This is a genomic window from Chitinophaga sp. SVR4-12A, assembly GCF_056754765.1.
Genome location: NZ_JBPGWP010000001.1, coordinates 4,705,441 through 4,763,111 on the forward strand (window position 1 = coordinate 4,705,441; position 57,671 = coordinate 4,763,111).

Sequence of the window (57,671 nt, forward strand, 5' to 3'; positions counted from 1 at the left end):
ATTAACCCGGTAATACAGCCCTCCGATATCGTAGAGGCCCGTAAGCTGGTAAGAGAAGTATACATGGACGAAAAAATAGAACGCTATATCCTCGATATCGTTTTCGCTACCCGTCATCCGGAAGAATACAAGCTGCAGAAGCTTAAACCGCTGATCTCCTACGGCGGCTCGCCCAGGGCCAGTATCAGCCTTGCCTGGGCAGCCAAATCTTACGCGTTCATGAAACGACGCGGTTATGTGATCCCTGAAGACGTACGCAGCATCTGTTTCGACGTAATGCGCCATCGCGTGGGCCTTACCTACGAAGCAGAAGCAGAGAACGTTACCTCAGAGAACATCCTGAGCGAGATCCTCAACGCCGTGGAAGTACCATGATCCCAGACCTGCATTATTAATTTTTAATTATTCATTATTAATTAAAAGCGTGGATACTGCTGAAATACTTAAAAAGGTAAGACGCCTTGAAATAAAGACCAGGGGCCTCTCCAACCATATCTTCTCCGGGGAGTACCATAGTGCTTTTAAAGGAAGGGGCATGTCTTTCAGTGAAGTAAGGGAATACCAGTTTGGCGATGACGTGCGGGATATTGACTGGAACGTAACGGCCCGCTTTAATCATCCTTTCGTAAAGGTATTTGAAGAGGAGCGTGAGCTTACCGTGATGTTGCTGGTAGACGTAAGCGAGAGCTCCGTTTTTGGCACCATTCATCAGAACAAACGGAACCTTATCACGGAGATCTGTGCCGTGATGGCCTTCTCCGCCATCAACAATAATGATAAGGTAGGCGTAATCTTCTTCAGCAACGGCGTAGAAAAATATATTCCTCCCAAAAAAGGGAAATCACATATCCTGTTTATCATCAGGGAACTACTGTCCTTCAAGCCCAAAAAGAAAGGCACCGATATCAGGGAAACCCTGCGCTTCTTCAACAACGCCGCCAAAAAGCGGAGCATCGTTTTTCTTTTGAGCGATTTTCTGGCTGGCGCCGATTACCAGGATGCACTGAATATTGCCTCCAAACGGCATGACGTAGTGGGTGTGCACGTGTACGACCAGCGCGATAAGGAGCTGCCGCCCGTTGGCCTCATCCAGATGGCTGATGCCGAAACCGGCGCCCGTCAATGGGTAGACGCCGCGGATAAACGGGTGCAGCAGTATTATACCCAGCAATTCCATCAACATGTACAGTACTGTCGTAACGCCTTCCGCAAAAGCGGGGCGGAGCTGATCAGTGTACGTACCGATGAGGACTATGTAAAGGCATTGCAGACATTTTTCCTGAACAGGGCATAAGTTTTAAAGCGGAGCAAAAACCATCATGCGAAAAAGAACAATAGTAAAGAGCATTTTTTTAATTGTGTTGCTGGGCTATGTGCTTTGTCCTTTCCGTTCGTTTGCGCAAAATAATATCGATGTAAGGGCGCAGGCCGATACGGATAAGCTGCGTATTGGCGAACAGCTGAAACTTGAATTGTCTGCCACCGTAGATGTGAACAGGCTGAAAGAAGCCGGTCTCCAGCTGGTCTTCCCCAGCCTGCCGGATTCATTTGCCCATTGGGAAGTAGTAGACCGGTCCAAAGTAGATACTTCGGGCAGCGCACGGGAACAGCTGTTCAGGCAGGTGATCACCCTCACCAGCTTCGACTCCGGCCACTGGCAGATCCCCTCCCTGAAGTTTGAGCTGCAGGCCGCTGCAGGTGCGGTTGATTCTGCCTTTACCGCTCCTATCGGTATTGATGTAGACAACGTAGCGGTAGATACAACCAAAGCCTTCAAGCCTATCAAAGGCGTAAGGACCGTACCCATTAACCTGTGGGAGGCCATCCTCGATTTCCTCAAGGAATACTGGCCCTTTATCGTGTCTGGCCTGGTGCTCCTCGGATTGATCATAGGCTGGTTCATATACATGCGCAAACGTCCCGCCAAAGCGCCTGCTCCGCCCCCTGTGCCGCTGGAAGCCCCGTTTGACAGGGCTATTCGCCAGCTGAAAGAGCTGGCCGCAGAAAAGGTATGGCAGCAGGGCCATGTAAAAGAATACTATACCCGGCTTACAGATGTGCTGCGCACTTATTTTGAAGACCAGTTCGGCATCGCTGCCCTGGAACAAACCAGTGCAGAGCTGCTGCAGAACATAAAACCGGTGACCATATTGAACCAGCAGCGGGAGAAATTGCGCGCCCTGCTGTCACTGGCAGACCTGGCTAAATTTGCCAAGCTGCAGCCCACACCTGAGGAGCATGAAGACAGCCTGCAAAAGGCGCTTGAAATAGTGGAGTGGACCAAACCGGCCGTAAAAACGGCTGAAAGCGAAACGCCAAATGCTTAACGCTGCGTTCTGCCTTTAGCATTAGCGTTCAGCGTAATTGTTAACGTAACTCGTAATTGACTCAATGGACCTGTCGATCTGGAAAAATATAACATTCGCCTATCCCTGGTGCTTCTGGCTCCTGCTGCTGATACCACTCATGATCTATTGGTATGTGAAACAGAACAGGCGTCAGCAGGGGGCTTTACAGGTATCCTCTATACAGGGGCTCAAAGGCTTGCCCGTTTCCTGGAAAGCCCGCCTGCGCCCCATCCTGCTGGTATTGCGGGTCCTGGCTTATGCTGCGCTGGTAACAGCGCTGGCCCGTCCTCAAACCAGCAACACCTCAGAAAATATTGACAGTGAAGGCATAGATATCGTTTTAGGTATAGACATTTCCGGTAGTATGCTGGCAGAAGACCTGCAGCCCAACCGCCTGGAAGCCGCCAAGAAAGTAGCCGCCGATTTTGTGGAGAAACGTATCAGCGACCGTATCGGCCTCGTGATCTTTTCCGGCGAAAGCTTTACCCAATGCCCTATCACAACAGATCACGCCGTGCTGATCAACCAGATCATGCAGATCAAAAGCGGCATGCTCCAGGATGGTACCGCCATCGGTATGGGCCTGGCTACCTCCGTAGACCGCCTGCGCAGCAGCAAAGCCAAAAGCAAAGTGATCATCCTCCTTACAGATGGTGTGAACAATACAGGCTTAGTAGATCCGCTCACCGCCCTGGAAATAGCCAAAGCCTTTAAAATAAGGGTATATACCATTGGTGTGGGTACCTACGGCAAAGCGCCCTTCCCCATGACCATGCCTGACGGCAGCATCCAGATGCAGATGCAGGATGTGCAGATCGATGAGCCGCTGATGAAGAAGATCTCTTCCGAAACAGGTGGTAAGTACTTCCGGGCCACCAACACAACGGGTCTGGAGAAGGTGTACACAGAGATCGATAACCTTGAAAAAACGAAAGTAGAGATCACTTCCTATAAACACTACGCAGAACATTTCTTTCCCCTGGCCATGATAGCATTGGCTTGCCTGCTGCTGGAAGTAGTGCTGCGTTACACCGCTTTCCGTAGTCTTCCTTAAATAGTTGACAGTTGTTAGTTGACAGTTGTCAGTAATTGATATTGTATCTTCGCTAACTAATAACTAACAACTGTCAACTGACAACTTTCATGCAGGGAACCGTTTACAGATCAACCGGCAGCTGGTACACCGTGAAAACACCCGAGGGCAACACCTACCAGGCGCGCATTAAAGGTGTTTTTAAAATGGATGAGGATATCACTTCTACCAATCCCATAGCCGTGGGGGATATAGTAGAGATCGTGCCTGAAGACGGCGACAACAGCTCTGCCATGATCACGGACATCGCTCCGCGCAGGAACTACATCGTGCGCAGCTCTCCGCATAAAAGGGTACATAAGCACATTATCGCTGCCAACCTCGACCAGGCCATCCTGGTATGCACCGTGAAAGAACCGCGCACCTCCCGCGGCTTTATAGACCGTTTCCTGGTAACAGCAGCAGCCTATCATATTCCCGCTGTCCTGGTATTCAATAAAAAAGACCTGCTGAAAGAAAAGGACATGGAAAAATTCCTGGAATTGCACGCGGTATATACCGATATTGGATACTCCGTATTGCTGATCTCTGCCAAAAAAGGAGAGGGCATAGCAGAGATAAATGACTTATTGCATAACAAAACCTCGCTGATGTCAGGCCATTCAGGGGTGGGTAAATCGTCCCTGATCAATCAGTTGATGCCCGGACTGGCTTTACGTACCAAAGAAGTGAGTGGTTGGAGCGGGAAGGGTTTACATACCACCACCTTTGCCGAAATGTTTGACCTGCCCGCAGAGATAGGCGGTAAACTGATAGATACGCCCGGTATCCGCGAACTGGGCATTGTAGATATACCTAAAACAGAGCTCTCTCATTATTTCCTGGAAATGCAACCCTATATCACGCAGTGCCAGTTCAACAACTGCCTGCATATCAATGAGCCGGGCTGCGCCGTAAAAGCGGCCGTAGAGGAGGGGAGTATTGACGAGGACCGTTACATTAGCTACGCTACTATCCTCGAATCGCTGGAGGAGGAAAAGTATTAAACCCTCCTCTCCTTATTTTTACCTGGCTTCATCAGCTCATCCAGCACTTTCTCAGCGCCCCAGTTCTGGCGGGGGGTAGGGCAACCGGTCTTTTGCGTACGGCAGGCATTCAGGGCCAGGAAGCAAACTGCTATGAGCAGCAGCACAATAGTGTTTCGCATAGGAGGCAGATATAAGGGTGAATGATCGCAGCACGGCCTTAGAATACGCGGCTGTCCATTTGTTTGCGGGCTTTTCTGTTCTCGCTCTTATTGCCTTTACTGTAGAAGTTATTGGCAGGGCAGCCTTGTTGCTGGGTAGCGCAGCCGGCCACCATGGCGCCAAGCCATAGAAGGAGTAAAAGTTTTTTCATAGGGAGGGTAAATTTTTACTACAAATATAAGTTTTTTTTACTATTTAAACCAGCTGGCGTACATGATGTAATTGTTGGCAATCCGGTTGATCTCCCCGTTCACCAGCTCCATGCTGATCTCTTTCACCTTTTTGGCCGGTACCCCGGCGTAGATAGTGCCGGGCTCCACCTGGGTGCCCTCCAGTACAACTGCCCCTGCAGCAATGATCGTGTTGCTGCCGATACGGACATTGTCCATGACGATGGCGCCCATGCCGATCAGCACATTGTCTTCTACCGTACAGCCATGCACGATGGCATTGTGGCCGATGGATACATTATCGCCGATGATCGTCTTCGTTTTTTCGTAAGTGCAGTGGATCACTGCGCCGTCCTGTATGTTCACCTTATTGCCTATACGAATGCTGTTCACATCACCGCGCACCACCGCATTGAACCATACGCTGCAACCGTCGCCCATTGTCACGTCGCCAACAATAGTAGCATTAGGCGCAATAAAGCAATCCTTTCCAAATTCGGGCTGTATCCCTTTAACAGGTAATATAACGGGCATATCGTAAGTTTTATTACCACAAATGTAACAATTACTACCTTCGTATCTGTATGAACAACCGGCAGCTATTTTTACGGCATGTAGCGCAAACTTCAGACGCTCCGTTAGCCCTGGAGATCGTTAAAGCCCAGGGAATGTATATGTGGGATGCAGATGGGAAACGTATCCTTGATCTCATTGCGGGCATCAGTGTTTGCAACGTGGGGCATTGTCATCCACAGGTGGTAAAAGCCATACAGGAACAGGCGCAACAGTATATGCACCTGTTGGTGTACGGAGAGCTGGTGCAGTCGCCACAGGTAGCCTATGCCAGGCTGCTCACCAGTCATTTGCCAGCCTCACTGAACAGTGTATACTTTACCAACTCCGGCGCCGAAGCCGTAGAAGGTGCTATGAAGCTCGCCAAACGCTATACCGGCAGAACGGAGATCATCGCCTTTAAGAACAGCTATCATGGTTCTACACAAGGTGCATTAAGCATCATCGGACAGGAAAGTATGCGTAATGCCTACCGTCCGCTCTTACCTGACATACAACATCTTGAATACAATGCCTGGGAGTCGCTGGATCATATTACGGAACGCACCGCCTGCGTGATTGCAGAAACCGTGCAGGGAGAAGCCGGGGTGCGTGTGCCTCAACAGGAATGGTTACACGCTTTGCGCGCAAAATGTACCCAAACAGGCACGCTCCTGGTACTGGACGAGATCCAGTGCGGCTTAGGGCGCAACGGTACGCTCTGGGCATTTGAACAGTTCGGCGTCGTGCCGGATATGCTTTTGCTCGGTAAAGCCCTGGGCGGCGGCATGCCGCTGGGCGCCTTCATTGCAAACCGCGATGTGATGTGGAGCCTCACCAATAACCCGGTACTGGGGCATATTACTACCTTTGGCGGCCACCCGGTCAATTGCGCCGCCGGTATGGCCGGCATGCAGGCCCTGCTGGAAGAAGATCTGGTATCCACTGTGAAAGAGAAAGAGCAATTATTCCATCAATACCTGCAGCATCCCGCCATCAAAAGCATCCGTTCCCTGGGGCTGATGATGGCTATAGAACTTGAAAGCTTTCCCATTAACAAAGCCGCCATTGACCACTGCATCAGCAAAGGCCTCCTTACAGACTGGTTCCTCTTTGCCCCCGAATGCCTGCGCATTGCTCCTCCGCTGATCATTACACCACAGCAGATCAAAGAAAGCTGTGACATCATATTGGATGCGCTGGATACAGTAACGGGTAAAAAGTAAAGACCATTTCCTCCGTCAGCTTTCACTACGGTCTCCCCCGTCGGCCTTCGCTCCAATCTCCTCAGGGTTATCACCGCTCCAATCTCCGCCGTCATTGCGAGAAGCGCAGAGCCTTGCGCGCGGGGCGCGACGAAGCAATCTTTTAAAAGTCTATCACCTCACCAATCCCCTCCCCAACAGATTAACATTTTTTTATTTGCTTAATCAAAAACTTCTCATAACTTTGAACTGCAAAGTACTTTAATATGAACGAACAGCAGCACCTGCAAACGTTAAGCGACATCAAGCGTATCATGGAACGAAGCAGCCGCTTCATTTCCCTCAGCGGCCTTAGTGGCGTATGGGCGGGTCTCAGCGGACTAGCCGGCGCATGGATCGCCTACGGTTGGCTAAACAGCTATTATAACGCATGGGATAGCCGTGGCAGTTATAGTGATGCAGATTACGCGGGCCTACGGCTTAAGCTGATCCTTTTGGCGGCAGGTGTATTACTGGTGGCCCTGGCTGGCGGTACCTACTTTACCTGGCGCAGGGCACGCCGAAACCAGCTGCCCATCTGGGACCCTACCTCCCGTAAGGTGCTGATCAATGTAGCCATTCCCCTGGCCACCGGCGCCTTCTTTATCCTGGGCCTGATAGCCGATAACCAGCCGGCGCTCATCGCACCCTCCTGCCTGGTGTTCTACGGACTGGCCCTGGTCAATACAAGCAAATATACCCTCTCCGATATACGCTATCTTGGTATTGCAGAAATAGTGTTGGGCATACTGAACCTTTTCTTTTTGCGCAGAGGGCTTTATTTTTGGACCCTGGGCTTTGGCGTGCTGCATATTATATATGGTGTTGTAATGTGGTGGAAATATGAACGTACTGCAAAAGCCGGTGGTTAAAAATAAATTGCTGCTTCCGCCATATTATCTGTAATTTTTTATGGAAATAGTGATCTGATGAATCCAATAGGTAATCTGAATAAATTATTTGACAGTCGCATACGCCTCGGGGTAATGAGCATATTGATAGTGAACGAGGAGGTAAGCTTCAACGACCTGAAGCAAATGCTGGAGCTGACGGATGGTAACCTCGCCTCCCATCTCACCACCCTGGAAGAGAACGGATACCTGAAAGTGCACAAGGGATTTGTAGGCCGCAAAACCAATACCACCTACTCCATCACTAAAGCCGGCGAAAAAGCCTTTAAAAGCCACCTCGCAGCATTGGAAAATATGATCAAATCTATCGAGTAAATTTTTTTTGTCCCTATACTTTGAAATACAAAGCACTTTTAAATTAGTTAAAGTAGCAATCATGGAAACAAATTACAATCCTCCTAAAGTCTCTCTTCTTCAGCGTTATGGTTACGCTATCAAAGCCATCATTATAGGTGTGCTTACACTGGTGCTCATGATTCCTACCGCCCTGATCATGGGCCTGATCGAGGAACGGGAGCAAATGCAGGATAAGGCGACCGCAGAAGTGAGCGCTAAATGGGCCAACGCCCAGACCATTACCGGGCCAGTGCTGGTGGTGCCTTACACTACCCTTAATGGCCCTAAAAATGAGGAAATAATAAAGTATGCCTGCTTCCTGCCAGACAAACTTTCCATCAAGGGAGCACTTATACCGGAGATCAGGAAAAGAGGCATCTACGAAGTAGCTGTTTATGATTCGCGCCTGGAAATCCATGGAAGCTTTGCTGCTCCCGATCTGGCCGCTCTGAACATAGCGTCTTCTGCACTAAAGTGGAACGAAGCTTTTCTTACCGTGGGCGTATCTGATATGCGTGGCATTGGCTACCAGACCGCCACCTGGAACGGCCAGGATTTTGTATTCAATCCTGGCACTCCGCCTGGCGGCCTCTTGGAAAGTGGTATACAGGCAAAGATACCACTGACGCCCGGTACCGATACAGCAGGTACGGGGCCGGAATTAGGCCGCTTTACTATACTGTTTGCCATGAGAGGTTCTGGAAAAATGTATTTTTCACCTGTAGGCAAAAACACGCAGGTAGAGCTGAAGGCAAAATGGCCAAGCCCCAGCTTTGATGGTGCCTTTTTACCGGCAGCACGCACCGTGAAAGACAGCGGCTTTTCCGCCTCATGGGAGGTATCACACCTGAATCGTAGTTTCCCCCAATGTTGGACCATCGGCGACAAGTACAAGATCCATGATGCAGATTTCGGCGTGAACCTCTTCCTGCCCGTTGACGGTTATCTTAAATCCATGCGCGCCATCAAATACGCCATACTGATCATCGGCCTCACCTTTCTGCTATTCTACTTTATTGAGCTTTTACAGCATTACCCTGTTCATCCATTACAATATATACTGATCGGCATTGCACTATGCATCTTCTACACACTACTGATCGCATTGGCAGAACAGCTCAGCTTTAATGCAGCCTATGCTATTGCTGCACTGCTCACATTGGGACTGGTCACCGTCTACGCGCGCAGCGTGTTCCGTAAGGCAAGTACGGCGCTCGCCGTAGGCGGTACCCTGCTCACCTTGTACGGCTTCATCTATGTGATCATCCAGTCAGAAGATCAGGCATTGCTGATGGGCAGCCTCGGCTTGTTCATCATACTCGCTATCGTGATGTACTTCAGCCGCAAGATCAAATGGGATTCCTTAGGTAAAGCAGTTTAAACGCTTGCACTATGAAAATTAAAATGATCCTTCCAGCCTTAACAGAGGCAAAAAGCCCTTTCTGGCGCCCGATCAAATACTCGCTGTTCCCGCCTTTGGGATTAGCCACACTGGCCGCCTATTGCGATCCTGATGACGACATCACGCTGGTAGATGAGCATGTGGAAACGCTGCAGCTGAACGACCGCCCGGACCTGGTGATCATACAGGTGTACATCACCAATGCATACCGGTCCTATGCTATCGCCGATCACTACCGCAGCATCGGCAGCTATGTTTGCCTGGGAGGATTGCATGTTTCCTCGCTGCCCGAAGAAGCACGCCCGCATGCAGATAGTCTTTTCATTGGCCCGGGGGAAGATACTTTCCCCCGGTTTCTGCAAGACTTTGCACAGCGCAAGCCCCAACCGTCTTACGTATCCTATAACCGAACGCTGAATGAGATCCCGCCCCTGCGGCGGGATCTTATAAAACGCCATCTGTACCTGGTGCCTAATTCCATCGTGGTATCAAGAGGCTGCCCGCATCATTGCGACTTCTGTTATAAGGATGCTTTCTTTGAAGGCGGACGCTCTTTTTACGTACAGAAAACAGATGCAGCACTGGCAGAGATAGACCGCTTACCTGGCCGTCACCTCTATTTCCTGGATGATCACTTACTGGGTGATCGCAAGTTTGCTTCCGCACTTTTCGAAGGCATGAAAGGTATGAACCGTGTGTTCCAGGGCGCCTCTACTGTAGAGGCCATCCTGCGCGGCAACCTCATAGAGCAGGCTGCAGCAGCAGGTTTGCGCAGTGTGTTCATCGGGTTCGAAACTTTTAGTCCCAATAACCTGCAACAAAGCAATAAGAAGCAGAATATCGGTAAAGACTATACGGAAGCTGTCCGCCGCCTGCACGATCTTGGCATTATGATCAACGGCAGCTTTGTATTCGGACTGGATGATGATCATAAGGATGTGTTCAAACGTACCGTGGATTGGGCAGTGCGTCATGGCCTTACTACCTGCACTTTTCACATCCTTACACCCTATCCGGGCACGGCGCTTTACAAACGCATGGAACAACAGGGCCGCCTGCTGCACAACAACTGGGATCTGTATGATACCCGACACGTAGTATATCGCACAACCGGCTTATCTGCTGCAGAACTGGAAGAGGGCTACAACTCGGCCTATCGGAACTTCTACAGCTGGAGCAATATTACGCAGGCCAGCCTGCAACATGATCACCCGAAGCATATGCTTAAACATTTTGCCTATGCTGGTGGCTGGAAAAAATTTGAACCGCTATGGAACTTCATCATCAAAACAAAAGGATTAAATCGTATGCTGCCACTGCTGGAGAGCATATTGTCAAAAGTACCATCCCGCAGAACGCCACAGCAACCAGCACTGCAGCCCGCTTCTTAAAATTTATTGGTATGAAAAAATACTGGTTTAAAAAATATGGCTGGTCTTATATTCCTATCAGTATCACGGGTAGTTTAATTACCATTTTTGCACTACTGCTCTCCGGCTGGATCTGCTGGGAGATCTGCAAAAGAACCTATTCCAAAAGCGGCGCGTTGATCTGCTTTTTTGCTTATTTTACCTGTATTGCTTTCTGGTGGAAATGGATAGCGGAAAGCACTTCGGAAAAAACAAAAGAGCCATGATCCCTCCCAAACAAAGTTATCTGCGCCGCCGCGCATTAAGCTTTAAGTATGCCTTTAGCGGTATTGCTGCTTTTTTATATACAGAACCGCATGCCCGTATCCATGCAGTGGCTACGGTACTGGTTACCGCGCTGGGTTGCTGGTGCCGCCTCAGTGGTCCGCAATGGATCGCTATTGTGATCGTCACCGGTATGGTGTGGATAACGGAAATGCTCAACACCATCATTGAAAAAATGATGGATCATCTTTCACCCGACTATCATCCCCGTGTTAAATGGATCAAGGATGTAGCGGCAGGAGCCGTGCTGATAGCCGCCATAGTAGCGGTAATAACCGCTGCGGTGATATTTCTGCCGTATTTTATTAAATAGCTGAACAATTTATGCGTATGAGATCAGATGTGTTAGTTGCAAATAAACGGAATGCTTTGCTGGTATCCGTCTCTTTTAGTATGGCCTTGTTGCTGGTACGTATCTTACATACCGGTACCCTGCAGTACGCTTTCCTGGTGTGGAACCTTTTCCTGGCCTGGGTGCCTTTCCTGCTGAGCAGTATGATGGAAGCTTATGGCGCTGCCCGCTGGCGCTTACCGTTATTGATCCTGGCTACCGCGGTATGGATCACCTATCTGCCGAATGCTCCTTATATACTCACAGACCTTTATCACCTGCCCGAAGGCGGCGCCCCAATGTGGTTTGACCTGATCCTGATCCTGTCGTTTGCGTGGAATGGGCTCGCAATGGGTTTTCAATCTATCCGTCAGATGCAGGAGATCCTCCTGGCCCGCTTTCCCCGCTGGCCAATACAGCTATACGTTTTCCCGGTAATGATGTTGTGCGGTTGGGGCATATATATCGGGCGCTACCTTCGCTGGAACAGCTGGGACCTGATAGCGCAGCCTGGTCCGCTCTTACAGCAAACCGGCCAAATGGTGTTCCATCCGCTGGAGCACAGCCATGCCTGGGGCTTTACCCTGTGTATGGGTTTATTTATTCACCTGCTTTACAGCCTGAAGTTCAATAAATAATTATTATACCGGCCTCGTTTTTTTCCGGTATTCAACCGGGCTTACGCCATTGTGTTTCCTAAACTGCCTGCTCAGGTGACTTTCATCTGTAAAGCCCAGCTCTCCGGCAATCTGGCTGATGGTAAGCGTACTGTTGGCCAGGCGCTGCTCCACCAGTTTTATTTTGTATTGGGTGATGTAGTGCTGCAGGCTTTCCCCCGTCAGCTTGCGGAAATATTCGCCTACATAGTTGACGGAGAGGTTAAATTGCGCTGCCAGGTAATCTACCCGCAGCTTCTCCGCATCACCGATATGCTGGCGTATATGCACCAGCATGCGGTTGATCAGGGGCTCAGCTTCCGCACTGGGAGCTGCGCCTTCCACCCCGTCAGATACATTACGGGCCAGTATGTTGAGGATAAGGGTTACAAAGTGCTGCAGGTTCTCTTCATGATATGCCTGCCGTTGTTCATACTCCGCTATCATTTGCTGTATCAGCGTAGCCACCATCCGGCAGTCGCCCGGCTGCTTTATCAACAGCTCCTGGAAGCGGTTATGATGCGAGAAGATATGTTCCAGCTGCTTAAGCCATTGCGCAATCCTTTCACGCTCCTGCGCATGCTTATATTGTTTCAGGAAGACTTCGGAAAAACGGATGGAGCAGAAGCGGGTAGGCTTTTCAGCATAAAAGCCCCGGCAGTCCATCGGGGTGAAAAGAAAGATGCTTCCCTGGTGATAAGAGAACTTATTCTGGTTCACAATACGCACGCCTTCGCCGTCCAGCATCTGTACGATCTCGAAGAAATGATAGATGAGCGGCCGCTCATTCCAGCATTCCATATCAGATACAAACAGTTCAAAAGGCCGGTGTAATTCTTTCCGTTCCATAACCTGTAAAATTACAAAACAAACCTTTTTTCGTCACTGTTCTGCCCTGCCTGCCGGCGGTAATTTTGACATCAAAAAAAGATCATATGGATTCGAATAAAAAGCTATTGTTGCCTTTGCTTATGCCCAATATTACCTTCAATAACCGGATCGTGATGGCGCCCATGAGCAGGCGCAGATCAGTAAACGGCATTCCCGCTGCTTCCGCGCCCCTTTACTACGGGCAACGGGCGGGGGCTGGTCTGATCATTGCCGAAAACACGGGTATCAGTTCTAACGGGGGAGGCTATCTGCATACCCCGGGAATCTATAACGATGCGCAGAAAGCCGCCTGGAAACCTGTGGTGGATGAAGTGCATGCGCGCAATGGGAAGATCTTTGTTCAGCTGGTGCATACGGGCCGTATCGGCCATCCGCTCATCAATGAAGGAAATGCCCCGGTAGTGGCGCCTTCCGCGGTGCAGGCAGCAGGAGTGATGCGGGTTCCCGGCGATATACATCTCCCCATGCCAGTGCCTGAAGTCTTGAGCACTGCCGGGGCCGGGGCCATGGTAGAAGCGCACATAGAGGCTGCCCTGAATGCAATAGAGGTAGGCTTTGATGGCGTAGAGATCCACGGTGCGCATGGTTTCCTGCCAGAACAGTTCCTGCATCCACATACCAACCGCAGAACAGATCATTATGGCGGCAGTATTGCCAATCGCAGCCGCTTCCTCCTGGAAATCATGGAAGGCGTTACTGCGGCTATTGGTAAAGAGCGCACCGGGGTCAGACTATCGCCCTTTGCCAGGATAAACGATCTCCCTTCTTATCCTGAAGAGAGGGCCACCCATCAGTATCTCACCGATGCATTGAAAGAGCTGGACATTCTTTACATCCATCTCTCGGGTCAGTACGTCAACGGCCAGTCCTCCATTCCAACTGAGTATGTACAGGACCTGCGCAATCGCTTCCCTAACCTGCTAATCCTGGCAGGCGGATATACTGCCGCTTCTGCAGAAGCAGCTTTACAAGCCGGGTTGGCTGATATGATTGCCTTCGGCAAACCTTTTATTTCAAACCCCGACCTGGTAGAGCGCTTCAAACGCAATGCGCCACTAACCCTTCCTGATAGCGAAACTTTTTACTGGGGAGGAGATAAAGGATATATCGACTACCCCGTTCTCTATCCTGATCGTACTCCTTGTGATGCCGTAGCATAACATAATTATCCCGCCATGCTAAAACAAAGCGGCCGCCTTCGTGCTGAAGACGGCCGCTTTATATTTTGTAGTCTCGCGTCAATCCCTAACGACTGACGACTTTTTTTAGAAATCTACGCCCATTCCAAAATACCAGATAGGGCTGCCACGGAAGAAGGCGATCATCGGCCAGCCGGCGTCTACACGGAGGAAGTAGCCTGCAATAGTAGTACGGGCGCCAAAGCCATAGCCGCCTACAAAGGGCCCGAGGAAGCCTTCCTTGATCTTCAGGGATACGCCATCGTCACCGTTATAGTAGGTGTAGTTGGCATCCTTAAAGCTCAGTTTTTCGTTCCAGGCAGTGCCTATATCAATGAACTGCGTAAGCTGGAAGTTCCGCAGGAACGCAGAGTTGATGGGTTTATCAATGAAAGTGGCGAACACCGGTAAGCGCAGTTCTGAGTTGAACAGGATCACGTTATTACCATTCTTCGCATTCTGCTTGTAGCCGCGCATGTTCACAGCCAGTGTCTGGTACGCATAGTTAACCGGTTTGCCTTGCGGGAACACCGGCGTATTGGTATTGATCTGCGGGTTCAGCCAGTTGTCTATACCACCGAGGTAGTACAGCAGTTTGCGGGTACCCCATGAGAAGTCGCCAGACACCCTGGTGGCCCATATAAAGTTGCGGTAGATCTTTTCATAGTGACGAGCGTCGAAGCCCCAGTTAAAGGTGAACCTGCCCTTACCTGCAGGGGTAGGGTTAAAGAGCTCGGTCAGGTCGCCGGAGAGCTTAGCGTTCAGATCAATGTAAGCTTTATATCGCGTGCCATGCCAGATGTTGATCGCCGGGTTCAGCGTATTGTCATACACATACTCCAGGCGTCCCAGGGCAAAGTTCTCTTTGTAGTCCTGCACCTTCAGGCTCTGGTCGTCAGAGGCCAGGATCACCATCCTGTCTGTACGGAAACCGGTTGTCAGGCGGAAGCTCCGTACCTGGTCAAGCGGATAGCGCACTTCCAGCTGGTAGAGGTTCGTCTTCAGCTTGATAGGATAGAAATCGCTCAGCGAAGCTTTATCCACCTTGCGGTAGTAGGTGAGTTTATAATCAAAGCGTTTCTTCAGATAAGAGAAGGAGAAGAAGTATTCCGTTCCATCCAGTGAAGACGGGAAGCGGAAACCGCCGCTGAATTTATAATCCTCCATCAGGTCGCTTACTCCTAAACGGAACAGGCCGTTCACCGGATCGGTCAGGCGGATGGGCGATACCGGCTGTCCTGTAAACGGCTGGTACCTGTTGATCAGGATAGAGTTATCCAGCTGCAGGATCAGGTAGTCTGACGAGAATTTCAGCTTATATGGCAGCAAACGGGCCCGTTTAAGAACAGCTTCTACCTGTGGCATTGCGATCGGCGGAATGCCTTCTTTCACAACAGCGCTGGTGTCCGCAGGATCATTACCAAACTCGCTCTGGAAGAAGTCCGGCCGTTTGGTGGTATCCTTCTGTGGCTGTCCATAGTTAGTGGGCAGTCCCAGCCGCAGGCTGTCCTGGTGCATCTGGTACTGGCGGAAAGTAGTAGGGCGGGCGGTTACATTACGTTTGCGCAGGATGGCGGTATCCACCTTCAGTTTATACAGGCGTTTATATTCGTTAAAGCCTATTACTTCAGATACTACGCCCTGGTCGCCCGCAATACGTGATTCCTGTATGCCGGTATGGTAGTTTGTAACAGGGAATACGTAGGTAGAATCATTGGTGATGGCGATAGCCGCTACAGAATCCGGGGCAGAAGCGCCATATTCTGCCAGGGCAGAATCCAGTTCCAGCTGGTCAGGATTGCGCAGTATTTCAGAACCTACAAAGAACAATGAATCCACACCCGCCCTTTCTGTTTTAAAGAAACCGGCATAACGGTTACGGATACCGTTTGCGTCTGATACGAAGGTAAAGTGCGTGGTATTGTACTGTACGGGCAGTCTGGCGTCGCCGTACTTCATATCAGTGAGCTGGGAGATCTGCTTTTCGGAGGTCTTGTTCCAGTTATCTATCAGGAAGATGTTGTAACGGGCGCTGGGCAGTACGGTATCTGCGCTCCTTGCTTTGGGCGAGGGGCGGTTGGAGGAGTAGATAATGCCGCTCTTACCGGGGAAGGCAACAAATGAAGGATCCAGGTCATCATACACGTCGTTGGTGATCTGTTCCACTTTAAAGTTGCTGATGCTGTAGGTGAAGATATCGGTATGTCCGTTCTTCACGGCAGACAGCAGCAGGGCGTTATCGAACTCAAAGAAATACTTCATGTCGATGATCCGGTCAAACTGCGGCAGGTCCTGTTTGGTGGTAGTTTTGCTGATCAGGTCGTAGATCATCAGCTTGGTCTTGCCTTCATGCTCATAAACAATGGCCAGGCGGTTACCTTTCTGGTTCCAGGCCAGTAGCGGATAGTTGGGATCCAGCTGGTTGGCGTATTGTTTTACACCGCTGCGCAGTAGTATGTGTGGTTTGTTATCCCCCACCTGCATCTGTACCCGGTAACGGCCCCTGGTGTATTCCACTACTGCGTAAGAGTTATTGCGGGGATTGGCCTGGAAGCGATAGAAATCAGATTTCTTCGTTTCACGGCCAACTACGGTACGTCCGCGGGTTACCTGTCTGCGGCGTTTGTTGTCAGCCTGGAACCTTCTGCGGGTATAGATCATGAAATCTTCCATGGCCTTTTTGGGCGTCTGGTTCAGCACCTGTTCAAAACCTCTTTTCAGGCCGCGGTTAATGCGGGCGATATACATCAGGTAAGGAACGGCGTCCTTACCATACTTCATCTCTACATAATACCAGAATGCATGCCCCGCCAGTAAAGGTTTGTCGTAGGCAAGCTGGTTGAATTTGGTGTATTTGCCGGATTGCATGGCAGCCTTCAGCTCTTCATCCTCCTCTGCATTCCAGGGCTCTGCTGCGTAGGCAATAAAACCGTCTGTGAACCATTTGGGGAAATCTATCAATACTGCGTTACCGGCAAATTCGCCGATGTCTTCACCAAAAAGCAGGGTTTCCAGCATTACCCGGGCAATACCCTGGCGGATCTGCTTACGCAGGTGCGAATGGTCCCCGTCAAAGTAAACGATCATCTTATTGCCCACCAGTTTGGTTACACCGCCTGTATTCTGCCATTCTACCCCGATACCGATGTTAGACTGCCGCATCTCGCCAAAGCTGTTGTAGACCACAATATTCAACCGCTGGCGGAAGGTGAACTCCATGAACTGCTCCAGGGAGGGTAATTCCTTTTCGGCTTCCTGTGCCACATATTTGCCCAGTTCCAGGCCGTTTTGCGCAAAATACGTGTTGAAGTGGCGGGTCTGATAATACCTCCACTTAAAATTCTTGAACTGAACGCGATTCTGTCCGAATTCAACAGTATTGGTCTGTGCCTGGGATAAGAACGTGGCTAGTAATAGGGTACCGGTAAAGAATAACCTGGTAGTAAATCGGTTCATACAGAAAGTATTGATAATATTGTGATCTTAATTAAAATTAGCAAAAATCGGGTAACAATGATTGAAATCCAATATTTCGCCTTTAATCCCTTACAGGAAAACACATATCTGCTTATAAACGAAAAAAAGGATTGCATAATTATAGACCCTGGCTGTTATTTTGAGGAAGAAAGAAAAGAACTGTTGCAGTATATCGAAAAACAGGGCCTGAATGTTACCCGCCTGCTCAACACACACTGCCATTTTGATCATATTTTCGGAAATAAGCTGATAGCCCGCACCTTTAACGTGGGCCTGGAGATACACCGCCTGGAACAAACAGTGCTCGATCGTTCGCCCCAGGTTGGGGTTATGTATAACATCCCCTTTGAGCCTTCACCAATGCCGTCCCGCTATATCGAAGAGGGGGAAAAGATACAGCTGGGTGATGATGTGCTGGATGTACTCTTTACCCCTGGCCATTCTCCCGGCAGCATTTCCTTTTATCATGCCGCACAGCAATTTGTGATCGGGGGCGATGTATTGTTTTACCAGAGCATTGGCCGTACAGACTTACCGGGCGGCCATCACGAAACGCTGTTGAACAGTATCCGGCAAAAGCTGTTTGTACTGCCTGATGAGGTAAAGGTCTATCCGGGCCACGGTCAGCCTACCACCATCGGGTTCGAGAAAAAATATAACCCATTTTTAAGCCATTAGCTATTAGCCAACAGCTAGCTGCTAACAGCTATTTAATATATTTCCCGATCACCGGCAGCCGTTTGAACTCTTTTTTCTCCATTTTAAGGATGAACCAGCCGTAAGCGGCAAAGAAAAGGGTGGCCACGAGGAGCGGCAGCGGCTTCAGGGCGTACACATTGCCCGGGGAAAGCAGCCGGGTGTTCAGCAGCTGGAACAGGTACCAGGTGAGCACCGCCAGGCCAATGTATGTAATGATCCTGGGCAGGTGATAAGGCACCGGGTAATGCTTTTGTCCCCACACATAGCAAACGGCCATCTGCACAAAATAACAAACCATCGTGGCCAGCGCCGCGCCGTAATAACCCATTACCGGGATCCACCACCAGTTTAGCAGGAACGCCAGCGCAGCCGTGATCAGGGTGATAACGGCGCCCGCCCGGGTACGGTCCGTTAGCTTAAACCAGATGGTAAGGTTATAGTAAATACCCAGGAACATATTGGCCAGCAGCAATACCGGTACAATCTGCATGCCCTGGTAGTAGAAAGGCTTGCGCAGGAACACTTTCCAGATATTCATGTACAGGCTCACAAACAGGAACATAAAGCACAGCAGGATCACGAATAGCTTCATGATCCGGGCGTATACACGCTGCGGGTTGTCGCCTTCCGCCTGTTTAAAGAAAAAAGGCTCCGCCCCTAACCTGAATGCCTGTATGAACATGGTGATCAGGATAGCCAGTTTGTAATTGGCACTGTAAAGGCCGATGATGGTTTTCTTAGCTTCCATGTCATTGCCGGGCAGGTATCGGGGTAAGAACCAGGCCCTGTCAAAGGTTTCGTTCACCATGCCCGCCATTCCTACAATGATCAGTGGCAGGGCATATCCCATCATCTGCCGCCATAAGGTCTTGTCAAAGCTCCATTCTATACGCAGCAGCTGCGGCAGGAAAAGCAGTAGCGTAACCGCGCTGCCCAGCATATTGCTTAGATACACATATCCCAGTTGGTCTTCCCCGGCCGTCACATTGGGCAACCAGTGGTGACCTGCCTGGTATAGTTTAGGACAGAGATACAGGAAGAAAATGTTGAAGCCTACAGTGGTGGCAATATTAGCTATACGGATAAAAGCATAGCGCAGCGGCCTGTTTTCCAGCCGTAGCTGGGCAAAGGGGATGGCCGTCAGGGCATCAAAGGCCATGATCAGCACGATAAACGTATAGAAGCCGGGATGCGTGCTTAACCCCGCCAGCTCTCCCGTGCTGGAATTGACAATGGTGCCCCTGAGCAGAAATAACAATATGGTAATACAGAAAGTGGATACCAGCAGTGAAATAGTGGCGCTGCCCAGCACATGTCGTTCATTTTCCTTTTTGGCAAAGCGGAAGAAGGCGGTTTCCATACCGTAGGTCAGCACAATGTTCAGGAAGGGTATATATGCATACACATTCTGCATTTCCCCATAATCAGCAGGGGATAGGATACCCAGGTAAAAAGGCGTAAGAAAATAATTGAGCAGCTTGCTCGCTATATTGCTTAATCCGTAATAAACCGTTTGTCCTGCCAGTGATTTAATGCTCAATGCGCTGAATTTTCGTCAAAAATAACCTAAACCCCATATATTCCGGTCCTTCAAAACGCCCAAACCCGCAAATTGCTAGATCATTCCACCCCGCCGTTGCTGTTTCTTCTCTGAGAGACGCTTTTTGAACTGTATCCTTTTTTCCTTTGCCGCCTTCGACGGCTTGGTGGCTATACGCTTTTTGCGGGGAGTCAGTGCCTTGCGCAGCAGCTCATGCATCTTCTTTACCACCAGTTCTTTGTTGCCCAGCTGTGTCCGGGCTTCCTGTGAGCGTACCTGCAGCAGTCCGTCTGCATTGATACGGTTGGCCAGGACCGCCTGCAGCGTTGTTTTTTGTTCAGGGCTTAACAGGGACGAGTTGGCGATATCAAAATAGCCTTCCACCATGGTCTCCACCTTGTTTACGTTCTGCCCCCCTTTACCGCCGCTGCGGGCGGTGCGGAAACTGATCTCCGCGGAAATATCCAGTTGCATGTCTGCAATTTATTAACTTCCCCACAAAAACCATTCAATATGCGGGCTGTCATTCAACGGGTCACCCGGGCTTCAGTAACGGTAGACGGGAAAATAACCGGCAGTATTGAGCAGGGATTGCTGGTGCTGCTGGGCATCGAAGATGCCGACACCATGGAAGATATCACCTGGCTTAGTAATAAGATCGTGAACCTGCGGATATTTAATGATACAGCCGGGGTAATGAACCTGTCTGTAAAAGAGACCGGGGGCAGTATATTGCTGGTCAGCCAGTTCACCCTGCATGCCAGCACCAAAAAAGGCAACAGGCCTTCGTATATACGTGCCAGCAAGCCCGATATTGCGATCCCCATGTACGAAAAGATGATAACACAGCTTGGAATAGATTTGGGCAAAGCCGTGGAGACGGGGATCTTTGGTGCGGACATGAAAGTAGAATTGTTGAATGACGGACCGGTAACGATAGTAATAGATACGCAGGATAAGGAGTAATATCAGCTTTCATTCAGCCCATAACCCGTGCTCCTGCCACCTGCCGCCCCTGGCGATGCCGTACTGCCCCCAGCAGCGGGCTGACAGCTTCCTGGTCCCACTTAAAATGAGGCCATTTTCGTAATTGGTGTATATAAACGGGGCTCATTCTCCGCATGATTTGCGTCGAATATAGCCAGTTTTCGCCCCATAGGCCAATATTCTACGCATGCAATGCGTAGAATATGACCTTTATTCTCGGCAACCATGCAATTGTAACATCATCTACACTCCCCCCTCACAAACCCCACACTGTCCCACTCCACGCTCCCCAGATCTTCCCCAAACACCGGCCTTCCGTCCTTATCAAAATTCTTTGCCCTGCCTTCATACACCTTATCCCCTTCCACCTTAAACACCGCCTGGTTCGTACTCTCCATCCCCTCGCTCATAAACGTATACTGCACATTCAGGATATTCCCCTGCATCACGCCCTTAATACTCCCCTTATTGCTATCTTTCTCATACCGCTTGTACTCCAGCTTTCCGTTTACACTATCTCCTGCTGCTTCAAAACTTAACCTGGCCGTATCTTTCCCCACTACCTGGGTAAAACATTGCGGCCCGGCTGGCGCTACACTGCTCACTGGTACAGTATCTGTAGTGATTAAAGTATCACCGGTCTGTGAGCCGGCTTCTCCGGAATGCGGCTGGCAGCCCGCAGCGCATATGGCGCCGGTGGCTAATACTAGGAAAAATGTTTTCATTGATGATGTCTTGGTTTTCAAGCTTAACGAGTTAAACAATATAGCAAATATATTATCTTAGAAAGTCTAAATGCAATCTACCATGACAATAAGCGAAGCGCAGGAAAAGATCGACAGCTGGATCAATACCACCGGGGTACGTTATTTCAGTGAACTCACCAACATGGCCATTCTCACAGAAGAAGTGGGTGAAGTAGCCCGCATCATGGCCCGCCAGTATGGAGATCAGTCGTCAAAAGATGCAGACAAAAAGAAAGACCTCGCCGACGAGCTCGCAGATGTCATGTGGGTATTGCTGTGTATTGCCAACCAAACCGGTATTGATATGACAGTAGCCCTGGAAAAGAATTTTGAGAAGAAGAACATCCGGGATGCCACCCGCCACCAGCAAAACGAGAAATTAAAATAACCTATGGAAAAAAAAACTTCGAAATTGCAAACCTACTGGGTGATCCTCAAAGAGGCCGCCGTGGGGTTCATAGATGATAAAGTACTGAAGCTGAGCGCCTCCCTGGCGTATTATACCATCTTCTCTGTAGCGCCCATGCTGATTGTGATCATTTTCTGCTGCGACCTTTTCCTGGGCCGCGATGCTGTAGAAGGCACGCTTTACAACCAGATCAAGGATCTCGTAGGCGACCAGGCAGCTATCCAGGTACAGCAAATGATCCGCAATGCCACCCTCTCACAGGATATGAGCTGGGCCACCATCATTGGCTTCGTTACCCTCCTGATAGGCGCCACCGGCGTATTTGCCGAAATACAGGATTCCATCAATACCATCTGGCGACTTAAATCCAAGCCGAAGAAAGGGAAAAGCCTCATCCGCATGCTGATGAACCGCCTGCAGTCCTTCTCCCTGGTGGTGAGCATCGGTTTTATCCTGCTGGTGTCGCTGGTGGTGAACGGCCTGATAGAGGTCCTGAATAAAAACCTGGCCAAACTGTTCCCTGAAGTGACCGTGATCCTGATCTACCTGATCAACCTGGCCATTACTTTCCTGGTGATCACCACCCTCTTCGCCATTATCTTCCGGGTACTGCCCGATGCCCGGATCCGCTGGAAAGACGTGATCGTAGGGTCTATCACCACCGCCATCCTCTTTATGCTGGGCAAATTCGGCATCGGCTATTACCTGGGCGCCAGCCGGATCAGCTCTACCTATGGAGCCGCCGGGTCCATTGTGATCATTCTCCTCTGGGTATATTATTCCTCCGCTATTCTTTACTTTGGCGCCGAGTTTACCCGCGCCTACGTCCAGCATTTCGGGGCCCGCATCTACCCGAATGAATATGCGGTATGGATAAAACAGGTGGAGGTGGCGGAGGAAGGGTAGTGGGCAAACTCTCAAATTCTACTATATTTGCGCCACTATGGCAACAGATCAGAACAAATTCCAGGCGATTATATCGCATTGTAAAGAATATGGATTCGTTTTCCCATCCAGTGAAATATATGATGGCTTAAGTGCCGTGTACGACTATGGCCAGTACGGCGCCGAGCTGAAAAAGAATATACGCGACTATTGGTGGAAGAGCATGACCCAAATGCACGAAAACATAGTGGGCATCGATGCCGCCATTTTTATGCATCCCACCACCTGGAAAGCTTCCGGTCACGTTGACAACTTCAGCGATCCCATGATCGATAACAAGGACAGCAAAAAGCGCTACCGGGTAGACCACCTGATAGAAGGCCATGCCGAAACCCTGTCTCCCGAAGCCGGAGAGGCCCTGATCGCCAAAATGAACGACCTGCTGAAGGAAAACGACTATGCAGGACTAAAACAGCTCATCGAGACCAGCAATATAAAATGCGCCGTTAGCGGTACCAACAACTGGACAGACGTTCGCCAGTTCAACCTGATGTTCTCTACCCAGTTAGGCAGCGTGTCTGACGAAGCCAGCGAAATATACCTGCGCCCTGAAACCGCCCAGGGTATCTTCGTGAACTTCCTCAATGTGCAGAAAACGGGCCGTATGAAGATCCCCTTCGGTATTGCCCAGATAGGTAAAGCTTTCCGTAACGAGATCGTAGCCCGCCAGTTCATCTTCCGTATGCGCGAGTTTGAGCAGATGGAAATGCAGTTCTTTATCCGCCCCGGCTCCCAGCAGGAATGGTATAAGTTCTGGAAAGAAGAGCGGATGAAATGGCACCTGAGCCTGGGTACAGATGCGGCCAAATACCGTTTCAAAGACCACGAGAAGCTGGCCCACTATGCCGACGCTGCCGTGGATATCGAATTCGAATTCCCAATTGGCTTCAAAGAAGTGGAAGGTATTCACAGCCGTACTGACTTCGACCTGAAGAACCACCAGGAATACAGCAAAAAGAAGCTGCAGTACTTCGATCCGGAAACAAACCAGAACTACATCCCGTACGTTATAGAAACTTCCATCGGCCTGGACCGTATGTTCCTGCTCACCGTTTGCAACGCCTACGAAGAACAGGACCTCAGCACGCCTGAAAAGCAGGACAGCCGCGTACTCATGAGACTTCCGGCGAAACTGGCGCCGATCAAACTGGCGATCTTCCCGCTGACTAAGAAAGACGGTCTGCCGGAACTGGCAAAAGAACTGTTTGATCAGTGCAAATCCTCTTTCTACTGCTATTACGAAGAAAAGGACAGCATCGGTAAACGCTATCGTCGCCAGGATGCCATTGGTACCCCCTTCTGCGTGACCATCGATCACCAGACCAAAGAAGATCAGACCGTTACCATCCGCTACCGTGATAGCATGGAGCAGGAACGCATCCCCCTGTCACAGGTGAGAGAACGCGTATTGCGCGATATCCTTTAATTAGTTATTTCTTAATAGGGGAATGACAACCAAAATTCCCTGCAGGCGTTTAACTTCATAATCCACTTATCAGGTTGGTATTATGACTATTAAACGCCTCTTGTTTACTGCCCTATTTGGTCTTTCTGTAGCGGCACAAGCTCAAAGCATTCGCCCATTAAATTCCGCCAATGATCTTGGAAGGCAGAATGTTTACCTGAACGGAAATTTGCCTTCTCTCCTGTAATGTCCCTTAGCCGGGGTACGGCGCCTGTAACCCGGTTTGAAGGCGGGCAGGTTTCCGCTTCTGACGCTGTAACTTCATATAGCCCTGCACGTTTAACAGTCATAACCCTTTATCCCAAGGCCTATGACTGTTAAATTTTACCTGTTTCCCGTCCTGCTGGGGTTTTCGGCTACTGTCCATGCCCAAACCGCCACACCTTCCGTCACTTTATCAAAGCCTGAAAAACATTTTGGCAACCAAACCGTGTACCTGGGCTTCTTTGGTAACGGATTATTTATCTCCGCTAACTACGATATCCGTTTTAGTTCCAACGAGCTTGGCTGGGGCGTTCATGCCGGAATCGGGTATACCCCCGGATATGATAAACTGGAACACTACAGGGATAGCCTGGGAGTAAAGTATACCATAGACGGAAAGTATCCCGATAAATTAACGATCCCTGTTGGTGTAAGCTATGTATTGGGAAAGAAAAACAGGCCTCACCGGGTGGAATTCGGCCTGGGCTTAACCTATATGAATGGAGATTCAGAGCTGTTTGACCAGGAAACTACCCGCTCTACCTGGTTGCTGGTGTCAAAAGCGGGATACCGGCGGTATTACTACAATAGCCATTTTATGTGGAAAGTTTCCTTTAACCCGCTGATATCACTTAATGGTGCAGGAAGCGTTCCCATGCCCTGGCTTGAAGGCGGGATTGGCCTTCATTTCTGACCCTAACCGTACAGTTCCAGGTGAATGTCCTTACGGTCATAACCCAAGGCAAGAATGCGCTGTTTAGCCTCGTCGATCATATTCTTCCAGCCACACAGGAAAAAGTAGGCCGGCAGCTTTTCAGGATGGCCCTGCAGCATTTCTTCATAGATGTTGTGCACATAACCTTTCCGGCCCCACCACTCGGGGTTTTCCTCGCGGGATAAGGTGGGGATATACTGGAAATTGGGCAGGGAGGCCTGTAGCTGCCGCATTTCATCCGGGTACAATAAATCACCGATATAACGGCTGCCGTAAATAAGATGGATATTTTTATGGGGAATCCCCTGCTCACAGATATACCTGGACATAGACCGGAACGGCGCTATACCGGTGCCCGTACAGATCAGGAACAGGTCCCTGTCCAGGTTTTCGGGTAGCACAAACACGCCCTGCGGCCCCCTTAGCAGCAGCTCGCTGCCTTCCTTCACCTCGTTGAAGAGGTAGGTAGTGCCCAATCCGCCTTCCAGTAGCACGATCACCAGCTCTATCTCGTTAGTGCCGTTGGGATGAGAGGCGATGGAGTAACTGCGCCAGCGCTTGTTTTTCTTTTCATGAATGGGAAGGTCCAGGGTAACAAACTGCCCGGGCTTGAAGTTGAAAGCCTCCATGTCGGGTATCTGTATCCAAAAGCGACGGGTATTGTGGGTCTCGTTCACAATCCTGGTAACATAACCATTGTGCCATTGTTCCAGCATTCCTTGTCAGTTTTACGTAATTTAAGGAAAAAAGTTGTCAGTTGACAGTTGTCAGTTGTCAGTTGTCAGTTTACAGTTATTAAGCAACTGTTAAACTACCGTACCGACTCACAACTGACAACTGTCAACTGACAACTTTTTCCTAACTTTGCACCCTTCATGAATCTACAGGGTGTTTTACAACTGTACCAACGTGATGCCCGCCTGCAGCAGCTGGTGAAGGGGCTACATTTGCCCGTTCCGCAATACTTTCAGTTAACCGGCCTTACCGGCAGCGCTGTCAACTTCCTGGCCGTTGGTACCTGGCAACATTTAGAACAAGCCAACCATCTCTTTATTCTCAATGATAAAGAAGAGGCAGCCTATTTCCATAACGACCTGGAACAACTGAGCCAGGCGCTGGATATATTCTACTTCGCCGATTCGTTCAAGAAAACAGGGCAGTTCCAGGAATTGAACAGCAGTCACAGCATGTTGCGCACAGAAGCGCTCATGAAATTCTCCGGCGGCAATACCATCCAGAAAAAAATCCTCGTTACCTACCCCGAAGCCCTTTGGGAGAAAGTAGCCGGCTCTGCCGCCTTTGGCGCCAATATGCTGAACCTGCGGGTGGCTGATGTGCTGAAAGTGGACGAGCTGCTGGAAAAGCTTGTTGCCTGGGGCTTCCATCATACCGATTTTGTATACGAACCGGGCCAGTTTGCTCAACGAGGCGGTATCATCGATATCTACTCTTTCGGGAATGATAAGCCTTACCGCATAGAGCTCTTTGGCGAAGACATTGACTCTATCCGTCTTTTCGATCCCGAAACGCAGCTGAGCGAGCGCAAGCTGAACCAGGTTACGCTCATCGCCAACATGGATACCCATGCTACCGACCACCATAAAACCTCCCTGCCGGAATTCCTGCCCGATAATACCATTGTGTGGATAAAAGACCCTGCCTACGTACAGGGAGTGGTGGAGCAGATGGAACAAAAGCTGGACGACTGGCTGCAAACCGGCAACAAGGTGAAGGTGGACGACGATGAGGACATGACACTGTCTGAAGATGACTTCGTTAAAGCCTCCGTGCTGATGGATCAGCTGATGCGGAGGCATTGTATCGTATTCGGCAGCCGCAACTGGTGGCAGGATACCGGGAAACCTTTTACGGAGATCACCTTCAATACCCAGGATCAGCCGGTATTTAACCGTCAGTTCGATATGCTGCTGAAAGATCTCAGCCAGCATAACAACAATAAATACACCCTCTTCATCTTTGCAGATAATGCCCGCCAGCTGGAAAGGCTGCGCAGCATCTTCGAAGACCTGAAAGCGAATTTTGTTTTCTATCCCATACCCGTAGCAGTAGGCCTGGGCTTTATTGATCACGGCCTGAAGATCGTGTGTTATACAGACCACCAGATCTTCCAGCGTTTTCACAAATACAAGGTAAAGCAGGCTTATAACAAAAATAAGGCGATCACGCTTAAAACACTGCGCGAGCTGCAGGCAGGTGACTTCGTTACGCACATCGATCATGGCGTGGGCGTTTACAGCGGCCTGCAGAAAATAGAAGTAGGCGGCAAGATGCAGGAAGCCATCCGTATCATTTACAAGAACAATGACCTCTTGTATGTGAACATCAACTCCCTGCACAAGATCAGCAAATACACGGGTAAAGAGGGCGTAGAGCCCCGGGTGAATAAGCTGGGCAGCGATGCCTGGGACAAGCTGAAAGAAAAGGCTAAAACCCAGGTAAAAGACATTGCCAAAGACCTGATCAAACTGTACGCCGCCCGTAAAGCACAGCAAGGCTTTGCCCACTCGCCGGATACTTACCTGCAAACAGAGCTGGAAGCATCTTTTATATATGACGATACGCCTGATCAGAGCAAGGCCACCGCTGATGTGAAACGCGATATGGAATCGCCTTCCCCGATGGACCGCCTGGTATGCGGCGACGTAGGCTTTGGTAAAACAGAAGTAGCTGTACGCGCTGCTTTTAAAAGTATAGTAGACGGTAAGCAGGCTGCCATCCTCGTGCCTACTACCATCCTGGCCTTCCAGCACTATAAAACATTTTCTGAGCGCCTCAAGGATTTCCCCTGCACAGTGGATTACCTGAACCGCTTTAAATCATCCAAAGAAAAGAAAGAAACGCTGCAAAGGCTTGCAGACGGTAAGATAGATATTATCGTAGGCACACACGCCCTCTTGGGAAAAGAAGTGAAGTTCAAAGACATTGGCGTGCTGATAGTAGACGAGGAACAGAAGTTCGGTGTATCCGCCAAGGAAAAGCTGAAACAGATCAAGGTGAATGTGGATACGCTCACCCTAACGGCTACGCCTATACCCCGAACACTGCAGTTCTCCCTGATGGGCGCACGCGATCTGTCTATCATCAATACGCCGCCGCCCAACCGGCAGTCTATCGAAACAGAAGTGCACGTGTTTGATCACGACCTGATACGTGATGCGATCTATTTTGAAACAGAGCGTGGCGGACAGGTATACTTCATCCACAACCGTATACAGGGCCTGCGCGAAATGGCCGGGCTGATACAGGGCCTTTGTCCCGATCTTACCATTGCTACCGCGCACGGACAACTGGAAGGTCATCAGCTGGAAGAAGTGATCCTGGACTTTATAGATCGCAAATACGATGTGCTCGTATGTACCAACATCGTAGAAAGCGGTGTAGACATTCCCAACGCGAATACCATTATCATCAATAACGCGCATCACTTCGGTTTAAGCGATCTGCACCAGCTGCGCGGGCGTGTAGGACGCAGCAACAAGAAAGCATTCTGTTACCTGCTGGCGCCGCCGATGAGCACCCTGCCTGCTGACAGCCGCAAGCGTTTGCAAACACTGGAACAGCACAGTGAGCTGGGCAGCGGTTTCCAGATCTCTATGCGCGACCTGGATATACGTGGGGCCGGTAACCTGCTGGGTGCGGAGCAAAGCGGCTTTGTGGCGGAGATCGGCCTCGATATGTACCAGAAGATCCTCGACGAAGCCATCCGTGAACTGAAGCAGAACGAATTCCGTGAGCTCTTTAAGGAACAGCTGGAGGAGAGGAAAGATTTCGTGAGCGATTGCACCATCGATACCGACCTGGAGATCCTGATACCCGACAGCTACGTAGAAAGCATCCAGGAACGCCTGAACCTTTACCAGGAACTGGATAATACCACTACAGAAGATAAGCTGCAGCAGTTTGCGGGCGCCCTGCAAGACCGATTCGGGCCGATACCTGAGCCCGTGCAAGACCTGCTCACCACTATCCGCTGCCGCTGGATGGCGATTGCGCTCGGCTTTGAAAAGATGATGCTGAAAGAAGAAACGCTGCGCTGTTATTTCATCAATAATCCTGATTCACCTTACTTCGAATCACCCACCTTCAATCATATCCTGAACTATGTACAGACGCGCGTAAATAATGCACGCCTGAAACAGGTAGGCAAGAACTTTATGCTGGTAGTAGAACGCATCCGTTCTATGAATGATCTGTACAAGTTTCTGAAGAATATGGAAGACGCCCGCAAAGATTAATGTAACTTATTCTCATCTCATACGTTCCAATTCCCACAGCATGTACTGTGGGAATTTTTTTATGGCCTTTATGGAATCCTGTGAAATCACTGCATCATGATAGTGAAAATGGCAGCAGCCGCATTAGCATAAGTAAAAACTTAAATAAACATAAGATGAAAAAAGTATCATTATTATTGGCCGGTTTATTTCTTACTGTCAGCGTTTGGGCACAACAAGTGGAACAAAAGTCTGTTTACAATGTACCGGTGAAGAAGATCGAAGTGAACGGCTCTGCCGAAATAGAGATCACACCTGATGAGATCTACCTGAGTATTTCATTGAAAGAATACTACAAAACCAAAACCAGCAAGATCGATATCAGCGCGCTGGAAAAGCAGCTGGAAAAGGCAGTAGCAGATGCAGGTATTGCTAAAGAGAACCTTACTATCGAAAACGTGTATGGTTATAACCCCGACTACTGGTGGAAGAAAAAGAAAAACGATCCCGACTTCCTGGCCAGCAAAAAATACCGCTTAAAATTAAACAGGCTGGATAAAGTGAACGGTATCATGGCCGGTGTGGATGAAGAAGGCATAGAAAGCGTGAACATTTCTTCTTTCTCTCACAGCAAGATGGAAGACTACCGCAAAGAAGTAAAGATCAAAGCACTGCAGGCTGCTAAAGCAAAAGCCACTTATCTCTTAGGCGCTATCGGTGAGAACGTAGACGGCGTAATTGAAGTGCAGGAGATCAATACAGACAACTACAGCGATGTGCGCCCGGTGTATGCAAACATGGCGTATAAATCTGCCGGAGAAAGCGTTGCTGCCGACTCTAACATAGATTTCAAAACCATCAAGGTACGTGCAGAAATAAGGGCTGTATTTGGTGTTAAATAAATTCGGCTTTCATTAACATATGTGCCATCCCGGCTTGTCTGGGATGGCACAGCTTTTGGTATTATACCGGTGTTGAACCAAATCAATTTGTTATGCGTAACATGAAAATAGCCGGTCATACCGTAGAGTCCAGCACCTTGTTAAAAGGTGTGAGCCTGGGTCTTGCTATTACCGCAGGCATCATGGGCTGGATGTGGAAGAAAAGACATTCCATGCAAGCACGTAACAACAATAACATATTTCAGACCCGTGGCCGCAGATGGCCACAGGCATTGCCGGTAAAGTAGAAGGAAAAAATCATTGGCATGAAAAAGCCCCGCCTTGAAAGGCGGGGCATGCCGATGGAAAAAGATTTCAAAAAAAACGATGATCTAATTAATGTTGACTTTAAAAGTCCCGTCCGTTAATGGCTTTTCGACTTCACCACTTTTGATTAATGTGCCTTTGAATGTACCTTCGGCACGTTTACTATTAATGCTTGTAATTTGAACTTCGATTTGATCGCCTATGTAACCCTGGGTTGCGGTATCCTGCACGGGCATGAGTGTAACTACAGAGCCGCCGTAGGTACCCACGTTCAACGAATCATCCGGGGATATTACCATCAGCTGCATATGCTGCTTGAAACTGTTGGTAAGTCCGTCTACGATCAGTACCTTTTGGCGGGTTCCTGTAAGGATAGTATCAGCCACGTATGCGCTGGGCTCATGAGCAACGTATTGCTGCCCGTTAAAAGTGAAGGAGAAAGATGACGCAGGAGCTGCATCATCCTTTTTACAGGCGTTGATTACCAATGCAGCTGCCATCAGCATAGCAGCCACCCGGATTAATTTCATAGGTATAGGTTTATCGCTAGGTATAGGAATAAATACGGGTGCAAGATAGGAAGATTTCCCCATAGATTAAATAAATAACCTATAAGTTTTTTCGATAAAATGTCCTTCTTCACCATACCTTTTTGATAATCAGCAGGCTGGTCCGTAAAGATTTTATTTACTTAACATAGTAAAAGCAAAGCGCCCCGGGAATTTAACCTCCCGGGGCGCTTTATATTATAACTATAACACTTACACGTTCTTAGGCATCGATCTTCGCATATTTCGCGTGAGATTCAATGAATTCCCTGCGGGGAGGAACTTCATCGCCCATCAGCATGCTGAAGATACGGTCTGCTTCCGCAGCGCTTTCGATCGTTACCTGTTTAAGGGTACGATGCTCGGGATTCAGGGTAGTTTCCCACAGCTGCTCGGCGTTCATCTCACCCAGACCTTTATAACGCTGTATCACTACGCTGTCTTCCTTCCCTTCACCGGCTATTTTGGCAACAGCTGCCTTCCGCTGTTCTTCCGTCCAGGCGTAGATCTGCTCTTTACCTTTCTTAACCAGGTATAAAGGCGGTTGTGCAATATATACATAACCCTGTTCTACCATGGCCTTCATATAACGGAATACAAAGGTCAGGATCAGCGTGGCGATGTGGCTACCGTCCACGTCGGCATCGGTCATGATGATCAGCTTATGATAACGCAGCTTGGTGAGGTTAAGCGCTTTATCATCTTCTTCTGTGCCGATGGTAACCCCCAGGGCGGTAAATATATTCTTGATCTCTTCGTTCTCGTAGATCTTGTGCTCCATGGCTTTTTCCACGTTCAGGATCTTACCTCTCAAAGGCAGGATAGCCTGGAAGGCACGGTTACGGCCCTGTTTTGCAGTACCACCTGCCGAGTCACCTTCCACCAGGTACAGTTCGCATTTTTCAGGATCGTTTTCAGAGCAGTCTGCCAGTTTACCGGGCAATCCGCTGCCTGTCAGCACGCTTTTACGTTGTACCAGCTGACGGGCTTTACGGGCCGCTTCACGGGCCTGCGCCGCCAGCACCACTTTATTGATAACGGTCTTGGCTTCGCGGGGATGCTCTTCCAGGTAGGAATTGAGCACATCGGCCACGGCGCTGTCTACCACGCCCATTACATCAGAGTTCCCCAGCTTGGTCTTGGTCTGACCTTCGAACTGCGGTTCAGGTACCTTTACGCTGATGATAGCGCTCAGGCCTTCGCGGAAGTCGTCACCGGTTACTTCGATCTTGGACTTTTCAAACAGTTTGTTCTTATCGCCATAGCTTTTGAATACGCGGGTAATGGCGCGACGGAAACCGGCCACGTGCGTACCGCCTTCTATGGTATTGATATTATTTACGTAGGAGAAGATGTTCTCACTGAAAGAGTCGTTATACTGCAGCGCTACTTCTACCGCTACATTGGAAGCAGCATCATGTGTTTCTATAAAGATCGGCTGAGGCAGCAGGGTATTACGACGCCCGTTACGGTCCAGCATCTGCACAAATTCCATGATACCGCCTTCGCTATAGAAGGTTTCGCTTACTATATTACCGTTATCATCCTTTTCGCGCTCATCTGACAACGTAATTTTTATTTTACGGTTCAGGTAGGCCAGCTCACGCAGACGGCCTGCGAGTATTTCGCGGTTATAGGTGGTAGAGGTAAATATAGTGTCGTCGGGCTTAAAGTGGGTGATAGTACCGGTAACATCGGTGTTGCCTATCTCCCGTACCGCGTATTGCGGTGCGCCGCGATGGTATTCCTGTTCAAAGATCTTTCCTTCACGGTGCACGGTTACATGCAGTACGGTGCTCAGCGCGTTCACGCAGCTTACACCCACCCCGTGCAGACCACCGGATACTTTATAGGTGTTCTTGTCGAACTTACCACCGGCGTGCAGTACGGTCATTACCACCTCCAGGGCCGAACGGCCTTCTTTGGTGTTGATGCCCGTAGGGATACCACGGCCATCGTCCTTAACACGTATTGAATTATCTTCGCAGATGGTTACTTCTATGTTTTTGCAGAATCCTGCCAGGGCCTCATCGATAGAGTTATCGACTACCTCATATACCAGGTGATGCAGACCTTTTACGCCAATATCGCCGATATACATGGCCGGGCGTTTCCGAACAGCTTCCAGTCCTTCCAATACCTGAATACTGTCGGCATCATACCCATTATTGGTACTGGCGGCGGCAGTAGTTACTTGCGCTAATTCTTCGCTCATATCTTGATGTAAAATGCTAATTGAGTAAATGTCTCGTGAATTGTGCAAATATACGGAAAATGAGCCTTATTTCAATAAAAAACAGGCTGTTTTTCAGGGGGGTGTGAAGAAGTTGTCAGTTGGTAGTCGTCAGTGGTCAGTCGTCAGTCGCCAGTGGTCAGTCGTCGGTTATTAGTAGTCAGTGGTCAGTTATCAGTGGTCAGTTGGCAGTTATCAGTTGTCAGTTGGCAGTGAGCCTATCATATAGTTATCTACGAATCAACCACTGACAACTGACCACTGACAACTGACCACTTTTTAAATCGGTACATTCCCACTCACCGCTACCTCCTTCACCCCTGTAAACAGGGTCTTCCACACCAGGTTAAAGAAAGATTTCCGCGGATCGCGGGCATAACGCGGATGGGCTATTTGTAGTTTGCCATCCCGCGGGTTGTTGTTATTAACCGCAAGGGCGTTGGCAAAGAGGCTTAGCAGGCCTTTCCTTTTGAGCTCGTGGGTTTCTTCATCCTTTTTAAGGATCCGGATCTTGAGGTCATTATACAGCAATTTTACCGTGCCGGATGCGCCTTTTTCATTGCCCTGCATATTAAAGGTCAGCTCCTGTATATAGCATGATTTGATCTCTACCAGGGCCAGGGGCCTGGTAATAGGGGTGAGCTCGCGCCCATCCATATCATTCAGCCGTCCGGATACGGCAAACCGGCCATTCTTATCGTTCAGCAAGAAGTCGAAACGGGCCCGCAGCTTGCCCCGCTGCATAAATACGGCGTCCAGGTCTGCAACGCAGTGGGGGTTACGGGCCACCATGCTATCTATATTGGTGATATTCCGGAAAAGCCCGCCCGCCTGGTTAAACCGGATGGTACCCGCCTGCAGTGATTTCGCATTTACCTCCATATAAGCAACATCGATGCGGGAGGCTTTCAGACTGTCTATCATGAGGGGGATAGATAGCTTTTGCAGGAGCTGGTGGGGATAATTTCCTGTTTTCACTTCCCCTGATGAGGGTAATAAACGGTTGTGATAGATATCCACGCTGCCACTGCCGATATCTATCCGCCGGGCCCATATCTGCTGATTTTCCAGCAGCTCTTTTGGATCCAGTCCATTTACCGCGATGTTGTTGAACTGCACATCATAACGGTCGCGCTGTACTTTCACTTTTTTATCAAAATTTGCCCGGCTATAGCGCGGTTCAATGCTGAACTGTCCGATATGCAGGTTACTTTCCGCCGCATTATAGCTTACATCACGGACAATCATCCAGTAAAGGCTATCGGCGCTGCGATGCCGGTAGTCCCGCAGGTGCAGTTCATAATTGCGGGCGTAGAGAAAGCGGCTGGGATCTTCCAGCGCCTTGGCGTCTATCAGCAGCTCATTCACGCGGATGCTCAGGCGATGCAGCTGTGTGATCACCTTTGCGCTGTCCTTTTTAATGTAGGTATATTTAAAGTTAGAGCTATCCAGTAGCAGGGTACCGATCGAAATAGAATGGATCCGCGGAGAAATATTCTCATAAGCACTACGGTGACGGCTGGTGTCTACATTGCGGGTATCCCTTTCAAGCACAATACTGGGGTTATCCAGCACCAGTGAGCCGGCGCTCAGCTCTTTTTTGAGGAAATAACGCCATACCTTAAAATAACGGAGGCTTAAGTGGTCGGCACTGAAGGCATACAATATCGCCGGTGCCCTTTGTTCCTGCTGCAGGCGCTTATATACGGCGGTATCGGTTACCAGGCTTACTTTGCTGATAGCCAGCTGGCCTTTTAATATATTGAGGTCTACCCGGTCGTATTCCAGGATATAAAGACTGTCAGACATTTCCCGTACGTAGTCTTTCAGCTGTGCACGCAGCTGGCGGCTCCAGCGCTGGCTGAGATACAGGCCGATGACAGCCAGCACTAACACCAACGCCCCTATGATTATTAAAACCCTTTTGCCGTGTTTCTTAACGTGAGTTCGGTATTGCATGGCTATACTATACCGAAATCCATACCAAATGGTTTAAACTGCGCCAGAACAGTTTGGGGACGATCGTAGAGTTTTCTCTACAACTATCACCCCATTGTCATAGTTAGTCGACTAAGCGTCTTAATGTTTGTTAAGTAAAAGTGAATGCCTAATTTTGAGAACTTTTGATTACAGTTTGAAGGAGCTACAGGACATATTATCACTGGCTATTCCGCAGCCCGCAATGAGTGACCAGCTGCAACTCGCGGAGCAGGACACTGTTACAGTGCCGGACAGCTTTGATTTTACCCTGCAGCGTTTTACTTACGATCGTCCCCTACCGGTGGAAGATATCGCCATGGTGGTATACCAGCCGGCTAAAAGGGGCCAGAGCGCCGCTATAGAGCTGCGTTACTGTGTGGCAGGCAGCAGGTATTGTCAGAACCCTTCCTGTACTGACCAGCTTTGCGCCAAAGGCCATAGCTCCGGTAATTGTTCCGACAAAGTATCTTCTGTTGATATGATCACCGTGCGTTTCCAGCCCGGTTTCATTCAATCCCTTCAGAAAGGCGCCACAAGCTCCACTTTATTTGAATTACAATCCCGCAAACCTTTCGTAAAGACCATTCAGCCCAGTCCCAAATCTAAAACGGTGCTGGAACAGATGGTGCATCACAATTACGAAGGGGTGCTGAAACATATCTTCCTGCAAAGCAAAGCTTTAGAGCTGCTGCTTTTCAGCTCTGACCAGTTCATGCAGAACGATCCGGATGAGCGTTACGGCTGCCGCTTCCTTACCCATATGGAAGACCGGGAGAAGATTGAAAAAGCCCGCAGCATCCTGCTGGAACAACTGGACGCGCCCATTACCATCCGCGACCTGGCGCGCCGTGTAGCCATGAATGAATGTTACCTGAAAAAAGGCTTCAAGGCGATGTACGGCACCACTATCTACGATTATTTCCAGAAGGAGCGTATGGAAAAGGCGAAAAGCCTGCTGTACGAAAAAGGCATGTCTGTTTCAGATGTGGCTATCCTGATGGGATACTCCTGCATTTCGCATTTCTCCACTGCATTTAAAAAGCATACAGGCCTGAAACCCTGTGAGTTACTGCTTCGTTAATTTAACTTTTCCCGCTTCGATCATTTGTTTTCCCGATTGCGTAAGCCCGCCAAAAGTATTTGCTGTTTCTTTGTATCACGATCGGCAGATATCTATCCCGATTTTATAAGCTTCCTTATCAGATTTGACCAAAAGGAGGAAAGCTTACCAGGCAAAAAAAGTGAGTAAAGCCATAAATCATTGCACCGCGATCAAACACCATCTTCTAAAGTGCATTGCCGGTAAGTTTTCCGCCCTTCATAAAAAAAGCGGGACATTGCACGATGTCCCGCTTTTTTTATTGTGGTTAGGTTCAATGGTTTACAGTAACTTTACCTTACTGCAAGGATACATGCCGAACCGGCGTATCGTACATTTTGGATCTCGCCATTAGCGTCAGGTTGCCCCATTTCAATCCCAACGGTCAGAACCAGGGACTGTGTTTCTTTGAGCGCTTCCGGCATATCCAGCTTCAGGTTAAGGGGTTGTGCCAGGAAAGAAGCTCCGTTAATGTGCCAATCCGTATGGGCAGCAGCGATGGGCAAACGCTCAGGTTTATAATAACTGCTGCCATCATGGATAACATCTTCCGCCACTCCCAGGCAGCATCCGAAGCGGTAAAGCGGATGTTGCCAGGGCAGCACGAAGTTGATGCCCTTAATGAGCCGGGGCAGGTGCACAACAGCTGTTTTTGCCTCACGGTCAATAACGCATTCCAGGGGGTTGGAGACCACACTGAAAAATTGATTTTTCCTGGTAAGTAGGAATCCTTCCAGGATCTTTCGGTGTTCAGATAATAATACACCGCGCCGTCCCTTCCCATTGATCTTCTCCTGTTTTTGAATGTCTTTGCATATGGCTGTAAGCCGGGGGAAGATGTTGTGATCCGCGAGGTTCAACATGGGGACCGTCATTGTAAATCTGATACTCCTTGCTGCCTGTACCACGCCGGAAAACTCGCTGTTATTCAGGCGGGTATGTTTGAACCTTGGGGAAGTCTGGACCTGTTTCTTTGTAGGCCCTCCTTTTTTGCGCACGACAATTTTGTCTGATCCGCGCAGCCGGTAGGCAGTCATCTTGCCAAAACTACCGGTAAACTGAATTTCATTGTTATCAAGAATCGCCATCTGGGGTAGGTTTTACTAGGTTGATATTCGGTTAATATTGGGATTGCACCCACTGAGTAGCCGGTCAGTACCCTGCGGATACCTGAGCCCGCTTTTATGGCAATTTCAATTAAATCCCTGACCCAAACGAATATAAGTTAAACATATATTATTCTTTTAAAGATAGGTGAGAATAAGGGATAAGAAAGGGATTTAGAAGGAAGTATATAGGAGACATCTCCCAGTATACATAGAACAGGACTGCGTTTCAGGCCGAAAAGACAAGGGGTGGCGCCCGAATAAACTGTGATAAATCAGTGTAAATGAGAGGGTTTGACGCCGCATGGCGCTAAGAAGAGTTATCAGTTGTCAGTTATCAGTTGTCAGTTAATTCTCTCCGGTCACTGTCAACTGACAACTGACAACTGTCCACTGACAACTAGCTAACCTTGAAACATTTGGGATTTTACCAAAAAAAGAAAACCCCGCCCAAAAGAGCAGGGTCTGTCCTATTTATCCCTATACCTATGAAATACGTGTTTGAAAAAGTAGCTATTCTGTGATGGTACCCGCCTCATTGATCAGCACGGACTTGTCTGTACCATTGTCCTGAATATTTACTTTGTAATATGCTGCCACATTTGCTCTTTCAATCCTCCAGCCGTCTTTTACGGTAGCAGCAGGATATTTTGTTCTGAGCGTGGTAGCGATGGTTTCCGGAAGCCTGTCGCCAGTATATTCACTGCGGGTAGCTACCCAGTTTCCATCTGCTGTATATTCTACAGCGGTCTTCACACTGTCTTGCTGAAAACTAGCAATCCAGTTACCCGTTACACTCTTGGACCATTTTGCCTCACTTACCCCTGCAAAATTCTGACCAAATGCATCTTTTACAGGAGCCGGAGCTACCAGAGCCTTGGCAGTGGTTTCCCGCTTGGTCTTTTTAACCGATTTGTGTTGTGCAAAAGTTATGCCGGAAGAGAGCAACGTAGCGCAAAAAAATAACATCAACTTTTTCATATAAACGATATGGTTTGTCCGTTGGGTTACGTTTTTTTAAAACTTCAGATTTATCTTCCAGCTTAAAGCGAAAACAGTGCCAAAAAAGCAAAGGTATTGATACCGAGCGTAAAAATAGTAAAAAATTTAAAAAAAACACAAAAACCGACTCTTTTTTGCCCTTTTTACCTCATTTTGAGATTTTTGGTGCCGCTGTATTTTCGTAACTTTGCACAATTTTAATCGAACATCCGTCTTATAAACGGTCGTGTTTTACTTTCAAATTAACGCCAAAAGGCGGAAATTGTTTTATGGCCAGTCAATATCAGGAATATAATCAGCTGAATTTACCGCAGATAGGAAAAGACGTTCTACAGCAATGGGAAGCGCAACAGGCGTTTGAGAAAAGTGTGGACATCCGCGAAGGAGCCACACCATTTGTATTTTACGAAGGCCCTCCCAGCGCTAACGGGCTCCCCGGTATTCACCACGTTATTTCCCGTACCCTGAAGGACCTCGTGTGCCGCTATAAAACAATGCGCGGCTTCCAGGTAAAACGTAAAGGCGGCTGGGATACCCACGGCCTGCCCGTAGAGCTCGGCGTAGAAAAAGCCCTGGGCATTACCAAAGAAGACATCGGCAAGAAGATCTCCGTAGCAGAGTACAATGATACCTGCCGCCGCGAGGTACTGAAATATAAAGACAAATGGGACGACCTGACCCGACAGATGGGTTATTGGGTAGACCTGCAGAAGCCCTACATCACTTTTGAGAACGATTATATCGAAAGCCTGTGGTGGTGCCTGCAGCAGCTCTATAAGAAGGGCCTGCTGTACAAAAGCGTCAGCATCCAGCCTTACTCTCCCGCCGCTGGTACGGGTTTGAGCTCTCATGAGCTGAACCAGCCCGGTACCTATAAAGATGTAAAAGATACTACGGTAGTAGCCATGTTCAAGGCCCTGGAGGATGACCGTTCCCGCTTCCTGTTTGAAGCAGCGGGTACCGACCAGGTATTCTTCCTGGCCTGGACCACCACCCCCTGGACATTACCATCCAACCTGGGCCTGACCGTAGGCGCTAATATAGAATATGCGTTGGTGCGCACTTTCAACCAGTACACGCACCTCCCGGTGACGGTGATCCTGGCGAAAGACCTGCTGGACCGGTATTTCAAGAAAGAAGGCGAGGACGGCGATTTCGCCGCCTACCAGGAAGGCGATAAGATCATCCCCTGGCAGATCCTCGGCGTATTCCGCGGCAGCCAGCTGGAGAACATGCGCTACGAGCAGCTTTTGCCTTACGTGCAGCCCGAAGAAGGAGATCCCTTCCGTGTACTGCTGGGCGATTTCGTTACCACGGAAGATGGTACCGGTATTGTGCATACAGCCCCTGCCTTTGGTGCAGACGATAACCGCGTAGGTAAGAAGTACGGCATCGGCATCCTGACCCTGGTAGACAGGCAGGGCAAGTTCCTGGACAGCGTAGGCGAGTTCGGCGGCCGCTACGTAAAGAACTATAAAGACGAGAAAGACTATAAAGACGTGGACGTTGACATCGCTGTGAAGCTGAAAAAAGAGAACCGCGCCTTTAAAGTAGAAAAATACGAGCACAGCTACCCGCACTGCTGGCGTACCGACAAGCCGGTATTATACTACCCGCTGGATGCCTGGTTTATCAAAACCACGGCCCTGAAAGACCGGATGGTGGAGCTGAACCAAACCATTAACTGGAAGCCCGCCGCCACTGGTACCGGCCGTTTTGGCAACTGGCTGGAGAACATGGTAGACTGGAACCTGAGCCGTAGCCGTTACTGGGGCACCCCGCTGCCGATTTGGCGTACGGAAGACGGTAAGGAAGAGATCTGTATCGGCAGCATTGCCGAGCTGAACGCCGAAATCCGCAAGGCCAATGAAGTACTGGGCGGCGACGTAAATAAACATTACCTGCATGAAGGTATCCTGGACCTGCATAAACCTTACGTGGATGAAATCATCCTGGTGAGCCCCAGCGGCAAGCCCATGCACCGCGAACCTGACCTGGTGGATGTATGGTTTGACAGCGGCGCCATGCCTTATGCGCAATGGCACTATCCCTTTGAGAACCAGGATGTTTTCAATAAAAATTTCCCGGCAGATTTCATCTGCGAAGGCGTGGATCAGACCCGTGGCTGGTTCTACACCCTCCATGCGCTGGCCGCCATGCTGTTTGACAGCGTAGCGTACAAGACTGTGGTGTCAAACGGACTGGTCCTGGACAAGAACGGCAACAAAATGAGTAAGCGCCTGGGCAATGTGGTAGATCCGTTCAAGACAATTGAAGAATTCGGAGCAGATGCCACCCGTTGGTACCTTATTACCAACGCTTCTCCCTGGGATAGCATGAAATTTGATATTGAAGGTATTCGTGAAGTGCAGCGCAAGCTGTTCTCCACCTTATATAATACCTACAACTTCTTTGCGATGTATGCCAACCTGGACAGTTTCTCTTTCAAAGAGGCATATATTCCGCTGGAGCAGCGCCCCGAAATAGACCGCTGGATCATCTCACTGCTGAACACCCTGGTGAAAGAAGTTACGGCCTATTTTGATGATTATGAGCCTACACAGGCAGGTCGTGCCGTACAGGAGTTTGTAGACGAACATCTCAGTAACTGGTATGTGCGCCTGTGCCGTCGCCGTTTCTGGAAGGGAGAATATGAGCATGATAAGATCTCTGCTTACCAGACCCTTTACGAGTGCCTGGAAAAGATCTCGCAGCTGATGGCGCCGGTATCACCGTTCTTCTCAGAGTGGCTGTTTGGCAACCTGAACAAGGTAAGCAACCGTAACACAGTTGCCAGCGTACATCATACTGATTTCCCGGCTGCGGTGGACGCCGCTATAGACAGTGAGCTGGAAGAGCGGATGCAGCTGGCCCAGGATATATCCTCCCTGGTGCTGTCGCTTCGTAAGAAGGTGAATATCAAGGTGAGACAACCCTTGACAAAGATATTAATCCCGGTGCTGAATCCTCACATGCGCGAGCAGATAGAAAAAGTGGAACACCTGATAAAAAGTGAGGTAAATGTCAAAGGTATTGACTATCTTACCGAAACAGAAGGCTTCATCAAGAAAAAGATCAAGCCAAACTACAAGGCGCTGGGTAGCAAGATGGGAGCGAAAATGAAAGCAGTTGCAGCCGCAATAGGTGCTTTCACGGACGCAGATATAACAACCCTGGAGCGCGATGGTCAATACAACCTGCTGATAGACAATGAGCAGCTGCAATTGCAGCTTTCCGATGTAGAGATCATTTCCGAAGACATCCCGGGATGGACAGTAGCAAACAAAGGCGCTCTTACAGTAGCCCTTGACATTACCATTACACCTCAGTTGCAGGACGAAGGGAATGCCCGTGAACTGGTGAACCGCATACAAAAAATCCGGAAGGATAGCGGCTTTGAACTGACAGACAGGATACTGGTAAAAGTGGCAGCTGCCGACACGCTGAAGTCGGCGATTATTAACTATAATGACTATATTTGCACGGAAATTTTGGCAGACAGCTTGGAATTAGTGCCGCAACTGCAGAATGGTACAGAAATAGAGGTTAACGACCTTAAATTCAATGTATTAGTTAACAAAAAAAGCTAGTCCCATGGCAACAAACAAGAAGGTTGCTAGCAAAAAGACCCAAAAGGCAGCTCCCGCTAAAAAGACGGTAGTTGTCACTAAAAAGGTGACCTCTGCCACCAAAAAAGCGGCTGCCAAACCTGCGCCTGCGAAAAAGGCAGCGCCGGTTGCAAAGAAAGCGACTGTAAAAAAGGCAGCGCCGCCAAAACTGGCGAAACCGGCTGCCACTAAAGCCGTGGCCAAAAAGGCTGTCGTTCCCAAAGCGGCGGCTTCCAAAAAAGCAGTTGTCACCAAAACACCAGCTGTCACCAAAGCATCAGCTCCCCCGGCCAAAACAATCACAGCAACAAAGAAAACAGTTGAGCCTGTAAAGGCTCCCGCTGTAAAGAAAGTACCTGCCGAGAAGCAGAAAGTGGTCAGCAAGAGCATTGCTACCACTGAGAAAGTAGAAAAATTGATTTCAAAGCCAGAAGAAAAAGAAGTTATAATGCCAGTAAAGAAATCAGATAAAGAAAAAGAAACCGGTAAGAAAGCAGCAGCGGAAAAAACCGAGAAAGCCACTAAGGTTGAAAAAGTGGAGAAAATGGAGAAAACGGAAAAACCTGCTCCTGCTGCTAGAGTTGAAAAAACTGAAAAGCCCGGTCCCAACAGGAACGTGAAATCTGCCACCACGCTGGTGTCTTACCAGCCTGAATTCACTAAATCTGTGCTGGATCAGCCAGATGCGCCTTCGGGCCCGGTATATCGCTACAGCGATGCCGACCTGCAGGAATTCAGGGAGTTGATCAACAAGAAGCTGGAAGCAGCGAAGAAAGAGCTCGTATATCTCCAGGGCCTGATCACCCGCAAGGATGAAGCCGGCACCGATGATACGGAGAACAAGTACATGAGCATGGAAGACGGCAGCGGCTCCCAGGAAAGAGAACAGCTGAACCAGATGGCCAGCCGCCAGATCCAGTTCATTGATCACCTGGAAAAAGCCCTGGTGCGCATTGAAAACAAGACATACGGTATTTGCCGCGTTACCGGCAAGTTGATAGATAAGGCCCGTCTGAGAGCGGTGCCGCATGCCACGCTGAGCATTGAGGCGAAGCTGGCAAAAAGTAAGTAATAATTAATGATTAATAATAAGGGGGAAGTGTCCGGAAAGGCACTTCCCCCTTAGCTATTTAGTGAGGATCACCAGCAATTAGGCCTGCATCCTGCTGTAAGATTATTAATTATTCATTGTTAATTCCTTGCTACGGCGGCTGAGTTGCCGGGCGGCTAAATAAACCAGTCCGGCGGAAGCCAATACCACCAGGCTACCGATACCGATGCGTCGTGCCTGTTTTTTGCTGATAGCAGGTAGCTTTAACCGGAACTTCTCCGGACCAGCCTGTGCTATTTCCAGCAGTGGTGAAAGGTATGGACCAGTGATCAGCTTATCTGCGATCTTCTGGATCTCCGGCTTCTGAGAATCGTATACCACGCCGATACCGGAGGCGCGCAGCAGGTTGGAGCCATCAGCGCCGCTGCCCACGTAGATCACGTTCTGCGGCATAACATGGTATTTGTGTTTGATGTATTCCAGGATATTGTTCTTGCTGTACTTGGGGATGGAATCTGAGTTCTCTCCGGCTGGTTGTTGCAGGAAGTATTCCGGGATGGTCATTTCGCCGGTGGCCACGCTGTCGAATAAATGCAGGCGGTTGGCGAATACGAAATCCATTCCCAGTTTATTCTTGATATGGCGGCCAACGCATTCAAAACCGTCTGTAATGAGCCCGCAGGCATATCCTCTTTTCTTCAGTTCATGCACAACTGTTTTGATATCGGGTACAACGGGAATGGCGTCTGCCACTTCCAGCAGCTCAACCAGGTTCCTGTCGCGGAACAGCGCCGCAGTATGTTCGAGGATGGTAACCGGGTCTGAATAATGTTCGCGGATCTGTGCAAGCGATACTTCGCAATCAAATGCTTCTGCGGCCAGTTCTATATAGTCGCGTGTAAAGATGGCTTCGTCCAGGTTAAAGATGACCATCTTCTGCATTTTGTCGATAGATTCCAGGATGGAGTATTCCATCTGTTCACGGATAATATTGATATTACCCAGGGTTTCGAGATTTTCTTGCGGGATCTTCATATTTTCTGCTTTATGAAGGATAGTACGTGATACTTCGCGTGACATTTTGCTGAGCTGTTCCCAGGACTGCATAGCATTCTCTATTCTTCCAATGTTCGCTTCCGTTATACGTGCGCCCTGCACGTGCATGTCGATGAGCAATCCAATATCTACGCCATAATCATTTTCAAACTGTACGCGCTGCAGGAATGATTTGCGTGCTGCGATCATACCGCTGAGCGGTTGCTGGAAATGAGCCAGATCAGGGAACAGGATGCTTAACAGCGGTTTGGCTACGAGCTGTGTAACGCGGCCTGCCTGTCTTTCGAAATAGGATTTCACAAAATCCGCCTGGTTGTTGGTGATCGGATCGGTGAGTAAATCCACAATATTATCTGGATAGGTGAGGATGTCCCCATCGATATACATCACGATGTCGTATTTAGCGGCCATCAAACCTTCGCGCATAGAGATCCCTTTTCCACGCTGGCTGCTGGTAATGACGCGTACACCCTCTTTCATCGCCTCCTCCACCGTGTTGTCACGGCTATTATCGTCTACAACAATGATCTCTGTTTTGCGTGATGTCTTCTTTACCGTTTTAATAACCTGTCTGATGGTAGCTCCTTCATTTAAAACCGGGATAACGATTGAAATCATGGGAAAGGCATGTTGGTTTATGGTGAAAAAATAGGTCCGGGAAGGTTTCCGGGATGGCATAGGCCATAAAAGGGCTCCAAAAATGAGGCCAAACGGATGAGTGTGGAGTTTTGGAATATCTTCAGGAATTGTGTTAAGTGTAAAAATGTTTTATAGGTAGGAGGTTTGTTATGGTGTTGAAGGATGAGGAGGCGATGAAATGAGGTTGGATGAGCAGGAGCTTTATGCGATTTGGAAACGATGCTGAATTAACGTTTAGTCCCATTGCCGTTGTTATTTTCCCTTGGTCAATTTCTTAATATACCCTGGGACGGGTAAGAACTGACTTTTATTACCACTTCGCCTTTCTTCCAAAACGCCGTTTTCTACCAGGTTTGCAAGATCATTTCTGGCAGTTTGATTGCTAACGCCAAACTTGTTTTGAATCCGTAATACAGTAAAGTAAGCTGTGGAGTCTTGTAATATTTCCTGTATGATATTTATTTGGCGATCATTGAAGTTCGTGCTGCGTAATAGCGCAATCACATTTTGTTTTTCGGCGGTTTTCTTGCTGACGTACAATTTTAAATCTTCTAAGGCAATGTGTATGGCCTTTAGATGATACATTATAAAATAGGTCAGATCATTGTTATCCTGTTCTGTATACAAATAAGCTCTTGCATATTGCGCTTTTGAATTGAGTATAACTCTGGATACCGACATGTACTCAATCAACCAATAACCTTTTTTTAAAAGATACCAATAAAAAAGGGTTCTTGCAGTTCTTCCGTTGCCATCAGCGAATGGATGTATATAGCCAATTAGAAAGTGAAGTATAATGGCTTTTGTAATGGGATGAATGAAGAAGGTTTGTTTCTCCTGATCATTACCGAATTTGCATAGATCAGCCATTAACTGATTTAATAGATGTGACTGCGGTGGAGTATATACGACACGACCTGTTTGAACATCCACTACTTTTACCTCATTGTCAGTTCTGAATGCGCCTTCCTCTGTAGCATCCCCCAGCGTGGATTTTGTCAGGATAGAATGAAGCTTTTTAATGTTTTCAATAGTGAACGGTGCATCTTTATTTTCTACGATCCATTGCATTGCATGATAGTTATTCACTATCATTTGTTCAGAAGTATTCAGCGGCTTTCTATTGCTTTCCAGCATTTCCTTTGCCACTTTGCGGGTGGTGGCAGCGCCTTCGATCTGGCTGGAGGCGATCGCCTCTTCCATCAAAGAGCTGATTAAGTATTGTTCCTTTTCGTCAACGGGAATAATGCCATCGCCCTGGAATGATCCTCCTAAATGCATGTCGAATTTGTGTAAATGCTCCTGGATCATTGTTGGAGTACCGATCGAAAAATTGAAACCATCTATTTCAGAAAGCTGAATTGTTTTATTTGCGAGCCGATTAAACTTCGCTGCAGTCCATAAATGTTTCGGATCGATGCCCCATTCGTTGGCTTTATATTTCCATTTTTCCCAGTAGTAATATTTAAGATCGTCTGTTTTCAGGAATTCCTGAAGCCTGCCTGCTTTAGCAACTTTGTCCAATGAAGGGAAATAATCATAATTAACAGGTAGCTGGGGCGCTTTTTCAGGAAGTCCCATAAGTCTCTCCTAATTTCCTTAAAATTAGGAGTTTTTAGGAATGTTTGGGTCAAATCATATCTTAATCTCTCCTAATTTTTGAAAAATTTAGGAGAGATTAGGAAAAGAAAAGACTATGTTTTAATGTGAATGAGTATGTGTAAACGATTAATTTTTATAATCATTATAAATTTCGGATTTAGGTCTTTTCCTACTTAAACTCCTGCATTTCCACCAATCTCCTATATATCCCATTCATCGCCATCAGCTCATCATGCGTACCCCTTTCCTTAATCTCCCCCTTATCCAGCACTACAATCTCATTCGCATGCTGAATAGTAGAAAGCCTATGCGCGATCACAATGGTTGTCCTGTTTTTCATGAGCTTGTCCAATGCTTCCTGCACCAGCTTTTCTGATTCGGTATCAAGGGCAGAAGTCGCTTCATCCAGTATAAGAATGGGAGGGTTTTTAAAAATAGCACGTGCAATCGTCAGGCGCTGACGCTGGCCACCGCTTAGTTTCATGCCGCGGTCGCCTATAGGCGTATCATATCCGTTTTCAAGTTGCACGATGAACTCATGCGCGTTGGCGATCTTTGCGGCGCTTATCACCGCTTCTTTATCTGCCTCCGGCTGGCCGAAGGCGATATTGTTGAAAACGGAATCATTGAAGAGAATGGCTTCCTGTGATACCATGCCCATTAAGCTGCGGACATCGTGCATTTTAAGATCACGGATATCTTGTCCGTCTATTTGAATACTGCCGGAGGTAACATCGTAGAAACGAGGTAGCAGATCAGCCATGGTGGATTTACCGGCGCCACTTTTACCTACCAGCGCTACCATCTTGCCTTTTGCAATCGTAAGATTAATATCTTTCAGCACGTTGTGCTGGTCTTCATAATAGAAGCTTACATCTTTATAGCGGATCTCTTTTTCAAAGCTGCTGATAGTTTGTGCATTGGGCTTGTCTTCAATGGTGTTGGGAATATCGAGGACGCGCAACACGCGTTCACCCGCTGCAAGCCCGCGGGGCATTACAGAAAAAGCATTGGCAATATTCTTGGCAGGCGCAATAATCTGGAAGTACAAAGCGATGTATGCAATGAATGCAGACGCTTTTAGTGTAGTCGCACCAGTGAGGATGAGGTTACCCGCATAGATCATGATCACGATGATAACCAGCACACCCATGGTCTCAGACAGCGGAGACGCTAACTCACGCTGGTTCTGCATAGTTCTTACGGTATGAGCGAAATCGTTATTTTCCTTTTCAAATTTCCTGCGCATGAAACCTTCTGCGTTAAAGGCTTTGATGATGCGTATACCCGATAAGGTTTCTTCGGTAATGTTGAGGATCCTGCCTAAGAGGTTTTGTCCTACTACAGCTTTCTTTTTAAGACGGCCGGTGATAGTGGAAATAAGATAACCGGAAAGCGGGAATACCAGCAGGGTAAACAGTGTTAACTGTCTCGATAGTATGAAGAGCGTAACAAAAGTAGCGATCACCTGCAGAGGATCGCGGAAGACGGTTTGCAGGGAGGTCACTACGGAGTTCTCTACTTCCACAACGTCGCCGCTCACAGTAGAGAGCAGATCGCCTTTACGTTCGTTGTGATAGAAGCGCAGCGACTGGCTGCTGAACTGCAGGTAAAGCTTTTCACGCATCTTTCTTACCATGTTCACCCGCATACGTGTAAGCACTTTCTGGCTGAGGAAGCCAAAGAGGTTCTTCAACAGTACTGCCGCCAGTATTACCAGGCACACATATACGAGCACGCCGAATTTGCCGGTGGTGTTCACGTAATAGGTAAGATAATAGTAGAACAGGTCCTTGAAATACGACACGGACAAAGAGAAGGCTGGTAGCTGTGTTACCACGGTATGCTGGCCGGTGGAGAACAGCGCATCCATCAGCGGCATGACCAGGGTAAAACTAAAGAGGCTGAAAATTGTGTAAAGAAAGATATATATTATATATTCCGGAACATAATGATGATATGGCCGGGATAATTGCAGTAAGCGGAGGAATGTTTTCATTGCGCAATGTCTTTTCGTCTTACTCCTGGAAGCCAGCACGAACGACTTATATGAAAAGCTTCCATCGTGCCCGGTTTCCTGTATCTTTGCTTTATCAGATAAGTGCGCAAGTTACTATAAATTAGTCACTGGAGGCATTAAACCACTACACCAATGCAGGAAAGTAAACGGCAAAAACAAATAGGGCAGCTATTACAGAAGGAGCTGAGTGATATCTTTCAACGGATGGGGTATAACGTAACGGAGGGGGCAATGATCTCCATCTCTGCCGTTCGTATTACGCCAGACCTGCTTGAAGCCAGGGTATACCTGAGCATGTTCCAGATCAAGGACACGGCAGCCATGCTGAACCAGATAAAGGATCGTAACTGGGAGATCCGTAAAGAGCTGGGATTGCGGGTGGGCAAGCAATTGCGCCGCGTACCCGAGCTTTCTTACTTCCTGGACGACACCCTGGATTATGTGTTCCGGATGGAAGAACTGTTTAAGAAGATCCGGGATGATGATGCGGGAAGAGAGAATAAATAAAGCGTAAATTTTTTCGATGATCTGGCAATTTGCTTCCCGTTACTTCTGGGCCAAGAAATCTACCAACGCGATCAACATCATTGCATGGGTGAGCGTAGCGGCCATTGCCGTAGGTACAGGTGCGCTGATCGTTATCCTGAGCGTATTCAATGGCTTTGAGGGCCTGGTGAAATCCTTATATTCTTCCTTTTACCCTTCCCTGAAGGTAAGTCCGGCAACGGGCAAAACCATTATGCTTAGCGCGGCGCAGCTGCAGCAGATTGCGGCTACGCCCGGGGTGGCGCATTATTCCCAGGTAGTAGAAGAAAAAGCGGTGCTCCGCTTTGGCGAAGAAAAGACCATCGCCGTACTGAAAGGAGTAGACAGCCACTACAATGAAGTGGCCGGTGTGAAAGATAAAGTGGTGCGGGGCCGCTTCGACATGGGCGACGAAAATGCTTACCGTGCCGTATTGGGTATAGAGCTGGAAGCTGCTCTGGGAGTAGATGTAGAGCGTAGCCTGGTGCCTGTGGATGTATATGTACCCAAGCGCAGCGCAGGCAGCCTGCTGCCCAATGAGGCGCTGAACAGCGGTTATCTCTTTCCTGCGGGAGCATTTGCCATACAGCAGGAGTTCAACAGCAAGTATGTTATTACCAACATAGATTTTATGCGCCGGCTGCTGGAGCTGCCAGCCGGAGAGATGTCTGCCCTCGAGATAGCAGCAGCCCCGGGCGCCAATGAAGCGGCGCTGAAAAGCCGGCTGCAAACTTTACTGGGCAAGCAGTTCAAGGTGCAAACCCGTTATGAGCAGAACCAGGCCTTGTATGCCATTATGCAAACGGAAAAATGGGCTGTATATGTGATCCTTAGCTTTATACTAGTGATAGCCGCATTCAATATGATCGGTTCCCTGTCAATGCTGGTGATCGAGAAACGGAAAGACATTAGCATACTGAAGGCTATGGGTGCACGTAAAGGGTTGATCTTGCGGATCTTCCTGGCAGAAGGCCTGATTATAGCGGGTATAGGTGCCGGACTCGGTTTCGGGATCGGGATCCTGGTATGTGTGCTGCAGCAGCAGTTTGGGCTGATCAAGCTGGAAGGATCGTCTTTCCTGGTGGATGCTTACCCGGTGGTGATGAATCCGATGGATTTTCTGCTGGTGAGCCTCACGATCATTGTGATAGGGGTGGCGGCCAGTTGGTACCCGGCTAAGCAGGCAGCGAAGGAAGAGTTGGCGGTGGGAAGCTGAAAAAGTGGCTGTTAGCTGCTAGCTATTAGCTGTTAGCTGCAAGTGATGGATGAGCGGGATAAGAAACAGATAGAGAAAAGATATTTGCGCTTGTATATAACAATAAAGCGGTAGGACAAAAAGAACTGTTTAAAACAGCTTTTTATCTTACCGCTTTTTTATCTTTTGAGCTCGCTGTCAATCGTTTGTAGCTAACGGCTAATAGCTAGTAGCTTTTTCAATAATCTCCCAATGGTGTTTCCGGCAGTTGCGCCAGTGCCTTTGCCAGTTGTTCGTCGCTCGGGGCGATACCGTGCCATTCGTGATGACCTTCCATGAAGTCAACACCTTTGCCCATCACAGTCTTCATGAGAATGGCGATGGGTTGGCCTTTACCGGTGAGGCTTTTAGCTTTTTCCAGGGTAGCCACTACATCGTCCAGGTCGTTGCCGTTCATGTGCAGCACTTTCCAGCCGAAGGCAGCGAATTTAGGTTCGAGGTCGCCCAGACCGCCTACCTGCTCGGTGGGCCCATCTATCTGCTGGCCGTTCCAGTCAACCGTAATGATCAGGTTATCCACTTTATGGTGGGGGGCAAACATTACTGCTTCCCATACCTGTCCTTCTTCCAGCTCACCGTCGCCATGCAGGGAGAACACCAGGTGTTTGTCGCCGTTCAGCTTTTTGGTAAGTGCGGTGCCGATGGCTACGCTCATACCCTGACCGAGTGAACCGGTGGCAATCCTGATACCTGGCAGGTGCTCGTGGGTAGTGGGGTGGCCCTGAAGGCGAGAGTTGATCTTACGGAAGGTGTTCAGCTCCGAAGCAGGAAAGTACCCTGATCTGGCCAACGCGCTGTAGTACACCGGAGATATGTGGCCGTTTGACAGAACGAACACATCTTCATTACGGGCGTCCATATCAAAAGGCTGAGGGTTGTGCTGCATTACCTTAAAGAAAAGGGCCGTAAAATAATCGGCGCAGCCCAGAGAACCGCCAGGGTGGCCGCTTTGCACGGCATGCACCATACGAACAATATCCCTTCTGATCTGTGTAGCTATTTCATTCAGCTGTGGCATGATAGTTGCATTTTTATAAGTCGCAAAACTAAGAGATATTTGCAAAGAATAGTAAAGAGTTCCACAAACTTTTCGCTAAAGTCGATGTTCGGGCACCAAGTTTTTTAGTTTTTGAATTTTGCTGATATTCATTCAATTGAAATTAATATCTTTGTATAATTTTTGTATCCTAACCCCCCTACTGATGGAGAATGTATTAATTGCTAGCGTCCTGAGTTTTGTTGTGACCTACTTTGCAATTCCAGCCCTGATTAAGGTCGCGGAATTAAAGCATTTGTACGACGAACCAGATGAACGAAAATCGCATAAGTCCAATATTCCCACACTGGGAGGGATTGGCTTCTTCTCGGGTTTTGTGATGGCGGCCGCTATCTGTGTGCCTTCCTTTGCAAATTCCCCTTTTCAGTATATGGTGGCGGCCTTCTTTGTGATCTTTATGGTTGGATTGAAGGATGACATCGTAGGGCTCTCTCCTTTAAAGAAACTGATAGGCCAGCTGATGGCCTCTTTTGCCGTTATATACCTGGGCAACCTGCAGATCAACAGTATGTATGGTTTCCTGGGCATCGGTGCTTTACCGCAGCATTTTGGCCTGCTCCTTACTTACTTTACTTTCCTGGTGATTATCAACGCATTTAACCTGATAGACGGAGTAGACGGATTAGCCGGCAGCATTGGTATGCTGGTATCCTGCGTGCTGGGCACTTACTTCCTGTATTCAGGCGAGGTGCTGTATGCCGTACTGGGCTTTGGCCTGGCAGGCGGTCTGGCAGCGTTCCTGATCTATAACATCTCTCCCGCCCGGATCTTTATGGGAGATACAGGGTCTTTGCTGGTAGGCCTGGTAAATGCCATCCTGGTGGTGAAGTTCATAGAAGTGGCCGGTAACCCTGCTTCCAGGATGCCGGTGAATGCAGTACCTGCCGTAGCATTTGCCATACTGATCATACCTTTATTTGATACACTGCGGGTGTTTGCTATCCGTATGTTAAGAGGTAGGTCTCCTTTCTCAGCAGACCGTAACCACATCCATCACTACCTGCTGGAACTGAAACTCAATCATAAACAAACCACTTCCGTGGCGGTGGTTTCCAATATCATTTTTATAGTAGCTGCTTTCGCTTTGCAGGACATCGGGCCTAACTACCTGATGCTGATCGTAGTGGGCGCCGCAGTGGCAGGTACGGTAGTGCTTTACATTGCGAAGAAAGGCAAAACAGCTCCGCGGCCCGTACCGGTGCGGCAGACTACTATACCTGCTGCAGCCACTGTTAATACGGCCGCAGCCACTGCCAATGCTGCTACCCCTGCAGCTACATCTGATCCTGTTGTTACCAAGCCTAAAATACTGCGGGTAAATCCTGAAGGGATGCTGCAGGATAAATAAATAAACCGGAGGTTTGAGGTTTGAAGTTTGAAGTCTGAGGTTCGTTAAAAGTTAGAGGTTAGCGTATAGTCCTAAACTTTTAACATCTAACGAACCTCAGACTTCAAACTTCAAACCTCAAACTGTTTAAGGGCTTCTTTGATGATTAAAAGAAAACCTGTAGGTTTGCAGGCACTTAACTATTTTTTGTTATGCAAGATGACCTTACGCTAATAATGGACGATGCTACAGAGTCGATGGACAAGGCAATCAAGCACCTGGAAGTGGAGCTCACCAAGATCAGGGCCGGTAAAGCCAATCCCCAGATACTGGATGGTATTACGGTAGACTACTATGGCGCCCCCACCCCGCTTAACCAGGTAGCCAACGTGAGCGTAGCAGATGCCCGTACGCTTACCATTCAACCCTGGGAAAAAAATATGATCCAGCCTATTGAAAGGGCGATCATTGCAGCCAACATCGGTATCAATCCCCAGAACGACGGACAGATGATCCGTTTATTCCTGCCCCCTTTAACAGAAGAACGCCGTAAAGAACTGGTAAAACGCGCTGCTGGTGAAGGCGAGCATGCTAAAGTAGGCATCCGCAACATCCGCCGCGATGCGATCGAAGCTATCAAGCGACTGCAGAAAGATGGGTTAAGCGAAGACACTGCAAAAGATGCGGAAGCTGATGTACAACAGCTGACCGATAAATATATTGTCCTGGTAGATAAGCACCTTGCTACCAAGGAGAAAGAGATCATGGCTATTTAAGTAAAAAGTAAAAAAGCAAAAAGTAAAAACACGGCGGAGGTATCCGCGATCTTTTACTTTTTGCTTTTTTACTTTTATTTTTTATGTACCATATACACGCCCGCCAATATCACCCCCATGAAAACCACCTGTAACCAGGTAATGTTCTCACCGGCCAGCAGGCCCCAGCCTATTGCCACTACAGGTAAGGCATAGGTGACCATGGAAGCAAATACAGATCCCGCCCTTTGTATCAATATATAGAACAGTACCGTTGCAATACCGCTGCCGAAGATACCCAGCGTGGCGCTGGCTGCGAGGGAGATCCAGGGCGCGTGCTGCCCCGCAAACAGGTGGAAGAAATGACTGCCTATCAATACCGGTAAGGCCAGTACGGCACAAAAGGCCAGGGCGATAGAGCTGAGCTGAATAGAAGAAAATCCTTTCAGGTAATGATGCACCAGGGCAATGTTAACGCCATAACACACGGTGGCCAGCAGCACATAAAAGCCATAGTACCAGTAGCCGGCGCTCACCCCTTTGGCCACAAATAGCCCTACCACCCCCACCAGGCCTACGCAGATACCCGTGAGCTGCCGTTTTTCAAACGGGCTTTTAAAGATCAGCGTGCCCGCTATCAGCGCCATCAGGGGGGTAAATGAATTCAGGATACCAGCCAGGGCGCTGTCTATGCGCGTTTCTGCCAGGCAGAACAGAAAGGCCGGGATACCATTGCCCAACAAACCTGATAATAAAATATAAGGCAGCTTGTTAAGCGGCGTCTCCCGGATGTACTTAAAAAAGAAAGGCAGGAGCGTAAGCCCCGCTGCCACCAGCCTTACGCTGGCAACCTGGTAGGATTGCAGCCCCTCCATCCCGATCTTCATCAATATAAAAGAGCTGCCCCAGGTAAGGGAAAGCAAGAGAAAGATGCTCCAGTGCGTGATACGTTTATCCAAGACGGTAATAATTAGATGTTAAGTTGACAGTCTTTAGTGATTAAATGCGAAGATCATATTTACTGCGCTAACTGACAACAGTTAACTGGCAGCCGACAACTATTCTACAACTTATTTGTTACCTTTAACATAATGCAAATCCCCTCTTCTCATGGCAAAGATCAAACTATCGGATATTCCCACTACACCACCCAAAAAGCTGGATAAAGAAACTGTCAAAGAGGCCACTGACAAACTGCTGGAAGAGCTGGACGAGCTTCAGAACCTGCTGTACGCCCAACGGAAGCACTCCCTGCTGGTCGTATTGCAGGGTATGGACGCCAGTGGCAAGGATGGCCTGATCCGGGATGTGTTCGGGAGGCTCAATCCCCTCGGCGTCAAGGCCCAGGCCTTTAAAGCGCCAACCGAGGATGAGATGGAGCATGATTTCCTGTGGCGGATCCACCAGCATTCACCTGCCAAAGGTATGATACAGGTATTTAACCGCTCGCATTATGAAGATGTGCTGGTACAGCGGGTGCACAACTGGATAGATGACGATACCGCGTACAAGCGCATGAAGGCCATCAATGATTTTGAAAAGCTGCTGTCGGAACATAACAACACCCAGATACTGAAGTTCTATCTCCATATATCGCAGGAAGAACAGCGTCAGCGGCTGGAAGAGCGCACGGAGGATCCCCGTAAGATGTGGAAGTATAATGAGAAAGACATCGAGGAAGCCAAGCTGTGGAAGCAGTACCGTAAAGCCTATGAAGACGTATTTGAAGAATGCAACCATATTCCCTGGATCATCGTGCCTACAGACTCGAACTGGTATAAGGAGCATATCGTGGCTAAAACGGTAAGGGATACACTGAAAGAGCTGAAGATGAAATACCCCGTGCTTAAAAGGTAAATTATTATTTTCGCACCTGAAATCGTAACCATAAAACCCATCCATATGTCGTTCTTGAAAGAATTTAAGGAATTCGCCATGAAAGGCAATGTAATGGATCTGGCTGTGGGCGTGATTATTGGAGGAGCATTCGGAAAGATCGTTACAGCGCTGGTTGATAATGTATTGATGCCAGTTATCGGCCTCTTTACCGGCGGCGTTAATTTCTCAGACCAGTACATCCTGCTGAACAGCAGCAAGGGATCGGGCTTTCCCTCTCTGGCAAAGGCCAAGGAAGCGGGTGCGCCTGTACTGGCATATGGGGCATTCATACAAAGCGTGATCGATTTCATCATTATCGCTTTCTGTATTTTCCTGTTGGTAAAATTCATGAACCGGCTCATCCGCAAGAGGGACGAGGCTCCTGCAGGTCCTCCCGAGCCTACTGCGCAGGAAAAACTGTTGATGGAAATACGCGACCTACTCAAGACAAAATAATACCCGCTTAAGATTGATGGCAGGTTATTTCTCTATATGGGGATACAGGAAACTATTGCATTATCATTGAAATCACCTTATATGAAAACTTTACTTAGACCCGTTCTGTTACTGTGCTGTTTTTTAACTGGTATCTCCCTGGCAAAGGCCCAGCCGTGGACAAAGGAGCGGGAAGAGCTGATTGACAAGAAATTTAAATTGGTGCAGGAGGATACCTCCAATATACTCTGGAGAAAGGGCGGTATTTTTAATGTGAACATCAACCAGGGAACGCTCACCAACTGGGCGGCGGGTGGCGACAAGTTTTCCTTTTCCGTTAATTCCACCTTTACCGGGTACCTCGCCTACCGCCAGGGGCGCCACACCTGGGATAACGTGCTGGAGCTGGCCTATGGCTATGTACGCACCACCAGTCTCGGGGCACGCAAAAGTGACGACCGCATAGATTTTACCAGCAAATATGGCTATAACATCGGAGACCACTGGTATGCCAGTATATTAGGCAACCTGCGTACCCAGTTCACCAATGGCTACCTGTATGACAGCGTGCCGCCGCGGCTTACCTCCCGCTTCTTTTCACCGGCCTACCTGCTGCTGGCGCCCGGTTTTGATTACAAGCCCAATGAGTCGCTGTCTGTCTTCATGACTCCTATCTCTACCCGCTGGCTGTTTGTGATGGACGATGTGCTATCTTCTCAGGGCGCATATGGCGTAGACACCGGTAAGCATGTGCTTTTACAAGTGGGCGCCTACGTATCTGTGAACTATAACAAGGAGATCATGAAAAACGTGATCCTGAAATCGCGCCTGGACCTGTTCTCCGATTATCGTCACAATCCACAGAACATAGATGTTTTTATGACCAACGTGCTGATGCTCAAGGTGAACAAGTATATCTCCGCCAACCTGAACGTAGACCTGATCTATGACGACGACGTGAAGCAGTTCGTGAATGAGAAAACAGGGGTTAAAGGCCCCCGGCTACAGGTCAAACAGGTGATAGGGGTAGGATTCTCGGCCCGGTTCTAGAAATTTTGTTATTTTTGATAAATTCCAAATCCCAGATTACAAATTCCAAAAAGCGGAGATCTCCGCAATGATCATTTGGAGCTTGGAATTTGGGATTTGGAATTTACTAATTAACTGATAATCATTCCCGTGAGCGATAACAGCTATAAAATAAAACTCCCCCAGTTCGAAGGTCCTTTTGACCTGCTCCTGTTCTTTATTGAAAGGGACGAGCTGGATATTTACAATATCCCGATCAGCAAGATCACACAGGATTTCCTGGACTATATCCACCATATGAAATCGCTGAACATAGAACTGGCCAGCGAATTCATACTGTTTATAGCCACCCTGATGCGCATCAAGGCCAAAACGCTGCTGCCCCGAAAGGAGCTGGATGAGCAGGGCAATGAAATAGATCCGCGCCTGGAGCTGGTAGACAAGATCCTGGAATACAAGCGCTTTAAACAAGCCGCCGCAGAGCTGGCCGAGAAAGAGGCGGAGCGCATGCTGCAGATCAAACGTGGTAACATTGCCAAGGAACTGGCCGAGATCGGCGAGGTAACCAGCGAAGGCACCGAAGTACAGACGCTTACGCTCTTTAAGCTGACCAAAACCTTTGAAAAGGTGATGCAACGTATCAAGGAGCGCGACAATAAACCCCAGCACGTGGTATATAAGTATGATTATACCATGGAAGGCTCCCGTGAGTTTATGCTGGATCTGGCCCGTACAGAAAAAACACTGGCCTTTGAGAAGATCTTCGACCACTGTAAAGACCGTATTCATGCCATCTTCCTGTTCCTGAGCATGCTGGAACTGGTGCAGCAGAAATACATGGGC

54 protein-coding genes and 1 pseudogene (2 of these 55 only partly in view) are annotated in these 57,671 nt (G+C 48.8%); 34 read left to right on the forward strand and 21 right to left on the reverse strand.

Translation table 11 applies throughout. The features are described from left to right. The 5 genes from ACR9Y8_RS19375 to rsgA all read left to right on the forward strand — a co-directional run. On the forward strand, nt 1-375 hold the 3' portion of the coding sequence (locus tag ACR9Y8_RS19375; protein ID WP_481214901.1) for an AAA family ATPase. 627 nt of this gene lie to the left of the window's left edge; 375 of the gene's 1,002 nt are visible here — the last part of the coding sequence; the start codon falls outside the window, past its left edge; the stop codon is at nt 373-375. Nucleotides 376-424: 49 nt separating this feature from the next. Continuing rightward, complete coding sequence (locus ACR9Y8_RS19380; RefSeq protein WP_481214902.1) at nt 425-1,294, forward strand: DUF58 domain-containing protein; 870 nt, start codon at nt 425-427, stop codon at nt 1,292-1,294. Nucleotides 1,295-1,319: 25 nt separating this feature from the next. After that, nucleotides 1,320-2,327 carry a hypothetical protein gene (locus ACR9Y8_RS19385; protein WP_481214903.1) on the forward strand — a complete coding sequence of 336 codons (1,008 nt, stop codon included), beginning with the start codon at nt 1,320-1,322 and terminating at the stop codon, nt 2,325-2,327. A 64-nt stretch (nt 2,328-2,391) separates the two neighbouring features. Continuing rightward, nucleotides 2,392-3,402 carry a vWA domain-containing protein gene (locus ACR9Y8_RS19390; protein WP_481214904.1) on the forward strand — a complete coding sequence of 337 codons (1,011 nt, stop codon included), beginning with the start codon at nt 2,392-2,394 and terminating at the stop codon, nt 3,400-3,402. Between the two features lie 89 nt (nt 3,403-3,491). Beyond that, complete coding sequence (gene rsgA / locus ACR9Y8_RS19395) at nt 3,492-4,427, forward strand: ribosome small subunit-dependent GTPase A (protein ID WP_481214905.1); 936 nt, start codon at nt 3,492-3,494, stop codon at nt 4,425-4,427. On the opposite strand, the gene ACR9Y8_RS19400 is transcribed toward rsgA, so the two are convergent. The 3 genes from ACR9Y8_RS19400 to ACR9Y8_RS19410 are packed head-to-tail and all read right to left on the reverse strand — an operon-like array spanning nt 4,424 to nt 5,332. After that, nucleotides 4,424-4,588 (reverse strand): hypothetical protein, encoded by a 165-nt coding sequence (locus ACR9Y8_RS19400; protein ID WP_481214906.1) that lies wholly within the window; start codon nt 4,586-4,588, stop codon nt 4,424-4,426. The two genes, rsgA and ACR9Y8_RS19400, sit on opposite strands and share 4 nt — an antisense overlap. Before the next feature lie 38 nt (nt 4,589-4,626). Beyond that, nucleotides 4,627-4,779, reverse strand: a complete 153-nt coding sequence (locus ACR9Y8_RS19405; protein ID WP_481214907.1) for a hypothetical protein — start codon at nt 4,777-4,779, stop codon at nt 4,627-4,629. 40 nt (nt 4,780-4,819) lie between these two features. After that, the gene (locus tag ACR9Y8_RS19410) at nt 4,820-5,332 is read right to left on the reverse strand and encodes a gamma carbonic anhydrase family protein (RefSeq protein WP_481214908.1); all 513 of its coding nucleotides are present in this window, start codon (nt 5,330-5,332) and stop codon (nt 4,820-4,822) included. A 50-nt stretch (nt 5,333-5,382) separates the two neighbouring features. On the opposite strand from ACR9Y8_RS19410, the gene ACR9Y8_RS19415 reads away from it, so the two are divergent. The 8 genes from ACR9Y8_RS19415 (at nt 5,383) to ACR9Y8_RS19450 (ending at nt 11,906) form a co-directional block, all read left to right on the forward strand. Continuing rightward, nucleotides 5,383-6,576 (forward strand): aspartate aminotransferase family protein, encoded by a 1,194-nt coding sequence (locus ACR9Y8_RS19415; protein WP_481214909.1) that lies wholly within the window; start codon nt 5,383-5,385, stop codon nt 6,574-6,576. A 245-nt stretch (nt 6,577-6,821) separates the two neighbouring features. Beyond that, on the forward strand, nt 6,822-7,466 hold the full coding sequence (locus tag ACR9Y8_RS19420) for a hypothetical protein (RefSeq protein ID WP_481214910.1): 645 nt from the start codon (nt 6,822-6,824) through the stop codon (nt 7,464-7,466). 57 nt (nt 7,467-7,523) lie between these two features. Then, nucleotides 7,524-7,820 (forward strand): transcriptional regulator, encoded by a 297-nt coding sequence (locus tag ACR9Y8_RS19425; RefSeq protein WP_049809582.1) that lies wholly within the window; start codon nt 7,524-7,526, stop codon nt 7,818-7,820. Between the two features lie 61 nt (nt 7,821-7,881). Further along, nucleotides 7,882-9,222, forward strand: coding sequence for a cell envelope integrity protein CreD (creD, locus tag ACR9Y8_RS19430; RefSeq protein ID WP_481214911.1), 1,341 nt, complete (start codon nt 7,882-7,884; stop codon nt 9,220-9,222). Between the two features lie 11 nt (nt 9,223-9,233). Then, complete coding sequence (locus tag ACR9Y8_RS19435) at nt 9,234-10,634, forward strand: B12-binding domain-containing radical SAM protein (protein WP_481214912.1); 1,401 nt, start codon at nt 9,234-9,236, stop codon at nt 10,632-10,634. A gap of 11 nt (nt 10,635-10,645) precedes the next feature. Continuing rightward, nucleotides 10,646-10,879, forward strand: a complete 234-nt coding sequence (locus ACR9Y8_RS19440; protein ID WP_481214913.1) for a hypothetical protein — start codon at nt 10,646-10,648, stop codon at nt 10,877-10,879. Continuing rightward, a complete protein-coding gene (locus ACR9Y8_RS19445) occupies nt 10,876-11,250 on the forward strand; it encodes a diacylglycerol kinase family protein (protein WP_481214914.1) in 375 nt (124 codons plus the stop codon). Before ACR9Y8_RS19440 ends, ACR9Y8_RS19445 begins: the two co-directional genes overlap by 4 nt. An 11-nt stretch (nt 11,251-11,261) precedes the next feature. Beyond that, complete coding sequence (locus ACR9Y8_RS19450) at nt 11,262-11,906, forward strand: DUF1361 domain-containing protein (protein ID WP_481214915.1); 645 nt, start codon at nt 11,262-11,264, stop codon at nt 11,904-11,906. Nucleotides 11,907-11,909: 3 nt separating this feature from the next. Here the strand turns inward: ACR9Y8_RS19450 and ACR9Y8_RS19455 are convergent, their stop codons facing one another. Next, nucleotides 11,910-12,773 carry a helix-turn-helix domain-containing protein gene (locus tag ACR9Y8_RS19455; RefSeq protein WP_481214916.1) on the reverse strand — a complete coding sequence of 288 codons (864 nt, stop codon included), beginning with the start codon at nt 12,771-12,773 and terminating at the stop codon, nt 11,910-11,912. Between the two features lie 86 nt (nt 12,774-12,859). Between ACR9Y8_RS19455 and ACR9Y8_RS19460 the strand changes: the two genes are divergently transcribed. Continuing rightward, nucleotides 12,860-13,975, forward strand: a complete 1,116-nt coding sequence (locus tag ACR9Y8_RS19460) for an alkene reductase (protein WP_481214917.1) — start codon at nt 12,860-12,862, stop codon at nt 13,973-13,975. Nucleotides 13,976-14,080: 105 nt separating this feature from the next. Here the strand turns inward: ACR9Y8_RS19460 and ACR9Y8_RS19465 are convergent, their stop codons facing one another. Next, nucleotides 14,081-17,449 carry a hypothetical protein gene (locus ACR9Y8_RS19465; protein WP_481214918.1) on the reverse strand — a complete coding sequence of 1,123 codons (3,369 nt, stop codon included), beginning with the start codon at nt 17,447-17,449 and terminating at the stop codon, nt 14,081-14,083. Between the two features lie 57 nt (nt 17,450-17,506). Between ACR9Y8_RS19465 and ACR9Y8_RS19470 the strand changes: the two genes are divergently transcribed. After that, a complete protein-coding gene (locus ACR9Y8_RS19470) occupies nt 17,507-18,148 on the forward strand; it encodes an MBL fold metallo-hydrolase (protein ID WP_481214919.1) in 642 nt (213 codons plus the stop codon). A 28-nt stretch (nt 18,149-18,176) separates the two neighbouring features. Here the strand turns inward: ACR9Y8_RS19470 and ACR9Y8_RS19475 are convergent, their stop codons facing one another. Next, complete coding sequence (locus ACR9Y8_RS19475) at nt 18,177-19,709, reverse strand: lipopolysaccharide biosynthesis protein (protein WP_481214920.1); 1,533 nt, start codon at nt 19,707-19,709, stop codon at nt 18,177-18,179. 75 nt (nt 19,710-19,784) lie between these two features. Beyond that, nucleotides 19,785-20,168, reverse strand: a pseudogene (arfB, locus tag ACR9Y8_RS19480) (alternative ribosome rescue aminoacyl-tRNA hydrolase ArfB); the annotation flags it as partial. A 54-nt stretch (nt 20,169-20,222) separates the two neighbouring features. Here arfB and dtd point away from each other — a divergent pair. Further along, nucleotides 20,223-20,675: a D-aminoacyl-tRNA deacylase gene (gene dtd, locus ACR9Y8_RS19485; protein ID WP_481214921.1), complete on the forward strand. Its 453-nt coding sequence runs from the start codon at nt 20,223-20,225 to the stop codon at nt 20,673-20,675. Between the two features lie 13 nt (nt 20,676-20,688). Here the strand turns inward: dtd and ACR9Y8_RS19490 are convergent, their stop codons facing one another. Continuing rightward, nucleotides 20,689-20,832 carry a DUF4172 domain-containing protein gene (locus ACR9Y8_RS19490; protein ID WP_481214922.1) on the reverse strand — a complete coding sequence of 48 codons (144 nt, stop codon included), beginning with the start codon at nt 20,830-20,832 and terminating at the stop codon, nt 20,689-20,691. A 103-nt stretch (nt 20,833-20,935) separates the two neighbouring features. Further along, nucleotides 20,936-21,421, reverse strand: a complete 486-nt coding sequence (locus ACR9Y8_RS19495) for a hypothetical protein (RefSeq protein ID WP_481214923.1) — start codon at nt 21,419-21,421, stop codon at nt 20,936-20,938. 82 nt (nt 21,422-21,503) lie between these two features. On the opposite strand from ACR9Y8_RS19495, the gene ACR9Y8_RS19500 reads away from it, so the two are divergent. The 4 genes from ACR9Y8_RS19500 to ACR9Y8_RS19515 all read left to right on the forward strand — a co-directional run bounded on the left by ACR9Y8_RS19500 (nt 21,504) and on the right by ACR9Y8_RS19515 (nt 25,159). Then, on the forward strand, nt 21,504-21,830 hold the full coding sequence (locus ACR9Y8_RS19500) for a nucleotide pyrophosphohydrolase (RefSeq protein WP_481214924.1): 327 nt from the start codon (nt 21,504-21,506) through the stop codon (nt 21,828-21,830). A 3-nt stretch (nt 21,831-21,833) separates the two neighbouring features. Further along, nucleotides 21,834-22,757, forward strand: a complete 924-nt coding sequence (locus ACR9Y8_RS19505; protein ID WP_481214925.1) for a YihY/virulence factor BrkB family protein — start codon at nt 21,834-21,836, stop codon at nt 22,755-22,757. 37 nt (nt 22,758-22,794) lie between these two features. Continuing rightward, nucleotides 22,795-24,222, forward strand: coding sequence for a glycine--tRNA ligase (locus ACR9Y8_RS19510; protein ID WP_481214926.1), 1,428 nt, complete (start codon nt 22,795-22,797; stop codon nt 24,220-24,222). A gap of 349 nt (nt 24,223-24,571) precedes the next feature. Then, a complete protein-coding gene (locus ACR9Y8_RS19515; protein WP_481214927.1) occupies nt 24,572-25,159 on the forward strand; it encodes an outer membrane beta-barrel protein in 588 nt (195 codons plus the stop codon). 2 nt (nt 25,160-25,161) lie between these two features. On the opposite strand, the gene ACR9Y8_RS19520 is transcribed toward ACR9Y8_RS19515, so the two are convergent. After that, nucleotides 25,162-25,896 carry a ferredoxin--NADP reductase gene (locus ACR9Y8_RS19520; protein ID WP_481214928.1) on the reverse strand — a complete coding sequence of 245 codons (735 nt, stop codon included), beginning with the start codon at nt 25,894-25,896 and terminating at the stop codon, nt 25,162-25,164. Between the two features lie 159 nt (nt 25,897-26,055). On the opposite strand from ACR9Y8_RS19520, the gene mfd reads away from it, so the two are divergent. From mfd to ACR9Y8_RS19535, 3 genes are all read left to right on the forward strand, one after another. Beyond that, nucleotides 26,056-29,436: a transcription-repair coupling factor gene (gene mfd / locus ACR9Y8_RS19525; RefSeq protein ID WP_481214929.1), complete on the forward strand. Its 3,381-nt coding sequence runs from the start codon at nt 26,056-26,058 to the stop codon at nt 29,434-29,436. Between the two features lie 155 nt (nt 29,437-29,591). Further along, a complete protein-coding gene (locus tag ACR9Y8_RS19530) occupies nt 29,592-30,317 on the forward strand; it encodes an SIMPL domain-containing protein (RefSeq protein WP_481214930.1) in 726 nt (241 codons plus the stop codon). A 92-nt stretch (nt 30,318-30,409) separates the two neighbouring features. Next, nucleotides 30,410-30,604: a hypothetical protein gene (locus ACR9Y8_RS19535; RefSeq protein ID WP_481214931.1), complete on the forward strand. Its 195-nt coding sequence runs from the start codon at nt 30,410-30,412 to the stop codon at nt 30,602-30,604. 84 nt (nt 30,605-30,688) lie between these two features. On the opposite strand, the gene ACR9Y8_RS19540 is transcribed toward ACR9Y8_RS19535, so the two are convergent. The 3 genes from ACR9Y8_RS19540 to ACR9Y8_RS19550 form a co-directional block, all read right to left on the reverse strand. Next, entirely contained in the window at nt 30,689-31,153 is a 465-nt protein-coding gene (locus tag ACR9Y8_RS19540) for a hypothetical protein (protein WP_481214932.1), read from the reverse strand. Between the two features lie 241 nt (nt 31,154-31,394). After that, entirely contained in the window at nt 31,395-33,386 is a 1,992-nt protein-coding gene (gyrB, locus tag ACR9Y8_RS19545; protein WP_481214933.1) for a DNA topoisomerase (ATP-hydrolyzing) subunit B, read from the reverse strand. 297 nt (nt 33,387-33,683) lie between these two features. Further along, entirely contained in the window at nt 33,684-35,303 is a 1,620-nt protein-coding gene (locus ACR9Y8_RS19550; RefSeq protein WP_481214934.1) for a hypothetical protein, read from the reverse strand. Nucleotides 35,304-35,517: 214 nt separating this feature from the next. On the opposite strand from ACR9Y8_RS19550, the gene ACR9Y8_RS19555 reads away from it, so the two are divergent. Continuing rightward, nucleotides 35,518-36,465: a helix-turn-helix domain-containing protein gene (locus tag ACR9Y8_RS19555; protein WP_481214935.1), complete on the forward strand. Its 948-nt coding sequence runs from the start codon at nt 35,518-35,520 to the stop codon at nt 36,463-36,465. Between the two features lie 311 nt (nt 36,466-36,776). Here ACR9Y8_RS19555 and ACR9Y8_RS19560 read toward each other — a convergent pair whose 3' ends face one another. Together ACR9Y8_RS19560 and ACR9Y8_RS19565 are read right to left on the reverse strand one after the other, a co-directional pair. Next, nucleotides 36,777-37,571, reverse strand: coding sequence for a hypothetical protein (locus tag ACR9Y8_RS19560; RefSeq protein WP_481214936.1), 795 nt, complete (start codon nt 37,569-37,571; stop codon nt 36,777-36,779). 531 nt (nt 37,572-38,102) lie between these two features. Then, nucleotides 38,103-38,570: a PepSY-like domain-containing protein gene (locus tag ACR9Y8_RS19565; protein ID WP_481214937.1), complete on the reverse strand. Its 468-nt coding sequence runs from the start codon at nt 38,568-38,570 to the stop codon at nt 38,103-38,105. A 290-nt stretch (nt 38,571-38,860) separates the two neighbouring features. Here ACR9Y8_RS19565 and ileS point away from each other — a divergent pair, with 290 nt between their 5' ends. Further along, nucleotides 38,861-42,181, forward strand: coding sequence for an isoleucine--tRNA ligase (gene ileS / locus ACR9Y8_RS19570; protein ID WP_481214938.1), 3,321 nt, complete (start codon nt 38,861-38,863; stop codon nt 42,179-42,181). On the opposite strand, the gene ACR9Y8_RS19575 is transcribed toward ileS, so the two are convergent. Next, nucleotides 42,161-42,829: a hypothetical protein gene (locus ACR9Y8_RS19575; RefSeq protein WP_481214939.1), complete on the reverse strand. Its 669-nt coding sequence runs from the start codon at nt 42,827-42,829 to the stop codon at nt 42,161-42,163. The two genes, ileS and ACR9Y8_RS19575, sit on opposite strands and share 21 nt — an antisense overlap. On the opposite strand from ACR9Y8_RS19575, the gene ACR9Y8_RS19580 reads away from it, so the two are divergent. Beyond that, a complete protein-coding gene (locus ACR9Y8_RS19580; RefSeq protein ID WP_481214940.1) occupies nt 42,816-43,271 on the forward strand; it encodes a TraR/DksA family transcriptional regulator in 456 nt (151 codons plus the stop codon). The two genes, ACR9Y8_RS19575 and ACR9Y8_RS19580, sit on opposite strands and share 14 nt — an antisense overlap. A 105-nt stretch (nt 43,272-43,376) precedes the next feature. On the opposite strand, the gene ACR9Y8_RS19585 is transcribed toward ACR9Y8_RS19580, so the two are convergent. The 3 genes from ACR9Y8_RS19585 to ACR9Y8_RS19595 form a co-directional block, all read right to left on the reverse strand. Then, nucleotides 43,377-44,924: a glycosyltransferase gene (locus ACR9Y8_RS19585; protein WP_481214941.1), complete on the reverse strand. Its 1,548-nt coding sequence runs from the start codon at nt 44,922-44,924 to the stop codon at nt 43,377-43,379. Nucleotides 44,925-45,197: 273 nt separating this feature from the next. Continuing rightward, a complete protein-coding gene (locus ACR9Y8_RS19590) occupies nt 45,198-46,526 on the reverse strand; it encodes a Fic family protein (protein WP_481214942.1) in 1,329 nt (442 codons plus the stop codon). Between the two features lie 190 nt (nt 46,527-46,716). Next, nucleotides 46,717-48,546 carry an ABC transporter ATP-binding protein gene (locus ACR9Y8_RS19595; protein ID WP_481214943.1) on the reverse strand — a complete coding sequence of 610 codons (1,830 nt, stop codon included), beginning with the start codon at nt 48,544-48,546 and terminating at the stop codon, nt 46,717-46,719. 153 nt (nt 48,547-48,699) lie between these two features. Between ACR9Y8_RS19595 and rbfA the strand changes: the two genes are divergently transcribed. Continuing rightward, a complete protein-coding gene (gene rbfA / locus ACR9Y8_RS19600) occupies nt 48,700-49,074 on the forward strand; it encodes a 30S ribosome-binding factor RbfA (protein ID WP_481214944.1) in 375 nt (124 codons plus the stop codon). Nucleotides 49,075-49,090: 16 nt separating this feature from the next. Further along, entirely contained in the window at nt 49,091-50,308 is a 1,218-nt protein-coding gene (locus ACR9Y8_RS19605; RefSeq protein ID WP_481214945.1) for an FtsX-like permease family protein, read from the forward strand. Between the two features lie 217 nt (nt 50,309-50,525). Here ACR9Y8_RS19605 and ACR9Y8_RS19610 read toward each other — a convergent pair whose 3' ends face one another. Then, nucleotides 50,526-51,365 (reverse strand): transketolase, encoded by an 840-nt coding sequence (locus tag ACR9Y8_RS19610; RefSeq protein WP_481214946.1) that lies wholly within the window; start codon nt 51,363-51,365, stop codon nt 50,526-50,528. A 274-nt stretch (nt 51,366-51,639) separates the two neighbouring features. Here ACR9Y8_RS19610 and ACR9Y8_RS19615 point away from each other — a divergent pair, with 274 nt between their 5' ends. After that, on the forward strand, nt 51,640-52,752 hold the full coding sequence (locus tag ACR9Y8_RS19615; RefSeq protein WP_481214947.1) for an MraY family glycosyltransferase: 1,113 nt from the start codon (nt 51,640-51,642) through the stop codon (nt 52,750-52,752). A gap of 191 nt (nt 52,753-52,943) precedes the next feature. Further along, entirely contained in the window at nt 52,944-53,507 is a 564-nt protein-coding gene (frr, locus tag ACR9Y8_RS19620; RefSeq protein WP_481214948.1) for a ribosome recycling factor, read from the forward strand. Nucleotides 53,508-53,581: 74 nt separating this feature from the next. On the opposite strand, the gene ACR9Y8_RS19625 is transcribed toward frr, so the two are convergent. Further along, entirely contained in the window at nt 53,582-54,445 is an 864-nt protein-coding gene (locus ACR9Y8_RS19625; RefSeq protein ID WP_481214949.1) for a DMT family transporter, read from the reverse strand. 151 nt (nt 54,446-54,596) lie between these two features. On the opposite strand from ACR9Y8_RS19625, the gene ACR9Y8_RS19630 reads away from it, so the two are divergent. The 4 genes from ACR9Y8_RS19630 to ACR9Y8_RS19645 all read left to right on the forward strand — a co-directional run. Next, a complete protein-coding gene (locus ACR9Y8_RS19630) occupies nt 54,597-55,343 on the forward strand; it encodes a PPK2 family polyphosphate kinase (protein WP_481214950.1) in 747 nt (248 codons plus the stop codon). Between the two features lie 45 nt (nt 55,344-55,388). After that, nucleotides 55,389-55,820, forward strand: a complete 432-nt coding sequence (gene mscL / locus ACR9Y8_RS19635; protein ID WP_481214951.1) for a large conductance mechanosensitive channel protein MscL — start codon at nt 55,389-55,391, stop codon at nt 55,818-55,820. An 81-nt stretch (nt 55,821-55,901) separates the two neighbouring features. Further along, complete coding sequence (locus tag ACR9Y8_RS19640) at nt 55,902-56,849, forward strand: DUF3078 domain-containing protein (RefSeq protein ID WP_481214952.1); 948 nt, start codon at nt 55,902-55,904, stop codon at nt 56,847-56,849. A 129-nt stretch (nt 56,850-56,978) separates the two neighbouring features. Continuing rightward, a protein-coding gene (locus ACR9Y8_RS19645; protein WP_481214953.1) for a segregation and condensation protein A crosses the window boundary here: on the forward strand, nt 56,979-57,671 show its 5' portion. It continues 96 nt past the right edge of the window; only the first 693 of its 789 coding nucleotides appear in the window; its start codon is at nt 56,979-56,981; the stop codon falls past the right edge of the window.

Bases quoted from the DNA above. Each gene is read 5' to 3' on its own strand.
- ACR9Y8_RS19455 (WP_481214916.1), bottom strand. From the start codon at position 12,773: ATGGAACGGAAAGAATTACACCGGCCTTTTGAACTGTTTGTATCTGAT.
- ACR9Y8_RS19470 (WP_481214919.1), top strand. From the start codon at position 17,507: ATGATTGAAATCCAATATTTCGCCTTTAATCCCTTACAGGAAAACACA.
- ACR9Y8_RS19425 (WP_049809582.1), top strand. From the start codon at position 7,524: ATGAATCCAATAGGTAATCTGAATAAATTATTTGACAGTCGCATACGC.
- mscL (WP_481214951.1), top strand. From the start codon at position 55,389: ATGTCGTTCTTGAAAGAATTTAAGGAATTCGCCATGAAAGGCAATGTA.
- ACR9Y8_RS19415 (WP_481214909.1), top strand. From the start codon at position 5,383: ATGAACAACCGGCAGCTATTTTTACGGCATGTAGCGCAAACTTCAGAC.
- ACR9Y8_RS19590 (WP_481214942.1), bottom strand. From the start codon at position 46,526: ATGGGACTTCCTGAAAAAGCGCCCCAGCTACCTGTTAATTATGATTAT.
- ACR9Y8_RS19490 (WP_481214922.1), bottom strand. From the start codon at position 20,832: ATGCGGAGAATGAGCCCCGTTTATATACACCAATTACGAAAATGGCCT.
- ACR9Y8_RS19400 (WP_481214906.1), bottom strand. From the start codon at position 4,588: ATGCGAAACACTATTGTGCTGCTGCTCATAGCAGTTTGCTTCCTGGCC.
- ACR9Y8_RS19585 (WP_481214941.1), bottom strand. From the start codon at position 44,924: ATGATTTCAATCGTTATCCCGGTTTTAAATGAAGGAGCTACCATCAGA.
- ACR9Y8_RS19535 (WP_481214931.1), top strand. From the start codon at position 30,410: ATGCGTAACATGAAAATAGCCGGTCATACCGTAGAGTCCAGCACCTTG.
- ACR9Y8_RS19385 (WP_481214903.1), top strand. From the start codon at position 1,320: ATGCGAAAAAGAACAATAGTAAAGAGCATTTTTTTAATTGTGTTGCTG.
- creD (WP_481214911.1), top strand. From the start codon at position 7,882: ATGGAAACAAATTACAATCCTCCTAAAGTCTCTCTTCTTCAGCGTTAT.
- ACR9Y8_RS19530 (WP_481214930.1), top strand. From the start codon at position 29,592: ATGAAAAAAGTATCATTATTATTGGCCGGTTTATTTCTTACTGTCAGC.
- ACR9Y8_RS19595 (WP_481214943.1), bottom strand. From the start codon at position 48,546: ATGAAAACATTCCTCCGCTTACTGCAATTATCCCGGCCATATCATCAT.
- ACR9Y8_RS19565 (WP_481214937.1), bottom strand. From the start codon at position 38,570: ATGAAAAAGTTGATGTTATTTTTTTGCGCTACGTTGCTCTCTTCCGGC.
- ACR9Y8_RS19420 (WP_481214910.1), top strand. From the start codon at position 6,822: ATGAACGAACAGCAGCACCTGCAAACGTTAAGCGACATCAAGCGTATC.
- ACR9Y8_RS19440 (WP_481214913.1), top strand. From the start codon at position 10,646: ATGAAAAAATACTGGTTTAAAAAATATGGCTGGTCTTATATTCCTATC.
- ACR9Y8_RS19630 (WP_481214950.1), top strand. From the start codon at position 54,597: ATGGCAAAGATCAAACTATCGGATATTCCCACTACACCACCCAAAAAG.
- ACR9Y8_RS19410 (WP_481214908.1), bottom strand. From the start codon at position 5,332: ATGCCCGTTATATTACCTGTTAAAGGGATACAGCCCGAATTTGGAAAG.
- ACR9Y8_RS19520 (WP_481214928.1), bottom strand. From the start codon at position 25,896: ATGCTGGAACAATGGCACAATGGTTATGTTACCAGGATTGTGAACGAG.
- dtd (WP_481214921.1), top strand. From the start codon at position 20,223: ATGCGGGCTGTCATTCAACGGGTCACCCGGGCTTCAGTAACGGTAGAC.
- ACR9Y8_RS19460 (WP_481214917.1), top strand. From the start codon at position 12,860: ATGGATTCGAATAAAAAGCTATTGTTGCCTTTGCTTATGCCCAATATT.
- ACR9Y8_RS19500 (WP_481214924.1), top strand. From the start codon at position 21,504: ATGACAATAAGCGAAGCGCAGGAAAAGATCGACAGCTGGATCAATACC.
- ACR9Y8_RS19435 (WP_481214912.1), top strand. From the start codon at position 9,234: ATGAAAATTAAAATGATCCTTCCAGCCTTAACAGAGGCAAAAAGCCCT.
- ACR9Y8_RS19390 (WP_481214904.1), top strand. From the start codon at position 2,392: ATGGACCTGTCGATCTGGAAAAATATAACATTCGCCTATCCCTGGTGC.
- ACR9Y8_RS19540 (WP_481214932.1), bottom strand. From the start codon at position 31,153: ATGAAATTAATCCGGGTGGCTGCTATGCTGATGGCAGCTGCATTGGTA.
- ACR9Y8_RS19465 (WP_481214918.1), bottom strand. From the start codon at position 17,449: ATGAACCGATTTACTACCAGGTTATTCTTTACCGGTACCCTATTACTA.
- ACR9Y8_RS19445 (WP_481214914.1), top strand. From the start codon at position 10,876: ATGATCCCTCCCAAACAAAGTTATCTGCGCCGCCGCGCATTAAGCTTT.
- rsgA (WP_481214905.1), top strand. From the start codon at position 3,492: ATGCAGGGAACCGTTTACAGATCAACCGGCAGCTGGTACACCGTGAAA.
- ACR9Y8_RS19605 (WP_481214945.1), top strand. From the start codon at position 49,091: ATGATCTGGCAATTTGCTTCCCGTTACTTCTGGGCCAAGAAATCTACC.
- ACR9Y8_RS19505 (WP_481214925.1), top strand. From the start codon at position 21,834: ATGGAAAAAAAAACTTCGAAATTGCAAACCTACTGGGTGATCCTCAAA.
- rbfA (WP_481214944.1), top strand. From the start codon at position 48,700: ATGCAGGAAAGTAAACGGCAAAAACAAATAGGGCAGCTATTACAGAAG.
- mfd (WP_481214929.1), top strand. From the start codon at position 26,056: ATGAATCTACAGGGTGTTTTACAACTGTACCAACGTGATGCCCGCCTG.
- ACR9Y8_RS19450 (WP_481214915.1), top strand. From the start codon at position 11,262: ATGCGTATGAGATCAGATGTGTTAGTTGCAAATAAACGGAATGCTTTG.
- ACR9Y8_RS19640 (WP_481214952.1), top strand. From the start codon at position 55,902: ATGAAAACTTTACTTAGACCCGTTCTGTTACTGTGCTGTTTTTTAACT.
- ACR9Y8_RS19610 (WP_481214946.1), bottom strand. From the start codon at position 51,365: ATGCCACAGCTGAATGAAATAGCTACACAGATCAGAAGGGATATTGTT.
- ACR9Y8_RS19560 (WP_481214936.1), bottom strand. From the start codon at position 37,571: ATGGCGATTCTTGATAACAATGAAATTCAGTTTACCGGTAGTTTTGGC.
- ileS (WP_481214938.1), top strand. From the start codon at position 38,861: ATGGCCAGTCAATATCAGGAATATAATCAGCTGAATTTACCGCAGATA.
- ACR9Y8_RS19405 (WP_481214907.1), bottom strand. From the start codon at position 4,779: ATGAAAAAACTTTTACTCCTTCTATGGCTTGGCGCCATGGTGGCCGGC.
- frr (WP_481214948.1), top strand. From the start codon at position 52,944: ATGCAAGATGACCTTACGCTAATAATGGACGATGCTACAGAGTCGATG.
- ACR9Y8_RS19510 (WP_481214926.1), top strand. From the start codon at position 22,795: ATGGCAACAGATCAGAACAAATTCCAGGCGATTATATCGCATTGTAAA.
- ACR9Y8_RS19515 (WP_481214927.1), top strand. From the start codon at position 24,572: ATGACTGTTAAATTTTACCTGTTTCCCGTCCTGCTGGGGTTTTCGGCT.
- gyrB (WP_481214933.1), bottom strand. From the start codon at position 33,386: ATGAGCGAAGAATTAGCGCAAGTAACTACTGCCGCCGCCAGTACCAAT.
- ACR9Y8_RS19495 (WP_481214923.1), bottom strand. From the start codon at position 21,421: ATGAAAACATTTTTCCTAGTATTAGCCACCGGCGCCATATGCGCTGCG.